Source organism: Leptospira fainei serovar Hurstbridge str. BUT 6, assembly GCF_000306235.2.
In the GTDB taxonomy this organism is placed as follows: Bacteria; Spirochaetota; Leptospiria; order Leptospirales; family Leptospiraceae; genus Leptospira_B; species Leptospira_B fainei.
Genome location: NZ_AKWZ02000010.1, coordinates 1,150,992 through 1,208,662, shown reverse-complemented (window position 1 = coordinate 1,208,662; position 57,671 = coordinate 1,150,992). Strand labels below are relative to the sequence as shown.

Below are 57,671 nucleotides of genomic sequence, written 5' to 3'. Positions count from 1 at the left end.
TATCATGAAACAATCTGACGGACTCTTTCATGACGTGTTTAAAGAAATCGCAAAAGATTATCCGGATATCGAATCACATAGCGAAATTATAGATATCGGCGCAGCCCATTTAGCGGAACGCCCGCAAGTATATGATGTTGTCGTGACATTAAATCTATATGGAGATATTATTTCCGATATCGTTGCGCAGGTAGCAGGTTCCGTCGGGATGGCCGGGTCGGCGAATATAGGACAGATTGTCTCAATGTTTGAAGCCATTCACGGTTCCGCGCCGGACATTGCGGGAAAAAATATGGCCAACCCATCCGGGCTCTTAAACGCGGCAGTTATGATGCTCGTTCACTTAGGCCAACCCGATATCGCTGCAAAAATTCAGAACGCTTGGCTTCTCACGATTGAAGAAGGAATTCATACCGGAGATATTTTCAAAGCAGGAGTCAGTCGGATTAAAGTTGGAACGAAGGAATTTTCGGATGCGGTTATCGGAAACCTAGGTCATCTACCTGAAAGATTTAAACCGATTTCATTCGGGAAGGCAAAGGCGATTCATATTCCCGAATATAAGAGAATTCCGATACAAAAGGAATTGGTCGGCGTAGACGTATTCTTGGACTGGTCGTCCGGATCGCCCGACGAATTGGGTAAGAAACTTTCTAGCTTATCCGCAGATTTAAAACTTCGCATGGTTACAAATCGGGGAGTTAAAGTTTATCCGAACGGAGCGCCCGAGACATTTCTTACCGACCACTGGAGATGCAGATTTATTCATCCCGATACACCCGATTCGGAGATGGGCGACGGGTTTATAAAAATCCAACCCGAACAAATAGGAAAGCTTCTCTTAAAAATCTCGGAAGCAGGATTGGATAGCATCCAAACCGAAAACCTGTATAAATTCGGAGGAAAGCGCGCTTTTTCTCTCGGACAGGGCGAGTAAGTAATATGGAAAGCGTTTAAGTAAGCTAACTAACTTATTTGAATGCTTTAAGTGCTCGACTTCTTTTTTAAAAAGGAAATTCTTCTTTTTCAGTCGATTCGAGCCTGAGCGGTGCCTATGAAAAATTTTGAGAAAAGCGAAGCGTATGAAGCGATCCAGCTTTTAAATCTGGATGAAAAAAACGGAAGAAAGTTTTTATCCCTGATCTCACCGGAGCCTACTCTAGCGGAATGGATTAAGTTCGCTCGAATTGGATTTCTTGCCTTAGGTTCGGTTCTATTCGCGTCGGGAGTCATTTTCTTCTTCGCCTATAACTGGACAGGCATGCATAGATTTTCAAAATTAGGATTGATCGCAGGTTCATTATCCGCCGTTTCGATCGCATCTTTCTTTCAAAAGAAAGAAAGTTATTCGTATCAAGCTTTCTTATTTACCGCCGCAATTCTAACAGGGGTCCTGCTCGCAGTTTACGGACAAATCTATCAAACCGGAGCCAATTCAGTGGATTTACTGATCGGCTGGACCTTTCTTAGCTTAGGATTCGCGGTGGCAGGAAACTCCGCGCCTCTCTGGCTACTTTGGATTGTTTTGCTAAACTCCACGATTCAACTTTATGGAAAACAAATATTATTCCGAGATGAAAACCCTTATCTATACGCGACCGCATTATTAATAAACATAGGATTTATTGCAGTCTACGAAATAACAAGAAATCGGAATGAGCCTAAAGAAAGCGCAGCTTGGTTTCCGAACTCGGTCGGAGTGATCGCCTTTTATTTCGTGATATGGGGTTCTATATTTAGCATATTCAGAGATCAAAAGGGAATCGGCGATTTTATTATGATCGGTCTTTCGATTCTCTTTTCCGTCGGTATCTATTTCGTTTACAGACGCATGATTCGGCGGTTAGGAATGCTCGCAATAGCTTTGCTTTCGGGAATCACACTCGTATTTTCGCTTATCGTTAGGCATTTTGATTGGGATGATTTTATCTTACTGTTTTTCTTCGGAGGAATCGCACTGACCGCGGCCACCGCGTGGAGCGCCAAACATCTTATTTACGTCAGGAATGAATGGAGACAGGAGGAAAGAAAGGGATGAACTTAAAAGAAATTACGATAAAACTCAACCTAAATCAACAACAAGAAGAAACCTTAAACTCCTTCTTTACTCGCTCCAAAGGCGATAATGCTCCCTGGTACGTCCATTTAGTTGTAATCATCGGATCATGGTTTGCCGCTTCACTAATATTGCTCTTTCTATTTTTAGCGGAGATCCTTAAGACGACGGACAGCCTTAAATATCTCGGTGGAATCGTTTTACTCGGCTCGATTGCGATACCGCTATTGGACAAAGAAAGAAAAATATCCGAACCTTTATTGGTTTCCTTAGGATTCCTAGGCCAAATCCTATTTTTTCTCGGAATAGCATTCTCTCATCTTGAAACGAATACGATCAGCCTTACAGTATTAATTGTAGAAACGATTTTGTATTTCCTGTCGGGAACTTGGATTCAAAGATTTATTTCAGTCATCTTATTTTTTTCTGCTTCAGGAACATTGCTATATCATAATGAAGTCATCACTGCCATTCATTTTTTATTGGCTTTGGCCGGCGTATCGTTAATTTTGCTCTTCCGCTTTGAAACCGAACTCATAACTTATAGCCCTTTGATTCCAAAATTTTTTTTACCGACAGTGTATGCTCTAGCATTCTGCGTTTCGGGAATTTCTTCACTATCCGTAAGTAGGGGGGAATTACTTCAGGCAGATTGGAGAATTTCAGGAGCAATCGGAATCGTCGTTTTAGCGGCTTATCTGCAGGATTGCTTTCGTACCTTCATGAAAGAACATCTGATAACAACGATCTCAGCTATCGCGGGGATTAGCATCATTTTACTATCGACTCTACAAGCTCCCGGAATTTCCTTTTCCGTTTTGCTTATTTTAATAGGCTTCAGGCAGAAGTTAACATTCATTCTGGTACTTGGGTTGCTATCAATCACCGGATACTTAACCGATTTTTATTATTCCTTAAAAATGACCCTCTTAGTAAAATCTTACGTACTTTTGGGATCGGGAATTTTATTCATATCGGCGTATCTTTTGCTCACGAAGCTTTTCGCGGAGAAGGATATAAAAGAATGAGAGAGAGACTAAGGAAACCGATTATTCTTTTAAACCTAGCTGTTATCCTCCTTATCGTGGGAGTTGAAACTTTTAAAAAAGAAAGGTTACGAGAAACCGGCGAGCTAGTACTTTTCACCCTCGCACCGGTCGATCCTCGTTCGTTAATGCAAGGCGATTATATGCAACTGGCATATGATATCACTCGTTCGAATTTTACCGAGGAACTATCCAGCTCCGGATATATCGTCTTTTCCCTGGACGAAAATAAAGTAGCGACATTTATTCGATTTCAAAACGAACTGGAACCTACGGCCGGGAACGAACGAAAAATCAAATATCATAGGCACGAGTCCGAAATTAGTTTCGGTGCGGAGGAATTCTTTTTTCAAGAAGGAGCCGGCCCAATATTTGCAAACGCTAAATTCGGAGCATTACGAATCGATTCCAAAGGAAACGGTATTTTAGTAGGCGTTTTCGATAAGGATCATAATGAGATTCGACAGTAGAATAGACCGTTCGAAGATGTGACGAATTTTAAATTCGAAGCGGGTTGCAAAAACGAACACGAAGGTCCGCTCCTTCGAAGGATCAATCCCCTATCGGGCTTAAAATTTTTCGAAAGGATTCGACTGAAACCGGTTTAATCAGGTAGTCTTTTACGTACGGTGTCGCTTTTGCCTTCTTCAAGTCGGCGTCGTCAACCGAGGAACTAACCATATAAATAATCGGCTTTTTTAAAAGACGATCCACGAGTATCGCATACTCTTCCAAAAACTGCCACCCATCCATATAAGGCATATTAATATCTAGAAAAATCAAATCCGGTATGCGATCCGGATCAGTCGTATGTGCCCTCAAAAATGAAATCGCTTCCTCGCCGTCCGACAAGACTTCAAAGCTATGCACAACTCCGACCTTTTCGATCGTTCTTTTGGCAATGGCGGCAAAGATTGCATCGTCATCTACCAATAAGAGTCGTTGTTTTTTAAATCGAGAATTCATTTGCCTTCGTCAGTTGGACGAGAAATTTCGTTCCTCTATCAATTTCGCTGTCTACGATGATCTCGCCGCCGAGGGATTCGACTTGATTTTTAGTCATAAATAATCCTAACCCCTTTCCTTCCTTATTCCTATGAAACGTTTTATGCAGCTTAAAGATTTGATTTCCGTACTTATTCAAATCCATTCCTAGTCCGTTATCTGCGACTTCCAAAATCAAATTATTGTTCTGCCAATGGGTTCTAAAAGCGACTATTAATTTCCTTTTTGGCGACCTATATTTCAAAGCGTTAGATAATAAATTAAGAAGAATGCTCTCCAAATAGACTCTAGGATATAAAATTTCCGGCGCCGAAGAAAAATCGGCGAAAATATCGGCTCCAACTTCCATAATTTGGCCCAAGAACATGGATCGAACTTTTGCGAATATTTCATCAAAGGAGATTTGCTCCGACGAGACCCTTGCATTCTGTCGAATTTTAATGACTTCAACTAATTCGTTTAATGTAGAATGTAACTGACTCGCAGCTTGCTTCAGATATTCTATAAATTCCTTTTTCTCATCCTCGGTTTCGGCTTCCTCGAGGAATTTCACTAAAGTCGATATATTCCCGATAGGAGATCGAATATTATGCGAAACGATCTGATTGAATTCTTCCAATTGGTTGATTCTCTCGGTAAGATTCTTCCCGACCGATTTCAAACGAGAATTCTTTTCTCTAAGAATATTTTCCAATGTCCGCCTACGCGAAATATCCTGTACTTGAGAGACGACGAACATCAATTCACCCGAATCTTTTCTAACCGCGACGGATGTAACCAGGGCCCAGATCAAAGAACCTCTCTTATGGACATACCTTTTTATTAGTTGAACGGATTCCTTCTCGCCGCTTAGTACGCGCTCGAATATTTCAAGGCCAGTGGCGATATCTTCCGAAAATGTGATGTCACTGAATTTTTTCGTCCATAGTTCTTCCGGTAAATACCCAATAAGGTTCGAAAACGATTGGTTTACCTCTAAAAACCGACCTTCCTTATCGAGTAAAAAAATTCCGATACCTGAATTATGAAATGCTAATGAAAACTTTTTTTCACTCAGCCGAATCTCTTCTTCGACGATTTTAGAAAGGGTGATATCCTGAATCGCCCCGTAGATTCCGGTAATTTTACCGTCGACGTAAATCGCTTTTCCTTGACTTCTTAACCATTTAATCTGACCGGACTCGGCTATAATTCTATGCTCCAGCGAATAGCTCTCTCCCGTTTCTCCCAATTTTTTATTGCAATACGAGACAATAGCAAGGTCTTCAGGATGACTATACGAATAAACTGCTACCTTATCGATGCCCTTTCGCTCATCGCGTTCGAATATTCGGTATACTTCGGAAGACCAGTAAATCGTCCCCGTCCGGAAATCGGATTCCCAAGCTCCGACATGAGCGAGTTCGCTCATTAGACAAGAAAACCTTTCTTCCAATTTTAGCTTCTCAGTCAGGGATACCTGATTGGTTATTTCCCTCGTAGTGGTATGAAGGTATTTTACCTTTCCTGAATCGTCCGATATAGGCTGTGTCACTGTTTGAAGCCAAACATAGGCTCCGTTTTTATGCAGAAAACGATAATCACTTAAAGGAGGAACTCCCCCTTGCTTTGCAAGATCATACGATTCACGTCGAACTTTTTCCCTGTCTTCGGGATGAATGAAATCATAAGGATCGCGATTGACCAATTCGCTCGAATTGTATCCGGTCAGTTCGTGGGCCCTTGGATTTGCGTAAAGATAGATGCCGTTTATGTCATGGAGGCATATCAAATCCCGGCTTTTTTCAACTAGAGTCTGAAAGAAATCCAAACCATTTACCGGCGAAGGCATAACCGCACTAGTTTCACGCACTTTCATAGGCCTCGATTATAAGACCTTTTTTTCCGGCTGAAAACACGGGTTAGACGAAGAAAAGTTGCAAAACTCTAACGGATTTTGTTTTAGATTGCAGAATTTTTATCGGGGAAGGTTAGGCAAGAAATTCCCGATGAAAAGAAGCGAAATACGCGGTAAGTTGTAATCCGAGGCAAATTACTCGAGTATTAGAAAATATAATTATTCTCCGTCGTCTCCGATCGCCTCTACCGGACAGATTTCTTTCGCTTTGCGAGCACAAATTTGCTCTTCCGGAGTTTGAGGTTGGCGATGGAAGTAAACCTTTGATTCGTCGTCGGTATATTTTAAAAGCATCGGGGCTTCTTCTACGCAATCGTTACATGGTACGCAGGTATTATCGATGTAAAACTTTCCTGCTGCATTTTCAGGAACTTTATCGTGCTTATCGGCCATGAACTACTAGGGATTATCGAACGTACGTTTCGTCAACTCTCTTTTCCGGCATAAGGCGCTCGTAAAGATTGACAACCCTTTAATATCTCTTCATACTCTGGGCCATGGAAAATCGTACCTATCGTTTTTCTCGTAAAACTTTCTTGCGGTTCGGCTTGGTCGGCACGGCTGCCCTTTTTCTGGGCGGGACCGTATGTATTTTTAAGTCGTCGTCGCGATTCATTCCCAAGTCTTTGTTCTTTTCCGATGACGAATTGAATACGATGGCGGCTTTGGCTGAAGCGATACTTCCTGAAGGAAAAAACGTACCGACCTATAAGCAGGCCGAAGTTTTAGAGCGGTTGGATGAGGAATTTTATTTCGTAGACCCGTTTCTTTCGGAAGATTTTAAATCTTTAATACTTGTAATCGAATATCTACCGATCTTTCAAGGAAAGTTCTCCCGATTCAGCAGGATGCCCCTCGACTCGAGGAGATCCTTTTTAAATTCGCTTGCGGATACGAATTCGGACCTAATTCGCGCAGTCTGGGCAAATTTGAGAATGCCGATTTACTTAGTGTATTACGGACATCCGTCGACCTTTCACATGATTTCGTACGAAGGACCTTTCGGCAACCCGCCGGAAAAGCTGAGCGAATCGAGAATATATTATAAAAAAATGATAGGTGGAACCGATGTCGGGTAGAATTTACGAATGGAAGAATCTTGGAGGCAGGCCTAAGCAGATTCGAGCCCAGGTAGTCGTAATCGGAACCGGATGCGGCGGTGCGACCGTAGCTTACGAACTCGCTAAGTTAGGAAAGCAGGTGATTTTACTTGAAGAAGGCGGATACTATCATACCGGAACTTTCGATAACCATGAATTGAACATGGCGGGAAAAGTATCCGCGGAAAGAAATATGGCAACGACTGCGGATGGGACCGTTAACATCGTTTATGGAAAGAACGTCGGCGGTGCATCCGTACATTATTGGGCCGATAGCTACAGAACCCCTGACGACAGACTCAATCTTTGGCGAGATAAGTTCGGAGTATTGGGGCATGGTTCGCAGGATTTGGAACCTTACTGGAAAGAATTGGACGAAGATCTTAACGTTCATCCGGCGAAGGAAGAATATTTCAATCGAATGAATCAACTGGTCCGGAGAGCTTCGAAAGATTTAGGATGGCAAGGAGGTCATGTTCCACAAGCCCGAAAAAATTGTCAAAAATCCGGTCATTGCATGCAAGGTTGCATCTTCGGTGCCAAGCAAAGCCAGTTGATTACGCATATTCCTAAAGCGATTTCAATGGGAGTCGATCTTTACTCGGACACTAAAGCCGTTAAATTGGAATTCGAAGGGGAGAAAGTAGTCGGTCTATATGCAGTCGTTATCGATAGGCCGTCCCAAAAAGAATCCGAAATTAAATTACATTTTAAAACCGATGCGGTGGTTGTTGCGGCAGGCGGCTTCGGAAGCTCCACGTTCCTATTACGAAACTCTTTAAAAAGAAAGTTGCCTACCCTGGGAGAATTTTTAGCGATCAATCCTTCGCCATTCGTTCACGCATTATATAAAGAACCTATAATACAATGGCGAAATATACCTTCAGCATATGGAGTGGAAGAGTTCCGTCTAGCTAGATTTTCCGACGGGGAATACAAGGAAGGCGGCTATCTAATCATGGCTAACCAGCTTCAGCCTGGCGCTTTGGGTGCATTGGTACCCGGGTTCGGCAAAGAACATTTCGAAATTATGAAAGATCTCCCACATTTAGGCGGCACCATCGGTTGGATAGACGATCTGGATTCCGAGTTGGGACGAATCGAAGTGACATCGGGAGGCAAACGGGAGATACAGTATCCTTTTGGTGAAATTACGAAGAAGATTTTGCGCGATTGTATTCGGAAACAGGTAATATTAAACTTTAAGGCGGGTGCAAAAACCGTAATCTTACCGGATCTTAAAAAAACTACTCTCGCAAGTGTCGAAGAGCTACCGAAAATTAACGAGATTCCTCTATCCCCCGGTTCGATTGCAATGGCTGCGCCCCACCCTGCCGGTGGATGTCGAATGGGATTGGACCCCAAAAATTCGGTCGTGGATTGGAAGCACAAAGTTCACGGACTTAAAAATCTATTCGTGAGCGACTCAAGTGTGTTTCCCACTGCCGTTTCGGTCGATCCTAGTTATACAATTATGGCGTTTTCCAAAGTTGCGGCACGGCATATAGATGATACATTAGATTCGGTTTGATCGAGTTTCGAAGTTAGTGTCCCTAAACTTTTACGTCGAATCTCCTTGACCGGGAGCCCGTTTACGAAAATATCGTAAACGCAACCTGAACTGGAGAGGTGTCCGAGCGGTTTATGGTACATGCTTGGAAAGCATGCGTAGGGTAACACCTACCGGGGGTTCGAATCCCCCCCTCTCCGCCAAACTTCCCGCCTGCTGAAAATTTCTATGGAACCGCTCGGTAAAACTTTTCTTTGGATCGGAGCCATTTGCCTCCTCTTAGGTATTTTTTTCGTATTCGGTTCGAAGATTCCTTTTCTCTCGAATTTAGGCAATCTACCCGGGGATATTCGGATAGAGCGGGAGAATATCCGATTTTATTTTCCAATCACGACATCGATATTAGTAAGCATAGTACTATCGGCGATTCTATATCTTTGGAATCGAATCGCCAACTAAGAAAGCAATGTCACTTGACTTTCGTTCGAAATTTAGCGGCCGGTTCGAATTCGAAAGCGGCGAAAACGATCTTTACTTAAAAGTAAAAGAATTACGGAACTCCGGGAACGAAATCATAGATCTCACGATTTCAAATCCTACACGAGTCAAGATAACGTATCCTAACGAAGCGATTTTGCACTCGCTATCGCGATCGGAGTCGTTAACGTACGAACCTTCTCCGCAAGGGATTCTTTCCGCGAGGGAGGCCGTTTCAAAATACTACCAAGAGAGAGATATTCAAGTCTCGGCCGACGACCTTTTTCTAACTTCTTCATCTTCGGAAGCGTATTCGTACATTCTAAAGTTATTCTGCGATCCGGAAGATGAAGTCCTAATTCCGGCGCCGGGCTACCCGCTATTCGAATTTTTAACCGTGTTAGAAGGGGTAAAATTCAGATCCTATTCATTAAATTCGATGGCGAATTGGGAAATCGATTTCGAAAGTTTTGAAAGGAATCTTTCGCTAAAGACTAAATTAATTTTCCTAGTTTCTCCTAATAACCCGACCGGATCGGTCCTGAGCGATTCGGAGTTTTCACGTCTTGTCGATCTTTGCGAAGCGAGAGGCATCGGACTCGTCTTAGACGAAGTATTCGTCGATTATTTTCATGAGGCAGGAAAGATACCGCCGAGATTCAGAACGAACCGTGTTCCTTTCTTTACGGTAAACGGGATTTCCAAAATTCTCGCGCTCCCGCAAATGAAACTTTCCTGGATTCATGTAGACGGCCCGGAGAAATGGAAACTAGAATGTAAAGAGCGATTGGAGATTATCGCGGATACTTTTTTATCCGTTAACACCCCAATTCAATTCGCCTTGCCCGAATTATTAGAATGGAGAAGAATGATCCAAGGGCAAATATCTAGACGTATACGAAGAAATCTGCAAAGTCTGAATGTATTAATTTCGGATTCGAAGAAATTAATATTCCGATCCCCTGCTGCCGGATGGTACGCTATATTGGGATCTCATTCCATGCAAGATCCCGATACTTATTGTCTGCAGTTATTGGAATCGGAAAACACTTTGGTTCATCCGGGTTCGATGTTCGGATTTCCGGAAGAAGAATTCGTTTTGATAATTAGTTTAATCGCCGAAAACGAACTCTTTGAAGAAGGCATTTCGAGAATCTTACGATTTTCGAAATGATCGAAACGTCAAAAACTTACCTTTAAGGTAAGAAATCTTGAAATTCCAACTTTTATATCTATCCGCAAAATTTTCTTTTAATCGGAAACCGATTCTTTATACTGTTTCGGCGTTAATCCCGTCGTTTTCTTAAACTCCACATTGAACGAAGTTTTTGAACCGAAGCCGACCATAAACGCTATCTTCAAAATATTCTTTTCCGTGCCGGATTCCAAAATAAGCTTCGCTTCATCTATTCTACGGGAATTAATGTAAGTTGCGAAATTCATCCCTAATCTCGTATTTAAAAGCTCGGATAGCTGATGCTGAGTAAGTCCCAAACGATCCGCCACGTCCTGAAGCTGTAACTTTTCGGCTAAATACGGCTTTTCCGAATCCATAAGAAAAATAAGAGAGTTCAATAATGCGTCCACATCGACGTTCGAAAGTTTGGAACGTGTATATTTAGGTTGGTTTGTGGCGTATTGCAATCTTTCCAAAAGGGTTCGTTTTTCTTCCATGCTCTCCGAGTGCTTTTGGATTATATTATATAGTAAAACAACCAGATCCAACGGGAAGATTATAGGAACCGCATATACCGTGAAAAAACTATAGCTCAAGACTCCAAAATAATACAAAACACTCATATATCCTAGAATCATATAGAGAAACCAAGAGAATAGAAAAAGCTTGAGTTTACTATTTCCCATTTTTTGCAGATAAATCCCCGCGAAAAGAATCAAGGGGATTGCGATCCCGTAAAGTATCGTACTTATTCTAGACAGTAAATGAATGGCCTCCGAAAAAAAAGTTAAAGGAATTGTTCCGATGGATAAAATCAAAAAGGCGAGTAGAGTTCGATCCAACCAAAGCAGCCTCTCTTTCGTCTCCAGAAACTTACGAATAAATTGAAAAAAGAATATCGTCGCGATCTCAAAGAAGAAAAAATTAATCCGCTCCGACCAGCGAAGCCCTCCCGGCCAAAACAATTCGTAGACGTTTCCAAAATTAATATCATAAGAAAATCCCATGCATAATGCGTAGCCTGCGTAAAGAATAAACTCCTTCAGCCCGGTTGTTTTATAATAAAAGATTGATACAAAGATCATCAATAGATAAAGGCAAGCGGACAGAGCAAAGAACCCCGTTTCTAAAACCAGATCATTTCGCAGGCCTACCTCGTCCAAAAGTTCTATAGGAAAAGACATCATGGAGAGAGACTTAAGTTTTATAATGAATTCTTTTTCCTCACCGGGATTTCCTTGAAGGCGGAAAGTTGGATAAAGGAAACTTTGCACGGGCCAATTTGTTTTGGAAAAAACATCCCCGGTAACTTGGATTGGGATTATCCTCTTCGGGATATAAAGTTCCGCTGAATCATGAGCCTTCCATCTCAGTACCAGAAACAGGTCTTCCTTTAACGGCTTCCTAAATCTTACTTTAAATCGAAATATGTATATCTTATCCGAAAAATTGAAATTCAAGGACGAAAGACCGAATTTTCTCCAATTTAAGCTGTTAGCGTTATTTAAGGGAGAATCCGTATCGCTGTTCACCTCGATAAATTCCAATCGAGACGTTATGTTTTCGGAATGGACCGATTTTTCTAAAAATATGATATCCTCCGCAAACGCTGAATTTCCTAAAAAAAGGAGGAAAGCTAGCATAACGGACTTTCGCATATTGAAATCTCATACTTTATCCTACTGGTTCTCGATCAAACTAAAATTAGTTCGCGTTTATAATCCTGAACGACTATTATAATCGAATAGGCTACAATCCGATGTTGATAGCAGCATTTCTAAGAAGTTTCGGGACTTGGAAGCTTGAGAATCTCCTTTCTCGGCTCGAATGTTTTTTGGGGAAAATGAAACCTAAGAACTGGCACCTCGCATAGTAGAGGACGCGGAAAGAAGTTCGCCTTGCCTCGAGCGAGAATTAATCCGCTCGCTCGAAACACTCTCGGGCCCGCCTTTTTAGGTGGGCCTTTTTTTATTTGATACTGCCTTCCGGATTCGAGTCCGAATTTATCGCAAAACCCTATACCTTCCCCACAAAATTCGGGACAATTTAATACTTTCAATCCGAAGAAGTTATAAGACGAAATTACTATATTATAAAATCAGATCCAATCTTTAGGCTGTGATAAACCGATTCGAACGAAGTCGCGAAGGAATCCTCGATAACGTGTCAGAGTTTCCCGCTTATTTTGTTCGGCAGGTCGGAAAATACCTTTCTTGGAAAATATTTTCATCGGCTCTTCCTTGATATCCGACCAAGTTCCCACTTCCAAAGTTAACGGCAGAAATTTGGCTTCCCATCCTTTTTTATCAGAATGTACTTCTTTATAATGGTCATAAAATTTATCCCACAAGTCTCCGTGAGTCGTATAGCTCTCACTTTGTGGACCGTAAGAAAAATGAATGTGTCCGCAATTCTCCCGGAGGTGGGCGGTTAATTTCCTATAAATAGGCGTATCTTGACACGGCTCCTTCGTATACGCATAAGGCCACCAAACATTGTCTACGGTTCCAAAGCCAGAGTGCAGATCCAATACGGGCATGACGGCATCGGTAACTCCGAAAAATTTTTCGTACATGGTTCGAAAGAGAATTCTAGATTCAGGTTCCAATCCGTGTCCTCGAAAGTATGGAAGCTTATTGGATAGCTTCTGACCGCCGAAGAAGGGTAACGGCTTTACTGCATCTATCCCGGAATTCCGCATTAAATCGACCCCGCCTGGATTCGAACGAGTTTTTGCCGCTACGCCGCCTGGATTTACAATCGGAATAACAATTAAGCCTAACTTTCCTTTTTTAAATTCCGGCAGGTAACCGTTGGATCCGGGATGAATAATATATTCCAGAAAATCCAAAAGAATCTGAATTCCGATCGTTTCTAGACCGTGAACGGCGGCCGTAATTCCAACCGGATGTTTGGCCAATCCTTGCTCTGTCCCTAACTCGAGACAGTAAATCGGAAAGCGAAAACCTTCGGAAGTCCTTCGAGAAAACCCGACCTGTCTGAGTTTTGCAAGTTTTCCGCCTAATTTAGCAATTCTTAATAAGCGTTTTTCATAGCGATTTAATTTTCTTAGTCCTCTGAGCAAAGGTTTATCCTCCCGAATTTTCCCGGTCTTTTGCGCTTCTTTTCCCGGATTCGAGTCCTCTTTGGACTCGGGACTTCCTTTTCTGTTTGTTGTGGGAATCCCGTATCGATTTCAATTCAGCTTCTGAGCCGAATACATCCATTCACAGTCTGCGGATAATTGCGACACTCCTTTTTTGAGTGATTGGCAATCCGAATCGATCGCATTCTGGAGGCAATGAATTGTCCGCATAAAAGCGGTTTCTGGCGCACCTACTTCCAATCTGTAAACGGGAGTTTCCTTAAATTTTTGAATGCAGATATCAGGTCGCAACCGTTTTTCTAAAATCGCTTTCTCATCCGAATTTAAACGATCAATCTCTCCGGAGGCACAGCTTCTGATTTTCTCGCAATATTTTGCAACTAAAACGAGTCCGCTCGAATCGGGTACGTTAGCCTGATCACTGCTCCAGAGAGTTTCAACCTCTTGAGATACTTTCCTTTTTTCTTTACAATCAAATAACAGAAACGATAAGACAGCTACTAGAATGATTGGTACGAGTCGATTTCTTGTAGTATTTGGAATCATACTATTAAGTTTCATATTCGATGATTTGATGGCGAAGTTAACCCCGTCATTCTTCCTTATCTTTTTTTCGAATCAAAATCTCGATCCTTTCCTGGGAAGCTTTCATTTCGGGCGAGGTGTTTTCATTCTTACCGATTTTCTTAAAACCGTTGAAAGCTTGCACTGAAATTCGATCTTTCGGAATACCGTATTTCTCAGATAGGACTTCCGCGACTAACGTCGCTCTATGGGCGTTGTATTCCCATACGCTTCGAAAGCCTTGATTTGCGGTTTGATCGGAATATGGAATTTGAACTCTCAAAGTCAAATCCACATCCATACCTTGAGTGACTTCAGCTATCTTCTTAAAGGTAAAATCGGTATCTTCATCGGGATGAAACTCGTCTCCCTCTCCTAGCGCGGGTGTAAAGACTTGGATCCGAATTTCTTCGGTTTCGTTCATCCCGATCATTAACTTGGTTTTTTCCCGCATCTTTTTCAGTGCGTAAGAGATCCTTTCCCAAAATCGATACAGCTGAGTTCTGGGCTGCAAAAGTGCGTCCTCTTCCAGATTCACTGCCGATCCATCAAAAAAAGATTCTCCAAGACCGAATCCGCTCCGCACAAGATCGGCAACCTGCTTGAGTTTATTTTGATCCACCTGAGAAATCGAATAAAGAATAATGAATAAACCCAAAAGAAGCGTAATCATATCCGCATATGTCAAGAGCCATCGATCGCTATTCTCTTCTTGTTCTTCTTTTCTTCTATATCGGGAAAACCTTGTCCTTCGAATCATATTGCGGACTCCCGAGTGGTTTCCGATCCGAAAGCGGAGTTTAAGTATTGCGTTTCCCGCTCTTCCACTTTTTCGATAAAAGAACTAAATATCTCCGGTGAAACCGGAAGTACAGCATTGTAAGCTTGCTCGACCGAATCGAAAAGAGGAGAAACACCGAGAAGTGACGCCATAAATCTAGCGGGGCGGATTAAATACGCGGCGATAGGGCGATGCGCCAACTCGTAAAACGTTCTCAGATTGTGAAGAACGATCTCAAGCTGTTTGATTCGTTCTTCCTTATGTCCGAACGCCCTATACAGATCGTCGTATTCTTCCCGATTCAATTTTTTACCGTCCCACCCTCTAACCAAAAGTAATTTAGCCATTTCTCCATCCAACTGATCGGTTAAATTATTCAGTTCGATAAGAGTTTCCAAATTGGAGCGAGTGGTTTCTTTCATCATGCCTTTGACCTTTTGATACGTGTCTAAAGCGAGATGCATCCAGGCTTCTTTTCCTTCTAAATTATAAATCGTTTCAAAGAAATATTCCACCATCGGAATCGTTTCTTCCAAATGAAAATAATCCGCGTAAAACTTGCGAAATCTTTCCACTTGAGATCTTACGACTTCGGTCTTGGCGTATCTCTGTTTATTTTCTTCGAAATTTCCCACTAGTAACGCTTCTTCCTGTTAGGAATTCCTTACTTCGATTTTCCTCTTGGAATCAAAGAAAGAGGATAACTACGATAACCCTGTTGATCAAGCTCGGTCTTAACGGAACTTGCTTGTGTCGGAATTTGAACGGTCTCACGATAAGCTTTCGACGTGGAACGAAATAGTATGTAAGGAATTCCTTCGAAATCCGGAGTATATTTAAAACGAACTCCGTATCTGTGATTTCGCCCCCACCCTGCTTTAGTAATTTCTAAAAGGGGAACCTTTGCATTTATGTATTTGTTTTCCGCAGAATATATACTATTGCCGATCGAGTAAGTTCTAACACCTTCTTTACCGGAATCGGATTCGAGTTTTCCGCCTTGCGGAAAAGAGAGACTAATATAAGTAGTTCCGGCATAGGAACCGCGATTCTTAAACCAAACGACTACCTCTCCCGGCTCTCCTTTTTTCCATTGAGCCGGGGCTTCTACACTTAATAATCCTGGAGAAGCGACATTAGCGATGTCGGGTACCATTTCCCAACCGTTAAAATTGAAGTTTTGAGCGTATGTTCTGTTGCCGGGAAAAACCGTGATATTCTTTTCCTCTTTATTATAAGTGAAATCGGCTCTTTTTGATTTAACTAAAAACTCATGATCTTTCAAAGAAGCTAAGCCATCCAACACTTTGGCTCCCTTTCTGATGACAAACGGAACCGAAAAAAGACCGATCGGAGGTTCTTCGCTCAAGACTTCCAAAAAGAGAGAATTAAATTCGTCTCCCGGAAGTTCTTCCATTAAGATTCGTTTAATTATATAACCCGGTTCTTTCGCTTTTTCGTCTTCTCCAGGCTTCCATGATGCCCCTTTGGATTCATAATGCATCGGGCCAATATTCAGCAAGCTGAACGGTAATTTGAAAGTAAGACGCCATTCACCTTTATCTTTTTTAAAAATAGCAAGAATTTCTTCGGTCCCATTTCGAACGATAGCAAAAGATTCAAGCTCCGGATCTTCGTCCAAATTTCCGACTTTTTTTAACAGCACTTCAGGATGCTTCTCCTCGCTCCCTGAAAGCGCCTGCGAAATGATTTTAGAGTCGGAAGGTGTTTTGGAATTACACGAGCTAAGAAAGACGAATACGATGAAAAAAATAAGAATTCGATTGAATGAAAGAAAGAAACAGGAGGAATTCATGCCGGTTACGAAACAGTATCTTGCGAGGAAAAAACTACGTCTATCGATTTCCAGGCTTAATTCGAGGTTCCGATACCGAGTACATCCCGAAGTATTCTGGCATTCGTAGTTCCTTCGTACTCGTCCTCGTATTTTCCGAGCTCTTCCGCAAATTCAGGAGATAACCCTGCTTTTAATCGAAGCTCCGGAAAGTAAAAGGTTCCTTTTGCACGACGAGGAGTGAAAGGGTGTGAGATCAATTTTCGATATTTTTCCCATTGCTCGATCCCTTTAATGCCGTCGGAAAAAACGACTTTTACGCCTCTCCTGACGTGGCGAATTTCATCCTGATGGACCTGGTCCATGATCGATGCCTTTTCGAAGTCTTCGAACTTCTCGAAAGCTTTTTTATAAATAAGGGAAAAATCCAAATTCGCACTTTCGAACGAAAGCGCCATCACGGCGTAAAATTTCTCCAACGTCTGCATGCTCGGAGTTTGTTTCCAAAAAATGTAATTCAAAGGCCTATCGCCGAAATCCATTCCCCAGGAACGGATTGTTTTCAAATACAATCGTAGATGCGTTTGCTCTTCCAACAGCGTTTTATAAAAACTCTTGCGAACGGACGACGGAGCATCTTGAAACTTTAAAATAGCCCAAGCGAACAATTCGATCGCCATCAATTCGTGGTTAGCAAAATGATGAAGAGAGAGAATTCTATTCTCTTCGATATTCAAATGTTCAAGTCTAGGAATCTTGGATTTGCGGTCGGAGAATTCTATTTTATTCGAGCGAACAGGACGGTCCGGTGGAATAAAATTTTCGGACGGAAGGTCGATAGGAAACGCATCGGGAGAATAAAGTTTATCTTCCAACTTCCCGGATCTTAGTATGAAATCGGCAAATTCGTTTAACGTACTCACGCTGAATGTTTTTTTGCATCGAAGGCCAGCTCGATGATGGAACCTCGAATATTGGATTCCGCAGGATCGGCTGAAATCCGTCCTTCTTTGCAATGATAGAGAACCCTAACGGAATCCATCAATGATTGCATGATTTGCAATCCCTTACCGAGGTTTCTGTGTTGTACGGGTTTCCCTCTAAACGGTAAGATCTCGCATTTATTCTCTTGGTAAGCCTGCACTTTACCGAGGAATTCCTTTAATGTAGAAGCCTTCGCCTCATGGGAAACCGATTCCAGTTTATCTTTTTTTAGGCCTGATCCGTAATCGACGATCCAAAGAGTAAATTTGGAATCTCGTAATACCCACCGGCAGATGATCGTCTCGTTACAACCGCAATTTACGTTAGCCGAAATAGAGTTGGTTAAGGCTTCGTCGGCCGCTAATTCTATCTGTTGGATATCCTTGGATAAAAATTTATTTTCTTCCAAGGATTGACGAAGGGCTGTCCGGAAGTCGCGGATGCTCGACAAATCCGGAGGAAGGAACATTACGTAGGAACCGGAATGTTGCCTTACCAGGAGTGAGTCGACTGTGTCCCTCATTTGAATCGGATGTCCCTATATTAGAGATACAGGTCAAAAGGGGTGTTTTGCAACAAAAAACCTTTAACTTAGGGAAATTCCTGCTTCACCGGAAGTTTTCTCTATTCGTTTGAGTAGCTTTTCCTTCCCTAAGAGAGGAAATAAGATCGGTAACTCAAGTCCATGAGCTTTGCCCGTTGTCGCCACTCGAATCGGCATAAAAAGGGTTTTGCCTTTCTGTCCTGTCTCTTCGCCTGTTCGCGCCATTAACGCCTTATACTCTTCATCGGTCTGCGGTAGATCTATCTGGAGTAGCTGGTAGAATTTCCGTATCACTACAGGAGCGCTTTCCTGTTTTAGAATTTCGAACGCCTCATCCCCTTTTATTTTTAAGTCGGAAAGATAGAATTCGGCGATATAATCGGGCGCTTGGCGTAAATTATCCAAGTAGACTCGGACACTATCCACGATTGAGCCTAACTCAGGGTTTTTCGGATTCCGATGCTCTTTCGGAATATCCTCTCTACCTTCTAAAAACGGTACGAGAGCCTCCGTAATTTGAGCGATAGGCAATTCGCGTATGTATTTGTTTGATAACCAATTTAATTTGGATTTGGGATTCATCGCTTCCGCGATCTGTTCCAAATTGGAGAAATTCGTCACGACTTCCTCTTCTCCTCCTTTCGGTTTTTTGAATACGTCAAAGGTAGAAGGGGATTTGGAACAACGATGAACGTCGAAGATCCGTTTCGTAATATCTCCCGGAAGATATTCTTGCCCGTCGGGGGAGGTCCAACCAAGCAAAGCCATGTAATTGGAAAAAGTCTCCGGCAGATATCCTAAATCCCGAAAAGCGAGAATGGAAGTAGCGCCGGCCCGTTTGGAAAGTTTTTTCCCGTCCATTCCCACGATCTCGGAGGCGTGTGCGAACTCCGGTACCGGAAATCCTAAGGCTTCATAAATTAAAATTTGTCTCGGCGTATTGGAAAGATGTCCGACTCCGCGAATCACGTGCGAGATTTTCATGAGTCCGTCGTCAACGACGACCGCATAATTATAAGAGGGAAATCCATCCGACTTAACGATGATGAAATCGCCGATTAATTTCGTCTCGAATTTGACCTTCCCTTGAATGATATCTTCGAAGATCAGAGTTTTAGAAGGCGTCTTGAATCTAACCGAATAGGGAGTTCCTGCCTTTAACTTTTCCTGAACTTCCTGCTCGCTCATATTCGCGTGTAAGCCGTCGTAAACGTACGGAATTCCCATCGCTTCGGCTTGCTTCTTCTTCGCTTCCAATTCTTCCTGAGTACAGAAACATCGGTAGGCTTTTCCTTCCGAGATCAACTTTTCGGTATATTCTTTATAGATGGAAAGACGTTCGGATTGAACGTATGGCCCATAAGGTCCGTCTACACCAGGACCTTCGTCCCATTCAATCCCGAGCCATTTTAACGATTCCAAAATCGTCTTAAACGATTCTTCCGTTGAACGATTCTGGTCTGTATCCTCGATTCTAAGTAAGAATTTGCCGCCTTGAGACTTGGCATATAGAAAATTAAAAAGCGCGGTCCTGGCTCCTCCGACGTGGAGAAAACCTGTTGGAGACGGGGCGAAACGTGTACGAACTTCTCTATTGTCTGACATTGTTTTGATCTGAGAGGATGATGATTGGATAGTTCCTCAAATCGGCCCGAGTGGTAAACGGAATATTGGAAGAAGCATCGTAAAAAAGAAAACTAGCAAAAGGAGATCCTTTCGAGTTTCTCTGTTTTAATAGGATCTGAGAAGATACCAAATCTTCCGGTAGTAGTCCCCAGGCCCAGATCGCGCCCTTTTCCCTTTTGAAAATCCAAATCGGTAACGCGCCGGCGCTTACCGGAAGCGTAATAAACCCGACTTGACGGTAATCGTAATCCGCGTATGGAAACGATTTACCGGACGGATGTATCAGATCCGTGGTAAGCAGAGATCCGCGAGTGCGAAGATTCTGCCAGACAATCTCCGAACCGTTGCCCAAATTTCTTGATTCTTTGGAAAGCCAAGCCTCGTCCGAGCGAAGATCGAAAACCATAAACCAATCTTCAACCGGAAATCGTTTCGAAAGAATACTTAGCGCGGATTGCGGGAACGAATCTCCTTCCCAATCCCAAACTTCGTCGATCTTCGGTACGAAGGAAATTTTCTTTGGATTGGTCAATTCACCTTCTTCTAATTTAGAAACACCCGAAAGAATTGCCGCTTTGAAACTAAATTTCGGGAATACGATTCCTTTAGGTAAAGAATTTTGAAATTCTTCTTTCGTCTCCCAAAGATCGACTTCCCCTTTCCAAACTCTTTCTTTGGAAGGTTCGGTATTGACCACGATGTAACGTAGGTTGCTCGGTTGACTTTGGTATGCTTCCGAAGTTTTCGGAACCTGTGATAAATTCCAGTAGACCCTAGTGGTTCGAGAATCTTCCACAAGCGGATGATCTCCTCTAATCCATTCTGGCAACAGAGAGCAAGAACCGAAGACCAAATTTAGAAGAAGGAATGCGGAACCAAAAACGATTCGGATGGGAAAGATTCTAAAATTCAAAGATATTCCAGCCGGAAAAAGGGGATTTCATGAAAAAGTCCTGCTTTCCGTCGTTTCTTCAAGGAAAAACTGGGAAATTTTCTTTCCCTCCTACTGTTTCTGCACGAGAAAGGAAGAAAGTCCAAAATCAAGCCGTTTTGAGTCTAATTTGGAACTTTGATTTCCCCGCATTTACTAAAAGGTTGACAGTAAAACTGTCCTAAAATCCCTTGGCATAAAAGTCCTATGAAAGATTCCAATAAATCCAGCAAAGATAACTTTCCGAAAATACCCTTTGAGGATCAAGTTAACGACGACCAGAGGAAATATTCTCGTTATGTTTGCGATTCTAGGGCTATCCCCCATGAAATCGACGGACTGAAACCGGTTCAAAGACGAATTCTTTGGGCTATGTGGAACTCGGACGCGCGAAATCGTTTTACAAAAACGGTAAAAGTCGCCGGTCTAGCAATGGGATATCATCCGCACGGCGACCGTTCCATTCAGGATGCGCTTTCTCAAATGGCTCAGGATTTTACCTTTGCCAATAATTATCCGTTAGTAGCAGGAGAGGGAACTTTCGGAGACGTACTGGATCCGAGCGCAATTGCGTCTCCTCGATATACCGAAGTCAAGCTTTCCGATTTCGTAAAAGATTTAGGTTTTTTTGAAAGCCTACCCGACATCGATTACGTAAAAAACTACGATGAAACGGAAGATGAGCCCATCCATTTTGTCGGGAAAGTGCCTGTCGTTCTTTTGAATAATATTCAAGGAATCGCAACGGGATTCCGCTGTTTCATTCCGGGTCATAAACTTTCGCACGTCATCAATTCTCAGATCAACTATCTCAAGACGAAGAAACCGATTCCTTTAAAGCCTTGGTATAAGGATTATAAAGGCGAAGTTAAGATGGCCAAGACCGAGGCCGGAAACACTACGATATCCACAACCTTCAACTTCACTTGGGAAGGAGATACTCTTTATCTAACTGATTCTCCTATGAATTGGAATAGGGAAAAAGTAATCAACTTGCTGGATGATATTCTGGAGAAGAAAGATACCTGGCTAAAAGATTACGTAGATTATTCCAGCCAAAAATTTAGAGTAGAGTTGATTTATAAGAAAGGGGAAAAACCTACTCATAAACAGATATTCGAAGTTTTTTCCAAAGAAGATACTCAAACTCTCGCGAATAACGTAATTACGTTCGACGGTCGATTGAAAAATTTCGGCCCTGAAGAAATTATAAAACGCTTCTGCGATTTCCGAAAGACTCATCTTATCCGCAGGTTTAAACGACTCGCGGGTTTAGAAGAAGAAAAGATCGAAAGAAATTCGGAATTGATCCGCTTCATTAAAGAAAAATGGAATGAAAAAGTCATCGGTATAAAATCGAAAAAAGATTTTGAAGATAAACTTCAAAAAGCTAAATTCAAATATTACGAGTGGTTGGCGTCTATTCCCGTCTATCGAATGACTATCGACGAAGTTCGCAAATGCGAAGAAGCGATTGTTGAAGCCAAAACCGCCCTTTCTCGATACCAAAGTTTGGTAAAAGAGGACAAGAAACTGACCGAATTCATGATCGGCGAATTAACCGAACTCAAGGACAAATGGGATAAGGAATGAGTAGCGCCAAAACCAAAACCGAAAAGAAACCTGCAGCAAACCAGGAAAGAAACTTTAAGAAACTCTCTAACGTAGAGCACGTTAGAATGAGGACCGGAATGTGGCTTGGCCAGAACTCGGTCTCGACTTTCGAACAGCATTTTTTTCGCAAAGGTAACGACGGTCAATACGAAGTCGTTCATGAAGAGTTGGAAGACGTTCCCGCCAAGCTGAAATGTCTGGACGAAGCCTGCATGAACGCGGTCGATGAATATCGTAAAAACCAAAAAGATAAATCCATACCCGAAAAGGACAAAATGTCCAAGTTGATCATACAGTTGTCATCCGATAAAAAAACAGTCAACGTAATGGATAACGGGCGCGGAATTCCCGCCAAAAACGCCGAGGGCGTTTTTCTTCACTTAATGTACGGAGAAAATTTCGACGATCACGTTAAACAAGACCATGTTGCCGGACAAAACGGCGTGGGGATCTCCCTCGTTCGAATGGTCTCCTCTTATTTCAAAGTAAAGACCGTAAACGGCGGTGTTTCTTTTAAGAAATTATTTACATTACACGAAGACGCAAAGAAGCAAATTCGTTCCTACAAACTTTCTAAAGAGGATACCGAACGCGCATTTTTATATTTCGACGAACACGGTAAATTCGACGATTGTCCTTTGCTTACGAAAGATCAGATCGACAAACTGGTCCCAATATGCAAAAAAACGAATATGATCGAATCGGTCGAAAAAGCCACGAAAGAAGAGCATGGTACTTCCGTAGAATTCGAATTAAATCCTAAATACTTCAATAGCCTCGACATATCCTTTAATGTGGATCTGATGAAACAGTATTTACAGGACATCGCTATGACCAACCCCGGTCTGGAAGTTCAGTTTGTACATAAAGGTAAGAAGGACAAATTTAAGTTCAAAAAGGGACTCGATGAAATTTTTTCACATTCCGCTCTAACATACTATAAGATGGATTACCAGGCTCCCGCCGCCGGGTCGCAACTTCATCTAGAAGCATATCTTGTAATCGGTCAAAATAAAAATCTCACTTGGGTAAATTCCATTTTTGCTCCTCAAGGAGGATCGGCGATCGAATATCTTGAAAATCGAATTTGCGACGAAATCCGAAAAAAGAGTCAGATCGTTTCCTTGGAGAAAAAGTTAAAAACCAGCTGTACTCGCAACGACGTTCGAAATTGTTTTCATATGTATGTGAACATGCGGCTTCTAAACCCGCGCTTCAAATCCCAGGATAAGTCTTATCTAATCAACGATTTGAACGAAGATATTCGGAACGCAGTGGATAAGCATCTGGATAAATTCATTAAAAAAACGGCGTTACTCGAAGAAGTCAAACTCCAGATGGAAAAGAGGACTCAGTTAAAAGCTTTTGAAGACGCTCAACGCGGTTTAAAGAAAGCGAGTAAGATGAATATTCCTAAGCTTATGCCTCCGACCGGAAAACCGGGAGATCCAGGAAGAGTTCTTTTTGTCGCGGAAGGAGATTCGGCAATAGCCGGGTTACGACCGGCTAGGAACCCCAAGCTACACGGTTTATTTCCCCTTCGCGGAAAACCGATGAACTGCAAAGGTGTTTCCTTGGCAAAAGCGATAGCGAACGAAGAATTAAAGAATATCGTGGCGATCCTCGGACTGCCCTTGAATGAAAAAGTAAAATCCATAGACCAACTCAATTACGAAAAAATAAGCATCATAACCGATGCGGATTTCGACGGATATGCAATTCGTTCCTTAATGCTGTCTTTCTTTTATGAATATTGGCCGGAACTTTTCGAGCTGGGATTAATTCACATCTCTAGCGCCCCTCTATATGAAGTTGATGTGAAGATGGGCGATTCGAAAAAGGCTGAAACCGTTTTCTGTATCGACGATAAAGATTACGACGATTTAATTAAACGGGTTCAAAAATCCGGAGGTCAAATCGTTCGGAAAAAACGGAATAAGGGTCTTGGAGAAACCGGTAAAGAAGCAATGAAATTTGCCGTGGAAGAATGCATGACCAAAATCGTGATCGGCAATAAAAAAGAAGCTTCCAAAATTCAAAATCTTTGGTTCCATAAGGATTTTGCCGAACAACGTCGGGATGCGATTTCCGAATATGCGATGAGCGTCATCGAAGACTAAGATTAAGTTCTGAAATTCCCCGCGAGCTTAAGCGGGGAATTTTCGATTATTCATGTAATCGGATCTTCCGAGCCAATTGTTGAGGGTGAACGATAAACAAGGCTTTAGACCCGTTTTACTACACTAAATTTACCGCTTTTATAGCGGAAGATAACGCGGCTTCAACCGTTCCTGTAATCTCTCCGGTATGCTCCCCGGCAAAAAAAATTCGATCGAAAGGTTTCCGCAAACTAATTTCCGAACCGAAACTTCCCGGAGGAAACGTAGCGATCCCTGAAGGCACGTATTCTTTTCCGAGTTCGGAAAAATAGAAACGTTGAATCTGTAAATCCTTCTTTAGCCCCAAACGTCCCAAAGTCAATCGAACATAATCGATTTTCTGGTCTTGAGAAGCGGATTCGAAAACAGAATATCGATCCCCATTAGCCACCACACCCAATACTTTATCCGGAGAATTCGGTTTGGTTCCGGCGTCGTACAAGAATTGAGCGGCGCTATCCGAATGTACCGAAAACGGAGAAGATTCCCACGGGGATTCCCTTAATATTAAAAATAGTTTATATATCTGAGAGTATCGAATGCGGAGCGCCGACAATAATTTTTCCTTATCGAGTTCCGGATTCCATTTTACCGCTGAGACTTGATTTGCGGGAAGAGTGCATACACATGTATTCCCGGTGAATTTTCTGCCCGAACTTGCGGTAACCGAAACTCCCGACTCGTCTTGGTCTACCTGAAGAACGGGATCGGAAAAAACAAATTCAGTATTTTCTATGTTTAACACTAACGTTTTAGCGATATTCTCCATACCGCCTTCCACCCGAGCGTTGAGTACAGGAAATTGCGCCAGGTCCGAAAGGACTTTCTGAGCGGATAATACACGGATCGAATCTCCATAATGCAATGAGAGCTTATATCCTGTCAAAGTTAAGTCTTCCGGAGTCATTCCTTGATATAATAAATAGTTATAGAAGCTGATTCGATCCAACCCCTGTTGCTGAGCCGCATTCATTTTAGAATTCAACCCGATTAATTTATTTAGAATCTCTCGCGATTTGACGGAAATTTCCCAATTGCCGAATTTCTTATATGTTCCTTGGAATAAATCGGGCTGTAAAATTGCAGGTGAAAATTTAAGACCCAATTCCCGAACCAAACTTTTTACGGTCTTATCTTCAGTCGAAACCCACTCCGCTCCAAGATCCACTACGTTACCGGACAAATCCACAATCGATCGAACTCTTCCTGCAACTCGATCCGTTGCTTCAATTAAGGTGACTTTATATCCGGTCTTTCCTAACAAATACGCCGAGTATAGACCGGCGAGGCCTCCTCCCAGTACGAGAACTTTTTTATTATTGGTAGGCGATGCGGATTGGGCCCTTAATACATTCTTACCCATACTCAACAGCGTCGCTGCTGTCAAAGCGCCGGCTTTTAGAAAGGAAGATCGAGAAAACTTCATATCGATTGGCCTCTAGTTTTTTGAACGCGGAATTAAGAAAGGACCGCTATATTTAGTTTCGGCTAGTTAGATCGGTTCTTATCGATTTTATTGCTTATACGGTATTGATTTTACTTTAGTCAATTTATTTCGATGCGAACGATTGCGATGAAAACGATCGATAATGATTCATTTTCATTTCTTAAGAACTATTCCTAACGTTATAGCTTACGGATCTTTGAGCAAGATCGGGAACATAAGTCGGTTTTTTTTTCCTTGCAAAGGCAAGTCGCGAATCATCCTCTGGTATTACGCTTTTAGGGAGGAAGTCGGGTTAAAATCCCGTGCTGACCCGCAACTGTGATGTCCGTTTTTATAAACGGAATGAGCCAGATCTTCCCCGCGATACCGCACCTCGAGGTTGGGTAGTATCCGTAAATCTCGCCTTAGCACGCCCGTGCTGCCGCGAAAGGGCCCCCGAAAGCAGATAGACCGGGGCTTCCGAGCGGCAAAGAAAGCAAAAGAGTTCGCTTCAAAATTATCGAATTGTTTTTCCGTTCTTAGAATGATTGCAAGGCAACCTGTTCTGCAAATCGCTCTTCCTCCCCGCCGACAAATTTTGATGAGGAAATATAAATGAAAATTACGAGTACTACAATAAAAGCAGCAATTATACTGATAACGATGTCGGGTTGTTTCTTTGATGAGAAAAAGAACAACGATAGCAATACGACTTTGACTTCCCTATTGTACGTTGCAAATATCACCCCCGCTTCTTCAGGAAGTTGGTTTTTCTATAATGGGACTCCTAACTATGCCGGACAAACAAATCCATATCCGCTGGATGCAGGTACGATTAAAGAGGGAACCTACGTTATCAACTCTTCTAAGGTCGTCGTCACGTATAACGGATATGCCGCGTCAATCATGAACGTAAAACTTGTGGATAATAGCCGCTCCGTAGTTTTCGGACAATTAACGGCCGATGCTGCGTTCGGAGCCAACCAATATCTTTACTATGTTTGGACATTCTCCAACGGCTACTACTATGTTTGTCCCGATTTAAATTCATACAAGAACACCTTGCAGGATGCAATTGCCGACTTTAACAGTTTAAAGACCACCCAATTAGATCGTACGAATTTGAACGGCGGTTGCTTTGGCGCTATCTGGAGCAGGCTGCAAACCAATTAAGTAGACTCGCTTTAAATCCATTCTTATTTTTGTAGGAATGAGGAGGTTAAATATGAAAAACCCATTCTTCGTTTATTTTCTTAATTTAAGTCTTATCGGCCTGCTCATCTCCTGCGAAAGTAAAGGAAGTTCAAGCGGGGATTCCGCGTCGATGGTCGCTCTTATTCAACTATTGCAAAATGGACCGGGTAGTTATAGCGCTTGTCGCAATTATAGCCCGGCAGAATCGAATAGCGTGTTTGTCGCGAATCAGGTACTTCTAGCGCCCGCCAATACCGGCAACGGTTTTCGAGACTCTTATTGCGCGGCAAATGGAATTCGAGGAATCGATAAATTCAACGGTTCCCTCGACGTATATACTCTGGACACGACCGGACCGGGCGCTACGCTTATTCTAGGCTGGTCCGGTAAGAAGGTTTTACCGGTAGCGGGAATCGATTTTATCGTATATGAAAACCCGTTTTTCATCGGAGCACAAAACAATACGAATCCGTTTAATCAGGTTTTTTTAGAGCCCATAGTGGTCGAAGTCGGAAACGATCAATCGAATTGGTGCGGCTGGAATCCAGCTTACACGAACGGCAATCCGAATGCTTTTTCGGAAGATCCTTCCGTTTGGTCCCGATTCGGAGGAATCACGCCGTTCGTTTATAATCAAGAATCGAATCCGATGACGGTGGCAAGCATCTACAATACCGACGTAGTTCATGGCGGCGGGGGCGGCGACGGATTCGATTTGGCAGACGCAAATTTTGGAGCGTCCGGAAGCGGTTGCACAGCCCCTTTGGTTACGAATCTGCAAACGAACGGCTTCACTTACATTAAATTGACCTCTGCAATAGTCTCCATGCCGAGTTTACCTATCCCGGTAGGAAACGGGAGCCCGGATATCGACGGAGTTATCGCAAAAAGTATTAGTCCGTAAGATCGAATATTTCTCGGAACGAAATTCGAAAATCTTCGTGCGGACTTTCTATCGATCTTTAGTTTCGGTCGAGGGCTTATATGTTTCGATTCCTTCGGCGAGAACTTATTATCTTTTTATCATCCGTTCGCTTTAATACTAGGATCATTGTTCCCTCTTGGGTGGAACATTCCGACGAATTATTAGCGTCTTCGACCCGCTATTTTCCCTTCGTCGGATGGATTGTCTCGGCAATCACTTTACTTGTTTTTTACGGAAGTTCCTTCTTCTTTCCAATAAACGTCTCCGTCGTGTTAGCCGTTTCCGCGTCCGTTTTGTCTACGGGAGCCTTTCACGAGGACGGTTTTGCTGACATGTGCGACGGCTTTGGCGGCGGCTGGAACAAGGAAAGAATATTAGAGATAATGAAAGACAGTAGAATCGGAACTTTCGGAACCGTCGGCATTCTATTGCTGATCCTTCTGAAAGTGGCATGTTATATTGCGTTAGCAGAATCTTCTTTTCTAATACTTCTTTGCGCAATATGGATCTCTCATTCCTCCAGCAGATTTTCCGCAAACATAATGGCAAAACTCATACCTTATGCAAGAGAGGATCTGCTTTCAAAAGCGAAACCGATCGTTAAGTCGATGAAATTATCGGATGTGCTTTTATCCGGAATCTGGGTCTTAGGCCCGATCATATTTTTTTTACATTACCCCGGAGAATTTTCGAATCGTATCGCGGTAATTCTTTTGTTACCCCTTTTGTTGCAAGCTTTAGGCGTTTTTTATTTGCGCGGGTTCTATAAAAAATGGTTAGGCGGGTATACGGGAGATTGTTTAGGAGCGGTACAACAAATAACGGAAATCCTCTTTCTATTGGGAATCATTGCATCATGGAAATATTATTAATTCGTCATACGACTCCGGAAGTGGAGCCGGGTACATGCTACGGTTGGACGGACTTGGGACTTCCGACGACTTTCGAGGAGGAAGCGTCTAAATTATCGAAGATCCTTCCTGCTTACGCAAATTCGATACGTACAAGTCCTCTATTTCGATGTTTTAGTCTGGCCGAGTTTTTAAGTAAACGTTGGGAGGAGGCCGGTAATGCTCCGGCTTGGAAAGTCGACTCTCGAATCCGTGAATTACATTTCGGTTCATGGGAAGGACGACTTTGGGAGGAAATTCCTCGAAGTGAGACGGATCATTGGATGGAAAACTATGTTCATCGCTCTCCTCCCGGGGGAGAATCGTACGTCGAACTCAGAGACCGAGTAACTCATGCATGGAACGAAGCGTTGACTGAAGGTAAGACTTGGGAAACGCTTAGAAAGGAGGAAGGCGATCCGAGCGAGTATAGGGAAGTTTGGATAAGTCATGGTGGAGTTATCCGTTGCATAGCTTCTCAAGTTCTGGGATTTCCTTTAGAAAATGCTTTCCGATTGGTTTTAGATTACGGTTCTCTCTCTCTAGTTCGCGTCCGTTTCGGAGAACAGGATTCTTATCCGCAATTTATTTCATGGAATCGGAAAGCCTTCTAAATCGTTTTTTTAACATTTGTGCCGTAAGAACTCAGGCTTTTGACGGTTGGTCCGATAAAGAGAATAAGCAGTCGATTCGTTAATGTTCACTCTAGATAATATGAAAACAGAAAGGCGACAAAAGTTCGGAATGGCTGCCGTTCTTCTTTACCTTCTCTCCCACGGAATTTTTTCCAAGGATTCCGATCGGGACACCGGACCCGAACTGTCTATTCCCGATTCAAAATCGGAAGCGAAATTATTCGTTTTGGATGCAAGCGGGTCCATGAACGAATATCTGGGTATTTATCAAAAAATCCATTTAGCTAAAAAGCATGTGAAACACTATGTGGATACTTTACCCGAATCCGCAGAAGTAGGTTTAATCGCGTACGGTAATCGCCTGCCTGGATGCAAATCTTCAAGATTATACCAACCTTTGGAAAGCGGAAACAAAGCTCAATTTCGTAATAAACTTTACGGACTAACGCCTTCCGGAGCGACACCTCTCGCCGAGTCTATCCGCGTTGCCGGTGAATATATTTCCCGTCGACAGCAATCCACAGAATTGATTCTCATTACGGACGGAATAGAAAGTTGTTTCGGAGATCCTGAAAAGGAATTACGAATTCTGCAACAGAAAGGTATCAATTTTCATCTCAACGTTCTTGGACTCGGCTTAAAACCTGAAGAAAGAAGTATTATGCAATCCTTGGCGCGCCTAGGACGCGGAACATACTATAACGTGGACGGAGACGCAGATTTTTATTCGGCGATGGAGGACCTTTTAAAGAAAGGCATATTTCCGATAAAGAAACAGGAAATAGAACCCAAGCAGAATTTGGGCGCCGGTAAGATAAGAATTTTAGGTCAAAGTAAAATAGAAAATGAAAATGGAAGGACGCGATATAAAGTCTTATTCGATTTTCATAATCCGGATTCTTCTAATCATTGCGTCGTACTTAATCTGAAGACTCAAGCAAGTCCTTCCTCGAACGCAAATCGCTCGAATGAAAATCGAGCATCAAATCTAGAATCTATCATTAAAATAGAAGGCCAGTGTTTTCAATCCAAAGACGGGACCGGTCAGTTTGAATTCGACGCAACAAAACAAGAAATTGCATCGGCCGAATTAGAGCTTTGGGATATGTCGGAAATTCCCAAAGCGGTTGGAAGAAGCGGAGAAACCAGCTTAAACCATTAAGGTAAATTTAGATCCTGATCACTCGGATAGCTCACTCTATATTCCAATTGAATTTCTCTTTTTCCGGAAGGAGGAATTTCCAAAATCCATTCATAAATTCCTGAGTTGGGCCTAAACTCCTTAGCCCCCGGTGTAGTTCTATTGGAATCTATTTCTACTTTTACGCTTGCAAGTTCTGAAATAGGAATTTGATCCCGAACAAAAACCGACTTGGATTCTTTGCCGAAATTTTCCAAGGTCAAATAGACGCGTTTTTCGATTACTTTCTGAGTTGAGATCAATCCCTCTTTGGTATTATTAGATTCCTTTCGATACGAAAGTCGAAGACTTCCTTCCGTTCCTAAAGAGACCGAAACGTTTTCGTTCGGGCTCGTGTACGAAATTTTAGTAGTCCCGATAAGCCCTGAATTCCTAAATAAAGAAACTTCACCCGGAAGGATCGGGAATTCGCTAGCATTTTGAAATGTGGCCTCCAATAGCGGAAACGGTTTATATCTCGGGGCGGCGATAGTTTTCACTTTTGCTAGAATATTAAACGAACTCATTTCCAATTTTCTAGATTCGCGTTGCGAGGGCAAACTAACAGTCTTCGGTAAGCGGAACAAAAAACCTCCTCCTCGTTCCGAAGCGGGAGAAGCTTCGCGCGAATCCTCGTCTACAGATTGATCCTGAGCCATTTGCGCCGGTGTGCTGGCTTGGTTTTGTGCACTCAATATTTCTTTCTTGTCGGCTACTTCTTGATCGAAAAGACGCTGAGGATATAGACGATTTCTCCTCTGTGATAGATCCGGTCTGGTAGTAGACAGCAGGAGTCGAACCCCTTTCCAATCTTCTCCCGTCTCCTGCCTCACTTCGGCCAAATATTCGAATTGGCCTTTTTCCGAGGAATCGTTTGCAGTTAAAATATAAGTCGGTTTCCAATTTGCATTGGGAACCAAGTAACTTAATCTTAAATCGATAGTCTTAGATTCTTTGGACGTATTGACTACTTGAATCCAAGTGTTTCTAGTACTCTTTTCGGCTTGCGAAAGTAGAATGGAAAGTTGCGCCTTTACCTCATCCAGATCGCTCTGAATTTTAATTTTGCTTTTTTCGATTTTTTCCCAAGAGGAAAATAAGACGAAGGATTCGTCCCTGTTTTTCCGCAAATAGGTCCCCCAATTTTTTCCGTCGGATTCCACTCTACCGTATAGAAGGTTTCGACTAACAGTGTCGGAGACTTTATTACGTAATTCCGTCAAAAGCCCTTTTTCCGATTTCAAATCGTTTTCCTTCGCAATGACCGCTTCTAATTCCTTTTGCAAAGTCACGATCTTTCGCTGAAGAAATGCAACTTCAGGATTCGATGCCGCGGTGCCTTCCTCTTTCCAAGTCCGAGTGCCGGTCACTTCCACCAGATTCGAATCCGTCCCGGCCATTAGACTTTCTTCCAATAATGAAACCGGCAAATTTTGAATTTGAACCCGATTTGTACCCGGCGTTAATTGTACTTTACCGACTCTTAATATTTGTGCCGTTCCCTGATGCACAGTCACTTCTTGAATAAGAAGGTCGGCGCTGACGGCAAAAGCGTCGAAAGACGCGATCAAAACTGTCAGTGAAGAGACAACGATTTTTAGGGAAGTATTATAATTCATATTTTTTCACCAATGCGATATTAGTAGGATCCGCTACCTTGCGAATCTCGAAGTATATTATTAGCCGGATACGATACGGTGTATTCGAATTCGATTTTCTTAACGGCGCCGGACGTTATATCCATTTCGTACGTAAGAATCCCGTCGTCGGTTTTCTCCGGTTTTTCCGAGCCGAATGCCCACTTGATATCGACACTATCATCGACGGTATAAGGAACTCTATCGATCAACCTGAGCAAAATCTTTCTTTTCTTATTATTCTTTATTGAAATCGAAACTTTATGTCGAATCGTTTTACGTTTGGAAAGCAGTCCGGATTTATCCTCGAATTTCTCCTCTCGTCTTACGATTTTCACGTCCCGGTCGGGACCTAGTTCGATTCGAATTTTTTCTCCGGGTTTCAAAGTGGAAACGGAAGTGGTTCCTAGAAGATTTTCTCCTGAATAAATTTCTAGCGGTCCCGATAGGAGCGGCTCTCTTTCAAGATTGGTGGAAACGACCGTTAAATACGCTTCTTCGCTGGTTATTGGGGATGATTCGTAAGTCGGCAAAACCGGAACGATTCTTTTTCTTAGAAAGACGCGGTTCAAAGTCTTATCGGAGGGAATTCTTTCGAATGATTGAGCTATATAACGAAAATCGAATCCTTCCGAAGAAAGACCGGGAGCAACTAAATTAAAAACGTATTTACGATCCGAATTCAATTGGGAAGAACGATTGAGCAAAGTTTGCACCTGAGATTCTATATCCCTTAATTCTTTTCGAGAACTTTCACGCAGACCCGAAAATCTGCGCAAAGCCTCTTTTCCGTATCGCATCGAATCCTCATAAGATCCGCTTTCAAAAAGACTTTTTTGGTTAGCTAAATCTCCGCGAAGATGGTCCATATTTTCCTCGACCTGTAGCGAATTGGAACGATCCTTAAAATTGCTTTCTATTATCGCCCTTGATTTTTCTAACGGGCTATCATTATCCTCATAAAATTCCTCCTGCTTCGCTTTCGAAGCCGGAGCTTTCGAACTCCGTTTCTTAGCTTCCTTCGCAGGCATAGCTGGAGCTCCTGCGGAGGGAGAACTCTTTGCTTGTTGTTCGTTGTAAATATTTCGATCGTTCCCGGGATAGGAGTCTTTTTCCCGATTCACTACTACTTTAGAAGAGATTCTCAATTCACGATAGTCCGGTAAATCGACGTCCTGATTCGGATTTGCAGTGGAAAATTCTAATCGAACGCCGTTCCAATCCTCTCCAGTTTCGTTCCGAACTAAAGCATACCAACCTAACTCGGCTTCCGTTCCGTTCGGCTTAAGATCCAAAGTATAACGCGGATACCAGATAGCGCCGCGAATCAGATATTTATATTCTATACGATAGGTAGCTGCAGTCTCTATTTCCGCTTCTAGTCTTATTTCTTTCCGACGGAGAACGTCCCCTTGGGCGAGATGCTCCAACTTAGCGGTTACGATATAAAATTCCTCTCGAAGACGATCTAGTTCTTCCAATTTCGCTAATCTGAGTTTCGTGTTTTCTTCGGCGAGATCCGAATGAGTTTTACGAAACCCCAAAAAGGAATCCGAATCGACTTTCTCGACTACTCCCGCTTCTTCACGAAATGCCGGGCTAATGGATCGTAAACTCGTTTCCCAATCCAACAACTCCTGCACTTCTTTGGATCTCGTGCCCAACGAAAGCAACAATGCATCTTTTCTTTTTTCCAGTTCTTCGCTCTCTTGGGATTTGAATCTCTTGGATACCTTCTCAAGTACGCGAACTCCTCGAATCTTGAATTTTTTATTCGGATCGGAAAACGAAACGGAGACGCTTTTGTCTAAAATGTTAGAAGGAACTTCCCCCAAACTCACTTCGGACGCCCCGGCCGGAAGTTTAATTTCCGCTACCCTCTTTGCGTATGCGAAATCGGAATATAGAAGCACCGACTCTATACGAGAACTAGCCGTAGCTGCGGCAGTCTTAACCGACGAATTCCCTTCAGTTACTGCGATCGGTGAATTTTCGGAATCTTGTGATTTTCCATCTCGAGGCCAAAATAAGCCGCCAAGAATCAAAAAACCGATAAAGGAATATTTGCTAAGAAGTCGATGCGAAGAGAACATAGGCCATTAGGAGATACCCCGATAAACCTTTCGTCAATTTATTTTCCTGCAAGATATCGAACCCGAAATCAAGTAATAGGAGAATATTCAAAATCTTTTCGTACCCAAATCCCGGGTAGAACTCTCTATGCCGTCTTTGCCGAATAACCTTTTATGCTGAAAAATCTTTTCTGCGATAGTAGAAAGGCTCCCAACACTGCGAAAGATACGAGGGCCGTAATCTTCATTATGAACGGGAGAGCAATGATGATTTCCATCGGTAAGAAAGCGGTTAATTTTTGAATATGCGTAAAATCAAACGGGTAAACGTAAGTCAGAACCGCAATGGAAGCTAAGCGAACCAATTCCAAAACAACTCCGGACGTTTTCAATTCGAAAATAGCTCCGATAGTCCATAATGTCCAGAGAACATAGAAACCGAGAACGACCATTTCCGGTAGCGGGAGTTCCTTCTTAAATTCTATGTACACCATCGAAGCGCCCATCGCAAATAAAAACTGGAGGACCGTGTATATCGTCAACGTGATCGGGATTTGCGTATCGAATTTCTTGTAAGTTGATCGATCGATTTCAGGAGGAACTACGCTCTCTCCTAAATCGGCGGGTTTCCAGCCTGGCGCTTTGAACCAAACTAAAAACTTATCTTTCCATAATTTAGTTCGCCAAGAAAGATCGAACAACTCTTGAAAGTAATGAAATTGGGCCCAAATCGGATTCCAGGTAGTCATCGGTTTTACGATTCCGAAAATCGGTTCTTCTTCCTCCTCTTTAAAGCTTCCAAAAAGGCGATCCCAAATAATGAACGTCCCTGCGTAATTTTTATCTATATACTTAGGATCTCTACCGTGATGAACTCTATGATGAGACGGCGTATTCCAAATCCATTCAAACCAGCCTAGCTTAGGAATGAGTCGGGTATGAATCCAAAACTGATAAGCAAAGTTGATCTGAATGACTAACATAAACATCAGCGGAGGAAATCCTAGAACTGCCAGTGGAAGATAAAAAGGGAGTGAAAAGGTATTTTGCAGAATCCCTTGTCGTAGAGCTACGGTTAAATTATAATCTTCACTTTGATGATGAGCGACGTGTGAACCCCAAAAAATATTAATTTCATGGGCGAACCGATGATACCAGTAATAAAAGAAATCAGCTAATACATAACAGGCGACCCAGGCGATCCATGAATTTTCCGTAAAAGTGAAGAATCGAAAATTTTGGTAAGTCCAAGCGTAGACTGCGATCAAACCGAGCGTAATGAAAACGGTAAAGATCTGCATGTAGACTCCTGCAGCTAGATTATTAACCGAATCCTTGTAACGATAAAAAGGTTTCCTCGTTACTAGAACCCAAATAACTTCTGCAAACGCCAAAACAAAAAACGCGGGAGTGATTAACTCGATAATATTCTTTTCCATCTCTCTAACCCGCTTTCGACTTTCACTGTAGCGCTCGGTCGGTCAAGAAAAAGAAAGGGGATATTTAAAATATCCCCTTTCAATAGTTTGATAACGAATGTTATTTTTAACGATGAAGCGAATCGTGTTTATTTTAATATCAAAAGAAGAGACTCACAGAAGCGGAAACCGAGAAAATTCCCCCGCCATAACTGTAGTTTGGATTTATGGTCGTAGGTTGATACTTGTCCACTTCTACCCATCTCAATCTTTGGTACATTAAACCTATGTCGAATATAACCGGATTCTTTAATCTATCTTTCAAAAACCCGAAATTACGTCCGCTGAGTACATATGAAAACCCGAGAGAGTAAATCATTCTATCGTTATCCATCCAGTTATTTGATCCCGCATAATGAGGGACCGGCGTAGGACGACGACCGATTCCGGCTCTTGCTTTCATAGTCGGAGTAATAGTAATTTCCGTTCCAAAACGCACGTCAGTCGTATCATGAAAATTTAAGGGATCGGAATATCTTGCCTTAATCCTGGAGTTATGAAGGAGACTCCAGAGTTCCCGATTAACATCCAAATTCAATTGAACTTTCTTAAACGGTCGGAACCCCACTCCATAAGACCATACTCGAGGATTGTAATCCGAAAGAAGGGCCAGATCAAAATCCAGCTGAATTCCTAAAAGCGTAGTTTGAGCTCTGGCGGGAATCGGATCCGTCGAAAGATAGGTTTCTCTTTTGTAAGAAGCTCCAAGGCTGAACTTTCCGTACGTAAATTGAAGACCATAGGTAGGATTGATCAAAGGTTTTAATGATAAAACCACTTGCGAATTTGCCTGGACCGGGTCAGGTGAAATCGGAACATCCTTTAATAGAATCGCACCCGAACCGCCGGCTAACGCAGTAAATCCAACCCCTGCAAAGAGACGATCTTTCCAAAGCTCCACACCGACCCCTCCCATAATAGTAGGTCGTTGATTGGTGACTCCGGACTGCAAGTAAGTCGGTACGGTCGGATTTTGGTCGTTCACTACCATAAGCTTTCCATTTGCTGGAAGAATCGCATTCAAACCGAAACGAATCGTACGACCGATATCGAAAATCTCGTTGAGGTTCATAGTGAAACCCAATCCTACAAAGCTGTCATCGGGATTCTTAATCGCATCGGTTACGGGTGCGTTTGTCCTGATTGTCGGATTTGCATAGGTTCCCAAGAACGTGACTTCATGCAGATTTCTCGGTGGCCTAGCAAGCGGACGATACGCGAATAGCCCGTCTTTTAAATTGTACCAACCACGTTTATACCAAGGACCGGTAAGGGACGGATCATCTTTGGACGGTTCCATAGAAAGTAGAGGACCGTCAGTGGGGGGCTTTCCATCTTTACCTGGTTCAGTATTGGCAGCTGCGGCAGCGGCTTCCTTTTCCTTATCAGCTTGCTCCAATTTCCCGACAAAAAGATCCGCTTCGTTTAAGCGGCCTAAACCGGCTACGTTGTAAAAGACGGCCGACGAGTTATTTACGGTCGCCGTAACTGCCCCTGCCATACCAGTCGCAGTCGGATGCGCGCCGAATATATCGCCATAACTTCCTGCCTGTATTTCTGAGCTCCCACCTCCGAATAGACAATAGATTAGCGTAAGAGATGCCCCCGAAAGATAGGGAATCTTTCTTTTCAAATGAATGTTTCGCATGTTCCCGTCCTGATTGAACCAGCCCCCAATCTATTAAAAACAAATAGAACTTGCTGATTTCTTTATTACACATCAGTTATTTTTTAAAAATTATTCCGTATCTTATCTTCGCGGCCAAAAATGTCCAGTAAAATTGAAAAAACTACCTATAGGCAAAATACAGTTAAAAACTACAAAAAGAAAAGATTTTGAAAGATAAACAGTGATTATTGTAAAAGAATGAACGCTACATCTATAGACCAAAAGGTGTAAAAAGCTCAGAATACGATCGAGTAGGTATTTTAAAAAAACTATTTCTTAAGGGACTGGTTTCTTCTAGGAACGGTGGTCTCAAAATAGACCTTCATAAGTTCAGCGTATCGCAAATAACCGAGGCATTTTCCATCTCGAACTACCGCGATTTTATCCAAATCGAATTCAATTAGAAGTTTTAAAGAACTCGCAAGACTCTGATCAACGGATCCTGCCGGAACACTCGAATCGGTAGCGTCTCCGACGGTTATCAGATCTTTCGCAAATTCCCGGCTCTCCGGCGAGTGCCTAATTTTGCGTAACGATAACATTCCCAGATACTTTTCCTGATCGTCCAGAACCACATAATCACTCGCTTGAATACCAATGGATTCTTGCTCCAGCTCGGAGAGTAATTTAGAAGAATGGGTAATCGCTATGTTGCGAAGCTTCGAGGAGACTTGACCGATCGAAATACTATCCAGGATATCTCGGTTCATATCCCAGTAATGAGCAGGCGACTGAAACCTATTTTCCTTCTGACTTTTATAAAGACTCAGTTTGTGCGAAAGTACGAACGATATAATTGAGACAACCATTAACGGAGGAAGAAGAGAATAGCTTCCTATAATCTCGCAAATCATTACCATACCTGCAATCGGTGCGCTTGCTATCCCGGCATAAAATGCACCCATACCGACCAGGATAAATGAAGAAACGGAGACCGGCGTGATCAGAATAATTTTCGCTATCGTGCCGACAGCCCCGCCAAGCATTCCTCCGATAAAAAGTGCAGGTCCGAACATTCCGGCGGAACCTCCCGTTCCGACCGTAAACGAAGTGGAAAGCATTTTCAAAAATGCAAAACCGAAGAAAAACAACGCTAAAAGAAGATTTCTTCTTACGGCAAAATCGTTTTGTACATTAAGGATAGATAAAATCCCATCCTCTTGAAGTCCGATCGAGTCCGGTACCTTACTAATTCCAAGACTATTTAAAAGACCTGGTAAATACGGCTCGAAGATTGGTTTCGCATCTAAAGCATCTTGCAGAAAACCGGAACCGGTCCCGATTACTTCCGGGAGAAAAAAACCTATGATCCCGATAGGAATTCCCCCGATCGCCGGCTTTAGCCAATCAGGGACAGGCCACCGCTCGGACCAATCCTGGATTTTTCTAAAAATCCGAATAAATAATGATCCATTCCAAAAACATAAAATACCTAACAGAGAATAGAAAATCAGCTCGGGATATTCCTCAAAACCGATTTCGGGGACCCTGTATACTGAACCAAAACCGTTCAATCCGGAGTAAGTAAGATAAGCTGTTACGGAAGATATGATGCATGGTATCAACGAATCGCTTTCGATATCCTCCCGATAAATCATTTCTACGGAGGTCAAAGCGCCGCCGAGTGGAGCGTGAAAGATAGCTCCTAACCCGCCTGCAGTTCCCGCTAAAAGGAGAGTTCTACGAGCTCTCGCTCCGGCACGGATCCATGTCGCCACGACGGAACCAAAACCGGCTCCTATTTGCGAAATAGGACCTTCCTTTCCACCGCTACCACCGGTCGAAAGAGTAAAAATCGTGGCGATAGATTTTACGAGCGGAACCTTAGCCTCCATCTTTCCTTCCCTATTGTGAAAGGAATCGATCATTGAATCCGTTCCAGTCCCGCCAGACTCACGAGAAAACCAATGAACAAGTAAACCGGTAACTAAGCCTCCTAAGGTGGGAAGAAATAATAGAGACCAGCGGCCTAAGTTAAAAGCCGGATCCGGTTGAAGATTAACGTAGTATTCTCCATTAGGATGGGTATCGCCGATTCCCGCGACAGTATGGAGGAGAAAAAATTCGCTCCAGGCTAAAGCTCTAGAAAACGCATAGGCCCCTAAGCCGGAAACGATACCGGTCAACAGACAGTAAAAATAAAGTGAACGACGCCCGCCGATTTTGAAAACGGTTCGCCAACGAGGCAGAAAGTTCGTTATAGAATCCAAACGAAACACAGCTTATTCAACTCCAAAATCCGAATTTCTAAAAACTTTTGGATATGTTTAATTCAAGTATTCTGTTATGGGAGTACGTATCTTGCCAAGATCCGACCATTCTATATAATCTTGGTACTAGCAGTAAACCTAGAAATACCCCTGCCCCCGGCGATTCTAAAACGTTTCCGGACGGGGTCGGCTTACCCATTAAGGATTGGATTGCCGAATGAGAATGTATCGTAGTCGAGGCATAATAGTATCCCAAGCCTGCAAGCAGCAAGTCGGCCGCTATATAACCGAACATTCCTTTTAGAGTATCCGAAGAGGAATAAACCGGCGATTTGGAGGAGTTATAATAAACCGAAGTTGCCGGCTCCAACAAAGCTAATGTGCCGGAGATTAAATAACTCTTTCGTCCCGATGTTTCAGTGGCGCTTTCGTGACCCTGGGAAATTTGACCGTCCATGACTTGTTTTCTAGTTAATTCTTCCAACAAGTAATTCTTAAAAGCTCGTTCACTACCCTTCTTCGGCGATTCGATCCGAATCAAACTCAGCTTTTCCCTTTTAGAAAAACCCAAGACAAATACGTCGATCGTAATCGGCGAATACCAGCGGGAGGTGTAACGATATGCAAATCCCTTAGTGCTCTTATTCGAAATGATTCTGTCGTATGTGAGTTTATTTAAGGCAGCGATGATTCGAAGATCGTTTTCAGTCGGATCTCCATCCAATTCAAATGCTTCTCCCGCATACAAAGAATTCCCCGACCATATCAATAACGCCGCTAAAACAAATATCGCCAGTTTGATTTTCGCTTTTTGCCTTTGAATCATCCGACAACCCGGTCTCCGAGGAAAAACGCCGCAATTAGCATTGAACTGTTGTAAGCGACATGCGCGGTTATGGGAACCCAAATATTTCCCGTTTTTAAGTAAGATAGCCCGAAGTAAAATCCTACGAAGATAAGCAAAATAGGCCCCACCCAAGATCCACGCGGATTATAATGAATCAGACCGAATATTAACGAAGTAAATATTAAGCCGAATATTTCGTGTCCTTTTCCTACGAATTGCTTTAATAGGAACCCTCTAAAAAATGTCTCTTCCACCAAGCCCGCACCCAAACTGACCCCGAGGGAAGCCCAGAATAGTAAGAACCAATTTCCCTGCAAATTCTGAGTCAAAGCGACTTCCAGCGGATTTGATTGCGGTTTTCCTATAAAAAAGAAAATTAAACCCCCGGCAACGTTCACGAAACAAAATGTCGCAAAACCGACGGAAATTCCGATCCCGAAGGCGCCACCATCGAACGATTCGCTAAAATCAGTGCAATCAGCTTTGCCCAGTCGTCGAAGAATCATAAACGCAGGAAATAAAAAGCATACCGCCCATGCAATTCGATCGATGACAAGCAACCAAGGGCGTTTCGTAACCACGAAGTCGGTGTAATCTCTAAGGGCTTTTTCCGCCGAGGCCGGTTCATTCCAGGCGATCTTTTTATTCTCGGGAGAGTTTATGTTCTGGGGTTCCTTCCACTTGGTTGCATTCTTTTCTGAAATCGCAGGCCGAGCCGATAATGAGAGTTCAATTTGAACCTTAGCAACTTGCTGATATAATAAGTTGGCAATCAGTAAAACCAGGACTTGAAGCAGGAGTATCTTAATGATCTCGCCAAAAGATCCTCGGTTACTCGATTGCTTACTTTTTTCTTCCATGGTCGGGACCCCTCCCATCATTTTCCTCCGATTTTTTGCGTCATTGTTTTTTTAAACGGACCGATTCTTATAGAGTAGTGACTCCCGCCGGAAACCCAGTTAGATTCGTATTATTTCTAGTCCTTCTTCTCGTTTATATCTCGGGAATAAAGGAAGTAAGTGCGGTTTTTGAACGACTTCCCCTTAACAGCCTTGATTATTCCGATAAACACCTACTTCAAATCAGAGATGAAGTAAAATATAACCTCAGAGTCTCGGTATCGAATTTGGATCAAAAAAACTTGGCTCCGCTTCGTTTCCTAGTATATAAAGTGAGGGAAAAGGATAACTTTTTTAAGATCATGGCCAGGACCGGAATGGACTTGGACACATTATCTTCCGTGAACCAACTCTCTTCCCCTCAAGATATCTATCCTGGTATGGAACTTCTGATACCGAATATGCGAGGTTTTTACGAATCGGATGAAAATTCATCCAGTGAAAGCGCAAGGAAGAAGATCGCCTCCCGTCATAGAATTCCGCTCAAATTCCTATATTATGATGACCGAAGAAACGCCTGGTTCGTTCCCGGAAGAGGGCTACCTAAGGATGAGAAAAGTTTTTTCTACGGAATGGCCTTTTCGAATCCTCTTGCTGACGAAGGACGGGTCAGTTCGCGATTCGGAAAAAGAAAGGATCCTTTCACTAAAAAAGACACTTTTCACGGCGGAATCGATCTGGCTGCCGAAAAAGGGACTCCGGTTTATGCCTCGGCAGACGGAACCGTTTCCTTTGCCGATTCTAAAGGCGGATACGGAAATCTCGTAGTTCTGAAACATCTTCTCGGATATGAAACTAGATACGGACATTTGGATAAGATTTTAATTCCGGAAGGAAGCAAGGTGAGAAAAGGACAATTAATTGGCGAAGTAGGAAAAACCGGCAGAGCCACCGGTTTTCATTTACATTTCGAAGTATTACGAAATAGTCAAAAACAACGACCCGTTTTTAGGGGTCATGTTTAATGCTCAGAAATATATATCTTAACCCTTTCCTTAGAATTATATTCCCTATCCTTTCGGTTGCTTCCTTGCTGTTCGTATCTATTCTTGTCGGTTGGAATAAAACCGATCCCGAATTTTATTCCGTAGATTCTCCGATTCCGCAAGGGGAGGATAACGCTCTCTTTTTTTCCGAAGCCGTCCACGAAGGAAAGATTTCGGAACCGTTTGCAATCGCTCTGGATTCGAAAGGTCGGATATACACCGGATCTTCCGACGGAAACATCTATAGAATTAAGACTGACGGAAAAGTGGAGATATTCGCGAGAACTTCCGGGCGACCCCTGGGTTTAGCGTTCGACGGGAAAGGAAACTTAGTGACCTGTCTCTCCGGAGTAGGGCTCGCTTTTTACGACGCGCAGGGAAAGGAAAATATCCTTGCGCGGCAGGACGAACAGGGAAATCCATTAGAAAATCTTTATGGATTGGATATCGCATCCGACGGGACGGTTTATTTTACCGAAGTTAGTAGGAAGTTTTCGTACGATGCTTCGTACTTGGAAGAACTAGAATCGAGACCTAACGGAAGGATTCTGGCTTATACACCCAAAAACCAATCTATTGCAGTCGTTTTAGATGAAGTATACGCACCTACCGGAATCGCTCTCTCCTCAAGAGAGGAATTTTTGGTGTATGCGGAAAAGTATAGACATCGGGTGTCGAGATTCTGGTTACGTGGGAACAAAGCCGGAAAAGAACATTTTTTTATTACGCACCTTCCCGGTAGCCCTGCCCTAATTCATTCGGATAAAAAAGATACGTTCTGGATCGCTCTTTCCGCGCCGCGGCATAAATTAATCGATAAAATTCAACAGGAACCTATTTTAAAAAAATATGTTGCAGCGCTCCCCGTTTTTTTCAAACCAAAGGAAGGAACTTTAACCTATATTCTAGGAATGAACGAAACGGGCGATGTAACATTCGCACTTACCGATTCATCTTCAAGTCGAGTCGGATCAACCACGGCCGCAATCGAATTCGGTAGAGGACTTTTACTTGCCGGAAACGCTTCCGATAAAATATGGAAATGGAAATTCGAGACTTTAGAATCTTTTTTTTAATTTCTAAAAGACCCGCGCAAGGGATACGTAGGGACGCGGTCCGTAAGACCGCGTGTCCAAAGGACCGAGCGGGACTCCGCGAGCCCGGAGCAGCCCGACCCCGAAGGGGATGCGCCCCCTTACATAGAACCTAGTAAACTTCTAAAGTTGTCTATACCGTAACGTTCGGCAAAACTTCCGAATCTCTCTCCGGCCCTTCCTTCTTTCTTCCATAATTCAAACGCTTTTTCAAGCTGAACGGGAATATCCGAGAACGCAACTTTCTTGGCCACGTAATCTCCGACTTTGGTGCCTTCCGGATTACCGCCGAAGAATAGCGAATATTTCCCGCCTGCCTGCTGTCCTACGATTCCGACTTCCGCGGAATACGGTCTTGCACAACCGTTCGGACAGCCCGTCATTCTTACGATCGGAGCCCGATCATTTAAATCCAATTTGTCTAAAACTTTTTGAATTCCCTCCAATAATTGAGGAAAGGTTCTTTCCGACTCCGTCAAAGCCAGGCCGCAAGTTGGAAGTGCAGGACAAGCCAACGCACGATCGTATAGAGGTTTAGGAGAAGCGGGATCTACTTTATAATTTTTTAATTTATTTTCTATTTTTTCCCGATCTTCCTTCTTGATTCCCATTAAAACCAAATCCTGATCGGCAGTCACTTGAACGTCCAATTCGAAAGTGGAAATGATATCCTTTAAAGCGGTCTTTAGAGGTTTGTCCGGAAAATCTTTGATTCGTCCTGACAAAGTATGAAATCCCAAAGAATAAGTTCCGTCTTCCCTTAAAGTCCAACCTAAGTAATTGGGGGTTTCCCATTTCGGAAGCGTCTTGTTCGTATCGAATTTCAAACCGGACCTTTTTTCGACTTCGGATCGAAACCAATCCACTCCCTTTTCGGCCAAAACGTATTTAAGACGCGCATGCTTACGATTCGTCCGATCTCCGAAGTCTCGATGAGAAGTTACGATTCCTTCCGCCACGGGAATTAAATCTTTTGCGGGAATCCATCCGAGCAAATCGGCGGCTCTCGGAAAAGTCTCGGGTTTATTATGGGTCATTCCTAACCCGCCGCCTGCAAAAATGAAATACCCGTCGATTTTTTTATCCGCATTCAGAGTCGCAGCAAAGCCCATATCGTTCGTATAGATATCGACGGAATTGTTGCCGGCAAGGGTGATCGCAATTTTGAATTTTCGCGGAAGATAAGTCTTTCCGTAAATTCGATCTTCTTCTTCGTCCTTGTTGATTTGCGTTTCGCCCAGCCAAACTTCGGCGTACGCTTTGCTTTTATATTTAAAATGGTCGGATAGCAATTGAGCGAACTCGTCGAGTTGACCCAGGTCTTTTCTTCCCCAAGGATTTAGAGCTTGCGTAACATTTCTAACTACGTCGCCGCAGGCCCCCATCGTGGATAAATTCACCTTATCGACAGCTTGCATAATCGGTCGAAGATCGGTTAAGCGAATCGTATGCATCTGAATGGATTGGCGTGTTGTTAAGCGAAGAGCTCCCCCCGCGAATTTATCACCTAGCTCGTCCCAGACCAAATATTGCTGAGCGGTCAACCTTCCTCCCGGTATCCTACCCCTGATCATAAACGAGGTCGGATTTTCGATGAAGTCGCCGTTATCGTCTTTTCTGCGATCTCTATCCTTCTGTTGATACATCCCATGGAATTTAATTAATTGGCGATCGTCGTCCTCGAATTCTTCGGCTCGGGTCTCGACTGCTTCTCTAATTTTTCCCCTCAGTCCGTGAGACGCTAATTTAATGTGCTCGACTTCGTTGAGTTCTTTTCCTTCTGACATCGTAGGGATTCGTCCTTTATATATTAGCTTTTATTAATTCTTTATTTTTGCCTTCAGGTATTTCTCCCGAAATTCCTGAAGCAGTTCTCGTAAGGCGATTTTCCTAGTTTCAGGATCGCCTAAACGCTGTTTTGTGATTTTTCGTATTTCAAACAAATCGACTAAATCTTTCTCGTGATCGACCGGTAATAATTCTTCCAAAATCGTCCGGACAGTACCGGATAAGCCGGCAAATTCTCCCTGAGTCGATACGGCAACTCGCAACGGTCCCCGATCAAAAAAAGCAGCCGAATAAAAATCGCAGCTTTCGGGATCGTCCGCACAGTTGATCCAAATTCCCAATCGCTTAGCTTCCAAAACTAATCGTTGATTGATCTCTCTATCATTCGTCGCGGAATAAATAAGTTGAAACCCGGCCAGATCGGAAAGCTCTACCGACTTTTGAATCAAAGAAATATCGGATCTATCCGCCAAAAGATTGCTCACATCGGGATGAATTTCTCTGGCAAGAACGGTTAGCCTACAACCGGTTCCCAATAAGGAGCCGAGCTTCTCTAAGGCTACTTTACCGGCGCCGACGAGAAGCACATTCTTACCTTCAAGCTTTAAGAATACCGGAAGTAAACCGTTCATCCCGGCGCGTCATACGGAAATCGGATCTCCGCCCTCTCAAAATCGATTCCGCTAGGAAGTAATCCTACTACTGCTCCGATATAAATGATTCCCGGACCAGTTCCAGCTTTGGGAATTCCGTCTTTAGCAGCAATGCCTAATGTTCTTACCGTAGTTCTTTGATCCGGCAGGCTGGCATTTTCCACTAATGCGACCGGCAATTCGGAATCGGCTCCGTGCTCGATCAGTTTGCCGGCAATTTTCTGGATGGAAGACGTCCCCATAAATAATGCGATCGTTCCTTTGAATTTTGCGAACCAGTCCCAGTCCGTTTCTTCATTCAGAACCGTATGGCCGTCCATGATCAAAACTTGCCTCGAAAGACCTCTATGGGTTAACGGAAATCCCGCACCGGAAGATCCTCCTGTCAATGAGCTCACGCCCGGAACGATTTCGTATGGAATTCGCTTTGCTCGAATTGCCTCTAATTCTTCGCCGCCTCTTCCGAATAGAAAAGGATCTCCGCCCTTTAAGCGAACTACGTTTTTACCCGAAAGCGAATATCGAATGAGTAAATCTTGAATTTCAACTTGAGTAGCGGAATGCTGTCCGGCGCGTTTACCAACGTAATGCGTAATAGCATCTATAGGAAATAGCTCCAAAAAGGAAGGGTCCAGCAAGGCGTCGTATAAAATGACTTCCGCGTTCCGCAAAATCCGCAGGGCGCGAACGGTTAAAAGGTCGGGGTTTCCGGGGCCCGCACCGACTAAATATACTTTTCCTTTTTTATCCATTATAATTTCCTAATGAATTATGAAGGAATTCCCACAATCATCCCGGCGCCTACCGTATTATTGGTGCCCTCATCCACAAGAATAAAGCTTCCGGTTCCCCTATTTTCGGAATATTCGTCAAAGGCTATCTGTTTCGCAGTTCGGATTCGAATTCTTCCAATTTCGTTCAAACCCAATTGTGATGCGTCAAGCTTCTCATGAGTTTGGGTTTCGATCCTAAAAGAGATTTCTTTGACTGCTGCCTTTACGGAGCCTGTCGTTTGCCTAAGCAGATATTTATTTCCGGGAAGAAGAGCTTTCGTATCCATCCAACAAACATCCGCATCCAAATCCTGGGAAATTAAAGGAAGAGAATCGGTCAATACGATCATATCTCCTCGCCCTATATCTATTTCGTCTTCCAGCAGAATCGTAACGGACATCGGAGCAAACGCTTCCTCGACGCTTCCTTCGTAAGTATCGATCGATTTAATTCTAGATCGCAAACCGTTAGGTAGAACTACGACCTCGTCGCCTTTCTTAAAAAGTCCGCTCCTGATCTGGCCCGCATAACCTCTATAGTCGTGATATTGTTCCGTTTGTGGACGAATTACGTATTGAACCGGAAACCTCGCTTCGTGCTTACTCTCATCCGAATCGATATCCATTTCTTCCAGATAACCGAGCAAGGTTTTTCCTTTCCACCAAGGCATATCGAGAGACGGTTCCACGACGTTATCTCCGTTAAGGGCGGAAATCGGAATAAATTCGATTTCTTTAATGCCTAACTCTGTCGCAAACTTTTGGTATTCAATTTTGATTTCTTCGAATCTCTCCTGCGAGAAACCGACTAAATCCATTTTATTAATGCAAACCACAAGATACGGAATTCGCAGCAGCGAAACTATATACGAATGTCGATAGGTTTGCTCGATCACGCCCTTTCTAGCATCCACAAGTATGATAGCTAAGTCGACATTCGAAGCTCCGGTGACCATATTTCGGGTATACTGTACATGCCCGGGAGCATCTGCGATGATGAATTTCCTCTTAGGTGTGGAAAAATATTTGTAAGCGACGTCTATCGTTATCCCCTGCTCTCTTTCCGCCTTTAAACCGTCCGTTAAAAGCGCAAGGTTTACCTGACCATTCACCTGACCGGCCCTCTCGATCGCTTCCAACTGATCCTGGAAAACGGATTTGCTATCGTAAAGGAGCCTTCCAATCAGCGTAGACTTTCCGTCGTCCACGCTTCCTGCCGTAATGAAACGTAATAAATCCATCAGAAGTAACCTCCACGTTTACGCTCTTCCATAGCCGCTTCGGATCTTCTATCATCCAAACGGGAACCGCGCTCCGTCGTACGAGAAGTTTGTATTTCGCGGATGATATCCTCTAGGGAATTTGCCTCCGATTCCACGGCAGCGGTGCAGGTCATGTCTCCGACTGTCCTAAATCGAACGGTCCGTTCTTCGACCTTATCGTTCGAATCTAAATTGATGAATTTGGAAACCGGGAAAATCAAATTTTCTCTCCATACGATTTCTCGCTTATGCGAGAAATACAGGGAAGGAAGTTCTATGTTCTCGGTTTTGATATACTCCCAAACATCGAGTTCCGTCCAATTGCTGATAGGGAAAACGCGGACGTTCTCGCCTACGTGTATTTTACCGTTATAGATATTCCAAAGTTCCGGGCGTTGCAATTTCGGATCCCAACCGCCGAACTCGTCCCTTACCGAAAAAACTCGTTCTTTCGCTCTCGCCTTTTCCTCGTCTCGTCTGGCGCCGCCGATGCATGCGTCGAATTTAAATTCGGCGATCGCATCGAGCAATGTTACGGTCTGAATACCGTTACGACTCGGAAATTTTCCTTTTTCTTCCACCGCCTTTCCCTGATCGATGGAATCCTGAACATAACGAACGATCAGTTTCTCTCCGGTTTTTTCGGCGAGTCTATCGCGAAAATCTAATGCTTCCTGAAAATTATGCCCTGTGTCTATATGCACCAATGGAAACGGAAACTTCCCGGGTCGAAAGGCTTTTAAGGCGAGATGCACCAGCGTGATAGAATCCTTTCCGCCTGAAAATAATAGCGCCGGTCTCTCGAATTGCGCGGCAACTTCCCGAAGTATATAAATCGATTCCGCTTCTAATTGCTGTAGATGCGATAAGCGAGTACGTGTAGTCATACTTGCGATCCTTTTTTACGTACGAGTTTTCCGTCGACCCAGTGCAACCCGCATTCTTTAGCGGATTCGTTTTCCCACCACCAACGACCGGCACGAAAATCTTCTCCCGGAAGTATCGCTCTCGTGCAAGGAGCACAACCGATGCTGGGAAAGCCCTTATCATGAAGCGGGTTGTATGGAATTCGGTTAGTATCTACGTATGATTTAGTATCTTCCCAGTTCCAATCCAAGATAGGATGGAATTTGAGGATATCACGAGAGGAGTCCAATTCGACTTTCGGCAAATCGCCTCGAGATCCCGATTGCTCGCTTCGAATTCCGGTAATCCATAATTTAGCACCTTCTAATGCACGATTCAAAGGAACGACTTTACGAATATGGCAACATTCTTTGCGATTTTCTACCGAATCGTAGAACGAATCCGGCCCTTTTTCATTCACGAGTTTTTCTACCGCATCCGTATCCGGAAAAAAGGTCTGGATTTTTCTTCCGTACATTCCGTTCGTTCGTTTGTGTAATTCGTAGGTCTCGCTAAAAAGTCTGCCGGTATCTAATGTAAAAATACGAATTCCGAGATTTTGGGAAAAGATAGCATGTGTAATAGCCTGGTCTTCGAGACCGAAACTAGTTGAAAAAACGGCAGTGCCGGGAAATTCTTTGTCTATCAGAACCAGGGATTCTTCCAATCCCAGGCCTTTTAACTTGTTCTCCAGCTCTAAAGGGTTCATGTTACTGGCACCTTCATTTTCGAGTGATTTTAGCACCTTTTTGCTAATATACTGTACCAAAGTTTTATATATTGGATTTTTTGTAAAGTATAGTCGAAACTCTTAGTCCAACTTCCTCAATTTGATCGATACGAATAGAGAATTTTTAAGAGATTCTGCAAAAAGGATCAAGACTCTTACTAAGCATTCTCACTTTCTTTATAGTATTAGTTATACAGTGAGAATCGAAATGATTCATACATTTTTTACTAGTATGAGTTCATTATGTCTCTAATATAGATCTCCTATCTAAATTCCAAATTCCGGATTAAAAGACGAAGATTCTTTTTAGTCTAAAGGAAGGCCTAAATCATTTCGAAGACTTCGATCGGCAGGAAAATGTCTTTCCCAGTAAGCTATCCTGGAGGAACGCCGAAACTTTGCGATAGTAGTCAGCATCCTAGGTTCGGATCGAAAATCACCGTCCGGATATGTTTCTTCCCATCCCAAAATTTTATGGGGAAAAGCGGTTTCAAAATCGATTTTCAAAGTACGCTTTAACTCCGGATATTCAAGTTCGTATCTATAAATCGTTTCGGATATTTTCTTTATCTCTGCGTTTGCGACCGCCGGGACCGGATCCCGATGAACGAACCGAATATAGAATAAGCTAGGTAAGATTCTGACTTTCCCGGTCGGAAGTTTTTCCGGAGCAAGCCGAATCCGATTCCAGATTTCATCCTCGAGAATCGATTCTTGGATTTTGCTTTTCCGATCACCCTCCTTTTCAAAGTAAGAAAACGAGATTAAATCATAATCTTTGTTATCCAAATTCAATTGAAGATAAGTCGTTCCACACCATTCTTGAATGCTCACAACCTCCTTAAGACTACGAGGTAATTCGGTCCGTGGAGTAAATACGGATAGCATTAGCTTGTACGGATAAATTCCGGTCAAAAAATCCTTGGTAAAATTAAGTTTTAAAACGGGAACAACATCATTAGGTGAATGCTCCGGAAAATCGAGTTTTACTTGTTTGGAATCGGAAAAACCTTCATGTACGTAAATCATCGTTGCAATTCCATGATTGAGATTTCCGTAACGAGCTTGGACTAGATCGAAGGTCGTTATCTCGGCCAAACCGGAATCCCAATACTTCGAAAATTCCTGGGCATTCTTCAGCGCTGGGTAATCCGATTTTGACGGACGACAGCAATTCAACGTTAAGAGTAATAGAAGCCAAGCGAGAGGACGGATCCCGAACATAAATCAAGTTCTCCTTTTCTTAGACGGACGAGTACGATTCCGAGTGACCGTTAATTCCAATCTATGTAATTGACGACTTACATTCACTGGAAAAACCTTGGTTCTACGATGGGATTCAAAATAAATAATACTCTGTCGATCGCGGGAAAGAAAGCGGTTTTAATCGCGATTCCGGTAATCTTGCTAGTATCGGATCTAATTATCCGAGACGAAGTGTTTCCGGGCTTTAGGATTCTGCAATGGTCCTTCTATCTACTTTCATTTATATACTCCCTCTTACTCTATTCAGCTCTTATCATCGGACTTCGTTCTCTTTATTTTAACGGGAAGAAAGGTTTTTATTGGATCTTACTTTTACTGACAGCATTTTTCTATACCGCATGTATGGCCGGCTCTTACGGGTATTATGCATATACCGGAATCATGCCTAATTTTTTCGTCTTTTCGTTCCTGTTCCAGGAGCCTTTGAATAGTTGGACGATTTTTTGGGGAGGTTTAACCGGTAGATTAGTCGTTCTATCATGTCTTCTATTCGTTCTGATCGGATCGCTTCTTTATCTTTCAACGAAAGTTCAATCACCCAAATACAAGTTCAGAAAAGTTTTGCGTTTGGCCTCGGTTTTATGCTTTTTAATTCTTACGGGATTTCTCCATAACAATACCCGCTTCAACGATCAAGTGTACGTTTCCGATACGAATACGATCGCATTCGTATGGAGAAACGTTTATAATCGATTGACCGGGGATAGCTTGGGTTCCGCCGGTCTTCAGTCTAGAAATAAGCCTAAGCTCTCGAAAATAAGTTTAAAACCTAAGTTCAATGTTCTCCTAATCGTCGCAGAGAGTTTACGTAAAAATAATATGAGTCTTTACGGTTATAAAAAAGACACTACTCCGTTCCTAGCTCGAAACGTGAAAAATGCGACGTTCGTTTTCAAACAAGCTTTCTCGAACTCAAGTTCGACCTTACTTTCTTTCCCAAGCATACTCTCGGGAGTATCTCCTGCTCAGCCCGTACCGATGACTCATAATTTTCCCCTTTTTTGGGAGTATGCAAAGGTCGCTAACTATTCCACGTTCTACATCACTAGTCACGATCTGCAGTGGAATAATTTCAAAGGCTTTTTCCGGAACTCAAGCATCGATAAAATTTGGGACAAAGAAGCTAGCGGATCGGGAGTATTTAACGATATTGGGATCGATGACCGCAAAACCGTTCGCGAATTTAAACAGTACGTTAAATTCTTAAAAAATAAAAATGAGAAATTTGCAGGAGTCCTTCATTTCAATACGAATCATTTCCCTTATATAGTTCCCGAAGAAGAAAAAGTATTTCCTGTCAATACCGTTCCCGATCAGTACGATAACTCCGTTCACCATATGGATAATTTGCTGAAAGAAGTTTACGAATTTATGAATGCGGAGGGCCTAACGGAAAACACTTTAGTTATATTCACATCCGATCATGGAGAATCGTTATTCGAACACGAATACCTGGGCCACATCGATAGCAATCATATCGAAACGATTGCAATTCCTATGATAATTTCGCTCCCTCCGACCCTTATTAGGAACGGTATCCGAACTGACGCTTTAGAACGAAACACTACCCGTATTGTCGCGAATACGGATATCATTCCCACCTTGCTGGATGTTCTAGACTTGAAGGAAAAACCGGACGTAAAAAGTTATCTTTCAAAGCTGGAAGGAAAATCGCTTTTTAGAGATCTGGATGCTGAAAGAAAAATCATCGTAACGAATAATAACGAGATATCGCTTTATAAAGTCGGGATCAGTTATTTAAAAGGCAATCTGCATTATCTAATGAATCTAAATACGATTCCGCCGAAGGAGAAATTATATGATTTATCCAAGGACCCGAACGAACTACAAGACCTTTGGCCGAAGCTTACCGAAACGGAAAAAGAGAAATACAGAAAGGAAATGCAAGAATGCGGACTCTGCCGCGACCTCTATGAATCGATCGGGATTCGCCCTACGAATTCCAACCGAATCGACTCAGGGAATTCTCGCAATGAAACCGTTTCCTTCGAATAACACAAAGTAGCCGATTCGGTTTAGCTCTGGAATGGAAGTTGAAAGGCATCCCAAAAAAGTTTTAGCTCTCTCTCGTTTTCAGGTTTCGTATGCCAGCGCCTGTGCAACCAAAAATAATCGGCCGGGTGTTCGTTAACTTCCGCTTCAAGACGTTTAACCCACTTATAAGTGAACTCTCTTTCCCATTTTTCAGGATCTTTCCTTGGATCGGATTGCGGTCGTTGAAATTCTTCAACATAAAAGTATAATTTACCTGCGTCGTCGTACCAACTACTGCAAAATAGAATCGGAGCATCGGTCATTCTTGCGAACGTCGCAGGTCCAAGAAAAGTAGAAGCGAACTTTCCTAAAAATGGAAAGAAAGTTCCGTTCTTTCCCGCATCTTGGTCGGAAATAAATGCGACTAATTTTCCTTGTTTAAGAAGGCTTAATGCTTTTCGCGGACTTTCATCCGTGTACACGAGTTTGATTCCTTGAGTAGCACGATTGCGTTCAATCCAAGCGTTCGACCAAGGGTTACTTTGTCGTTTAGCAAAAACGTAAAGGTCGTTTTTAGGAGCGGAATAGCAGGCGGAGACTCCCATCGTTTCCCAATTTCCAAGATGTCCCAAAACCAGGATGCCTCCTTTAGCAAAAAGACGGGCATGAGTTTCCGGGTCAGGTAAAAGCGTTACCCATTCCTTTAGAAACTCACTGTTCATGCGGGGTTCTTCGCAAAATTCATTGGCCATATTTGCAAGATTTCGCAAGTTATGGGTAATCAATGTCCGCACTTCCAAGTCTGTCTTTGCGGGAAACGCCATTCGAATATGTCGTTCGATTCGATTTTTCGCGGAACCGGTAGCTTTTCCCAACAACAGAACTACCGAGAATAAAAGCTTGCCGCGGAGCTTATACGGAAAAAAAGAAAGGGATCCGACGAGCAATCTGGCAAAAGCATATTGAAGGAATTTTCTAACCTTTTTTCGCTCGCTTCTCGGTACGTTCTTAGACATAGACCAATTGAGTAGGTCGGAACCGCCCGAACAAGTAGAATTTGAACGCTTAGTCCGGCCAAATATACGCTTGAATTCGAACGAAAATTTTATTACTTTTTAATTAAAAGATCAAAAGCGGGCCGTTAAAAGTATTTTTACGATAGCGTGGATTTTACCCGTATTGCAAGTTTCCGTTAATTCCGAAACTAAAAATGCGGAAGTGGACAATAGAGATGTTTAACGGAAATAAAAAGTGCGGTATTCAAACGCTTTCCTGGAAGAGACGTAACGGGATTATCATTCGAATACGATTCGCATTACTAATAACAATCTTATTCTTCGCCCTTTCTTCGAATGCGGAAAACACGATCGCCTTCGCTCCGAATAAAACTCTGCAAGAAAGAACCGATGGCGGAAAACAGTTCAAATTCCCTCAAGATCATTTTTTTCACAACGGCTTTCGCGTTGAATGGTGTTATTTTGTCGGTATTCTAAGTACGGAAACCGGAAAAGAATTGGGGTATGAGCTTAGCTTCTTTCGCGCATTTTTCGGACCAAAGGTTTCCGTATTTCCTGTCCATTTTGCGATTTCCGATATAAACGAAAAAATTCATAAAACCGCGCAAAGTTTAGAACGGGAACTGGGGAATTTAGCCGGACAGGATAAGCGTTCCATTTGGAGCGGTGATTATCGAATGGAAATCCTCGGGCCGGCCGAATTTCGAATCACTGCTTTCCCTCGTCAAGAATCAGGATTCGGAATCGAACTAGAATTGAAGGGAAAGCCTGAAGGAATTCTTCTTCATGGAAATAAAGGAAAATCGATTAAGAGCCGAGTCCACCCGGAATTTTATTCGTACTATTATAGCATTCCTCGCCTGGATACCAAGGGGACTCTGTATTTGGACGGCAAAGAATACGTCGTGAAGTCCGGAAGCAGTTGGATGGATCACGAATGGAGTAGCCCTGAAGGAGCAGTCAACACGAGTAATCTTACGTCCAGGGAAAATGCATGGGATTGGATCTGCATACAACTCGATGACGGGTCCGATATCATGGCGTTTAATTTTCGCGGTAAGTCCGGCGAAACTTCCGAAACCTTCGGAACTGTCAGAAATCGGGATGGGAAAATTCGTTCGCTCGAAAAAGAAGGCGATCTTCGATTCCAACCCAAAAACAAAACCTGGAAAAGTCCTAAAACAGGAATTCCATACGCTTTAGAATGGACCCTCGAATCCGATCAACTCGCTCTGGAAATAAACCCCAAATTTGAAGACCAAGAATTCGATGCGAGAGAAACGTCCGGCCTGATTTATTGGGAAGGCGGAATCAGCGTAAAAGGTTTTAAGGATGGGAAGCCGGTATCAGGCAAGGGCTACCTCGAATTGAAAGGTGGACAGCGGAAGTAACGAAAGTAACGAAAACCGGTCGAAAAAATCTTTATTCCAAGGGACTATTTTAGAAAAATAGTTCGATGCTTGAAGATAAGATTGTTAACTCATCTAGATGACCAGTATGGGAAATTATTTTCTAAAAAGACTTTTTTTAATTCTCCCAACTTTATTAGGGATAACCTTTCTCGTCTTTATTCTTTCTCACCTCGCACCCGGTGGACCTCTTGAAACGGAAATCGCTAAAATTAGAGGCTACGCCAGCCTGCAGGGAGCGCAAGCAAACCAGATTAGTCAGGAAGAAGTCGACATCCTAAAAAGGCGTCTTCACTTGGACAAACCGATTCCGATAGCCTATTTTTTCTGGTTAAAAGATATTATCAGCCTCAACCTCGGAGAGTCACGGCTACACTCGAGGCCCGTTTCGGAACTTATTTCCGAGAAAATTCCCGTGTCTCTTACCTTCGGCCTTTCAGGTTTCTTTCTATCCTACATGATTTGTATCCCTTTAGGAATCGCGAAAGCGCTTCGTAGCGGAGAAGCATTTGATGCTGGAACAAGCATCTTAATTTTATTAGCATATTCGATTCCGGTTTTTGCGCTAGCCATGCTTTTACTTTACGTGTTCGCCTCGGGCGAGGTTTTTTCCTGGTTTCCGTTAGGTCATGAAGTTTCGGACGAATACGAATCTTTGGGATTTTTTGAACGAATTCAAGATCGATTGGAACATATGTTTCTTCCGGTTCTTTGTTATGTTTCAGGATCATTCGCAGTTCTAACCTTATTAATGAAAAACTCGCTACTGGATCAAATCTCGAAAGAATATGTACGGACGGCGATCGCTAAAGGAATGTCCTTTAAAGATGCGGTATTTAGGCACGCCTTTCGAAACAGTTTGATTCCGATCGCTACCGGTTTCGGATCGAATATCAGTTTAGTCTTGGCCGGATCCTTGATTATAGAGCTAGTATTTAACATAGATGGAATGGGGCTCCTGAGTTTTCAGGCAGTTACGGAAAGAGACACTGATTTGATGATGGGGTTGTTACTAATCCAAAGTTTACTCGCGTTATTCGGCAATATTCTTTCCGACATCTGTTATATTTGGATCGATCCAAGGATCAATTTCGAAGCATGAGCTCCCTTTTACAAAGACGATTTCAGAAATTCAAAGCCAATCCGCGCGCGTGGATATCTTTTTGGATTCTCTTAGTATCCTATGGACTTTCTTTATTTGCTCCCTTGTTAGCTAATAATCAACCCTGGATCGTATCATATTCGGGAAAAATTTATTTTCCAATTTTTGAATTTTATACGGATCAGACATTCGGAGGAAGTAATTTAACCGCTCCTAATTATAAGAAGCTGGCAAAGAGCGAAACTTTCGAACAAAACAAGAACTGGATTTTGTTTCCGCCAGTTCCATACGGCTATAACGAAGATAATCTCGAAAATTTAGAAATCGACGACTCGCCCCCTTCTTCGCCAGGAAGAAAGCATTGGTTAGGAACAGATGATCGAGGTCGAGACGTCTTTACGAGAATATTCTACGCCTATAGAAATTCAATGAGCTTCGGGCTAGTGCTGGTAGTAATGGAACTTCTTTTAGGAACCATAATCGGCGGAATCCAAGGATATTTCGGAAAGAGAACCGATATTATTCTCCAAAGAATCATAGAAATCTTATCCGCGATTCCATTCCTTTATCTAATCTTAATCATGGGATCGTTTTTCGGACGAGGGTTTCTAGTACTGTTGATCACCTACGCTGCGTTGAGTTGGATCGGAATTAGCGCCTATATGCGCGGTGAATTTTACAAACTTAAAACGCAGACATACGTCGATGCGGCACGTGCCTTAGGAGCAAGTTCGTGGAAAATTATGAAAAACCATATTCTTCCGAACGCGATTACCCCCCTTGTCACATTTTTACCCTTCACTCTGATCGGAGCGGTAGGCATCTTAAGCGCATTAGACTTCCTCGGATACGGAATTCCCGCACCGAACCCTTCCTGGGGAGAAATGATAGGACAAGGTAGAGAAAACCTACGTGCCTGGTGGCTAATTACCTTTCCGTCACTTGCACTCGCGTTAACGATTTTGCTTACTTCCTTTGTCGGTGAAGGTCTTAGAGATTCCTTCGATGCCAAGGAAAGGACGAAATACGAATGAACTCGAACGATATCATTCTATCCGTTTCTAACTTAAGTTTAGATCTTAGAACGCCAATCGGCTATGTTCCTTTATTGCAGAATCTTTCCTTTCAACTGGAAAAAGGAAAAGTTCTCGCACTCGTAGGAGAATCCGGCTGCGGAAAATCGATCTGCTCTTTAGCGCTGACGAAACTTCTACCTGTAGATCTATTTCGAGTAGCCGGAGGAGAGATCCTGTTTGA

At 42.9% G+C, this 57,671-nt stretch carries 51 protein-coding genes and 1 tRNA gene (2 of these 52 cut by a window edge); 23 read left to right on the top strand and 29 right to left on the bottom strand.

Annotated features, from left to right (window positions below; all coding sequences use genetic code 11):
• The 4 genes from LEP1GSC058_RS14820 to LEP1GSC058_RS14805 form a co-directional block, all read left to right on the top strand.
• Positions 1–937, top strand: partial view of an NADP-dependent isocitrate dehydrogenase gene (locus tag LEP1GSC058_RS14820; RefSeq protein ID WP_016550998.1) — the 3' portion only. It extends 530 nt beyond the left edge of the window; only the last 937 of its 1,467 coding nucleotides appear in the window; its start codon lies beyond the left edge, outside the window; its stop codon occupies positions 935–937.
• 117 nt (positions 938–1,054) lie between these two features.
• Positions 1,055–2,038, top strand: coding sequence for a DUF2157 domain-containing protein (locus LEP1GSC058_RS14815; RefSeq protein WP_016549503.1), 984 nt, complete (start codon positions 1,055–1,057; stop codon positions 2,036–2,038).
• Positions 2,035–3,084 carry a DUF4401 domain-containing protein gene (locus tag LEP1GSC058_RS14810; protein ID WP_016549991.1) on the top strand — a complete coding sequence of 350 codons (1,050 nt, stop codon included), beginning with the start codon at positions 2,035–2,037 and terminating at the stop codon, positions 3,082–3,084. Before LEP1GSC058_RS14815 ends, LEP1GSC058_RS14810 begins: the two co-directional genes overlap by 4 nt.
• Positions 3,081–3,572, top strand: coding sequence for a GDYXXLXY domain-containing protein (locus tag LEP1GSC058_RS14805; RefSeq protein ID WP_016549342.1), 492 nt, complete (start codon positions 3,081–3,083; stop codon positions 3,570–3,572). Before LEP1GSC058_RS14810 ends, LEP1GSC058_RS14805 begins: the two co-directional genes overlap by 4 nt.
• Positions 3,573–3,654: 82 nt before the next feature.
• On the opposite strand, the gene LEP1GSC058_RS14800 is transcribed toward LEP1GSC058_RS14805, so the two are convergent.
• The 3 genes from LEP1GSC058_RS14800 to LEP1GSC058_RS14790 all read right to left on the bottom strand — a co-directional run bounded on the left by LEP1GSC058_RS14800 (position 3,655) and on the right by LEP1GSC058_RS14790 (position 6,397).
• Positions 3,655–4,068, bottom strand: a complete 414-nt coding sequence (locus LEP1GSC058_RS14800; protein ID WP_016550530.1) for a response regulator — start codon at positions 4,066–4,068, stop codon at positions 3,655–3,657.
• Positions 4,052–5,965 carry a PAS domain-containing protein gene (locus LEP1GSC058_RS14795; protein ID WP_016549598.1) on the bottom strand — a complete coding sequence of 638 codons (1,914 nt, stop codon included), beginning with the start codon at positions 5,963–5,965 and terminating at the stop codon, positions 4,052–4,054. Before LEP1GSC058_RS14795 ends, LEP1GSC058_RS14800 begins: the two co-directional genes overlap by 17 nt.
• 198 nt (positions 5,966–6,163) lie before the next feature.
• On the bottom strand, positions 6,164–6,397 hold the full coding sequence (locus tag LEP1GSC058_RS14790; protein ID WP_039948420.1) for a ferredoxin: 234 nt from the start codon (positions 6,395–6,397) through the stop codon (positions 6,164–6,166).
• Between the two features lie 104 nt (positions 6,398–6,501).
• Here LEP1GSC058_RS14790 and LEP1GSC058_RS14785 point away from each other — a divergent pair, with 104 nt between their 5' ends.
• The 5 genes from LEP1GSC058_RS14785 (at position 6,502) to LEP1GSC058_RS14765 (ending at position 10,265) form a co-directional block, all read left to right on the top strand.
• On the top strand, positions 6,502–7,083 hold the full coding sequence (locus LEP1GSC058_RS14785; RefSeq protein ID WP_016550550.1) for a hypothetical protein: 582 nt from the start codon (positions 6,502–6,504) through the stop codon (positions 7,081–7,083).
• Positions 7,073–8,635, top strand: a complete 1,563-nt coding sequence (locus LEP1GSC058_RS14780) for an FAD-dependent oxidoreductase (RefSeq protein WP_016550658.1) — start codon at positions 7,073–7,075, stop codon at positions 8,633–8,635. The genes LEP1GSC058_RS14785 and LEP1GSC058_RS14780 overlap by 11 nt, the downstream gene beginning before the upstream one ends.
• A gap of 92 nt (positions 8,636–8,727) precedes the next feature.
• Positions 8,728–8,817, top strand: a tRNA-Ser gene (locus LEP1GSC058_RS14775).
• A 25-nt stretch (positions 8,818–8,842) separates the two neighbouring features.
• The gene (locus tag LEP1GSC058_RS14770) at positions 8,843–9,073 is read left to right on the top strand and encodes a DUF2905 domain-containing protein (protein WP_016550116.1); all 231 of its coding nucleotides are present in this window, start codon (positions 8,843–8,845) and stop codon (positions 9,071–9,073) included.
• A gap of 7 nt (positions 9,074–9,080) precedes the next feature.
• On the top strand, positions 9,081–10,265 hold the full coding sequence (locus LEP1GSC058_RS14765) for a pyridoxal phosphate-dependent aminotransferase (protein WP_016550955.1): 1,185 nt from the start codon (positions 9,081–9,083) through the stop codon (positions 10,263–10,265).
• A 77-nt stretch (positions 10,266–10,342) separates the two neighbouring features.
• Here LEP1GSC058_RS14765 and LEP1GSC058_RS14760 read toward each other — a convergent pair whose 3' ends face one another.
• The 10 genes from LEP1GSC058_RS14760 to LEP1GSC058_RS14710 all read right to left on the bottom strand — a co-directional run bounded on the left by LEP1GSC058_RS14760 (position 10,343) and on the right by LEP1GSC058_RS14710 (position 20,581).
• Complete coding sequence (locus LEP1GSC058_RS14760) at positions 10,343–11,911, bottom strand: 7TM diverse intracellular signaling domain-containing protein (protein ID WP_016550953.1); 1,569 nt, start codon at positions 11,909–11,911, stop codon at positions 10,343–10,345.
• Between the two features lie 455 nt (positions 11,912–12,366).
• Complete coding sequence (locus LEP1GSC058_RS14750; RefSeq protein ID WP_016550279.1) at positions 12,367–13,353, bottom strand: M14 family zinc carboxypeptidase; 987 nt, start codon at positions 13,351–13,353, stop codon at positions 12,367–12,369.
• Positions 13,354–13,464: 111 nt separating this feature from the next.
• Positions 13,465–13,920 carry a hypothetical protein gene (locus LEP1GSC058_RS14745; protein ID WP_016549850.1) on the bottom strand — a complete coding sequence of 152 codons (456 nt, stop codon included), beginning with the start codon at positions 13,918–13,920 and terminating at the stop codon, positions 13,465–13,467.
• A 46-nt stretch (positions 13,921–13,966) separates the two neighbouring features.
• Positions 13,967–14,698, bottom strand: a complete 732-nt coding sequence (locus LEP1GSC058_RS14740; RefSeq protein WP_016550657.1) for an OmpA/MotB family protein — start codon at positions 14,696–14,698, stop codon at positions 13,967–13,969.
• Complete coding sequence (locus tag LEP1GSC058_RS14735) at positions 14,695–15,354, bottom strand: FFLEELY motif protein (protein ID WP_016549854.1); 660 nt, start codon at positions 15,352–15,354, stop codon at positions 14,695–14,697. The genes LEP1GSC058_RS14740 and LEP1GSC058_RS14735 overlap by 4 nt, the downstream gene beginning before the upstream one ends.
• 29 nt (positions 15,355–15,383) lie before the next feature.
• Positions 15,384–16,535 carry an LIC13341 family surface-exposed protein gene (locus tag LEP1GSC058_RS14730; RefSeq protein WP_016550275.1) on the bottom strand — a complete coding sequence of 384 codons (1,152 nt, stop codon included), beginning with the start codon at positions 16,533–16,535 and terminating at the stop codon, positions 15,384–15,386.
• A 56-nt stretch (positions 16,536–16,591) separates the two neighbouring features.
• A complete protein-coding gene (locus LEP1GSC058_RS14725; RefSeq protein WP_016549554.1) occupies positions 16,592–17,437 on the bottom strand; it encodes a DUF455 family protein in 846 nt (281 codons plus the stop codon).
• Positions 17,434–18,021 (bottom strand): ATP-binding protein, encoded by a 588-nt coding sequence (locus LEP1GSC058_RS14720; protein WP_051133802.1) that lies wholly within the window; start codon positions 18,019–18,021, stop codon positions 17,434–17,436. The genes LEP1GSC058_RS14725 and LEP1GSC058_RS14720 overlap by 4 nt, the downstream gene beginning before the upstream one ends.
• 63 nt (positions 18,022–18,084) lie before the next feature.
• Positions 18,085–19,647 (bottom strand): glutamate--tRNA ligase, encoded by a 1,563-nt coding sequence (gene gltX, locus LEP1GSC058_RS14715; protein ID WP_016550124.1) that lies wholly within the window; start codon positions 19,645–19,647, stop codon positions 18,085–18,087.
• Positions 19,634–20,581, bottom strand: coding sequence for an LIC_13346 family putative lipoprotein (locus LEP1GSC058_RS14710; RefSeq protein ID WP_016549852.1), 948 nt, complete (start codon positions 20,579–20,581; stop codon positions 19,634–19,636). Before LEP1GSC058_RS14710 ends, gltX begins: the two co-directional genes overlap by 14 nt.
• Before the next feature lie 225 nt (positions 20,582–20,806).
• Between LEP1GSC058_RS14710 and LEP1GSC058_RS14700 the strand changes: the two genes are divergently transcribed.
• Both LEP1GSC058_RS14700 and LEP1GSC058_RS14695 read left to right on the top strand, forming a co-directional pair.
• Positions 20,807–22,192 carry a DNA gyrase subunit A gene (locus tag LEP1GSC058_RS14700; protein ID WP_016550533.1) on the top strand — a complete coding sequence of 462 codons (1,386 nt, stop codon included), beginning with the start codon at positions 20,807–20,809 and terminating at the stop codon, positions 22,190–22,192.
• Positions 22,189–24,333 carry a toprim domain-containing protein gene (locus LEP1GSC058_RS14695; RefSeq protein WP_016550510.1) on the top strand — a complete coding sequence of 715 codons (2,145 nt, stop codon included), beginning with the start codon at positions 22,189–22,191 and terminating at the stop codon, positions 24,331–24,333. Before LEP1GSC058_RS14700 ends, LEP1GSC058_RS14695 begins: the two co-directional genes overlap by 4 nt.
• A gap of 118 nt (positions 24,334–24,451) precedes the next feature.
• Here LEP1GSC058_RS14695 and LEP1GSC058_RS14690 read toward each other — a convergent pair whose 3' ends face one another.
• Complete coding sequence (locus LEP1GSC058_RS14690; RefSeq protein ID WP_016549964.1) at positions 24,452–25,798, bottom strand: flavin monoamine oxidase family protein; 1,347 nt, start codon at positions 25,796–25,798, stop codon at positions 24,452–24,454.
• A gap of 615 nt (positions 25,799–26,413) precedes the next feature.
• Here LEP1GSC058_RS14690 and LEP1GSC058_RS14675 point away from each other — a divergent pair.
• The 5 genes from LEP1GSC058_RS14675 to LEP1GSC058_RS14655 all read left to right on the top strand — a co-directional run bounded on the left by LEP1GSC058_RS14675 (position 26,414) and on the right by LEP1GSC058_RS14655 (position 30,604).
• The gene (locus LEP1GSC058_RS14675; protein WP_039948415.1) at positions 26,414–26,971 is read left to right on the top strand and encodes an LIC13354 family exoprotein; all 558 of its coding nucleotides are present in this window, start codon (positions 26,414–26,416) and stop codon (positions 26,969–26,971) included.
• Between the two features lie 52 nt (positions 26,972–27,023).
• The gene (locus tag LEP1GSC058_RS14670; RefSeq protein ID WP_016550531.1) at positions 27,024–27,896 is read left to right on the top strand and encodes an LIC_13355 family lipoprotein; all 873 of its coding nucleotides are present in this window, start codon (positions 27,024–27,026) and stop codon (positions 27,894–27,896) included.
• Positions 27,897–27,976: 80 nt separating this feature from the next.
• Positions 27,977–28,789: an adenosylcobinamide-GDP ribazoletransferase gene (locus LEP1GSC058_RS14665; protein WP_016549370.1), complete on the top strand. Its 813-nt coding sequence runs from the start codon at positions 27,977–27,979 to the stop codon at positions 28,787–28,789.
• Positions 28,774–29,421: a histidine phosphatase family protein gene (locus LEP1GSC058_RS14660; RefSeq protein WP_016550720.1), complete on the top strand. Its 648-nt coding sequence runs from the start codon at positions 28,774–28,776 to the stop codon at positions 29,419–29,421. The genes LEP1GSC058_RS14665 and LEP1GSC058_RS14660 overlap by 16 nt, the downstream gene beginning before the upstream one ends.
• 82 nt (positions 29,422–29,503) lie before the next feature.
• Positions 29,504–30,604, top strand: coding sequence for a vWA domain-containing protein (locus LEP1GSC058_RS14655; protein WP_016551056.1), 1,101 nt, complete (start codon positions 29,504–29,506; stop codon positions 30,602–30,604).
• Here LEP1GSC058_RS14655 and LEP1GSC058_RS14650 read toward each other — a convergent pair.
• From LEP1GSC058_RS14650 to LEP1GSC058_RS14620, 7 genes are all read right to left on the bottom strand, one after another.
• The gene (locus LEP1GSC058_RS14650) at positions 30,601–32,241 is read right to left on the bottom strand and encodes a mucoidy inhibitor MuiA family protein (RefSeq protein ID WP_016549580.1); all 1,641 of its coding nucleotides are present in this window, start codon (positions 32,239–32,241) and stop codon (positions 30,601–30,603) included. The genes LEP1GSC058_RS14655 and LEP1GSC058_RS14650 overlap by 4 nt on opposite strands.
• Positions 32,242–32,261: 20 nt before the next feature.
• Positions 32,262–34,352 (bottom strand): DUF4139 domain-containing protein, encoded by a 2,091-nt coding sequence (locus LEP1GSC058_RS14645; RefSeq protein ID WP_016549965.1) that lies wholly within the window; start codon positions 34,350–34,352, stop codon positions 32,262–32,264.
• A gap of 125 nt (positions 34,353–34,477) precedes the next feature.
• Positions 34,478–35,770 (bottom strand): sterol desaturase family protein, encoded by a 1,293-nt coding sequence (locus LEP1GSC058_RS14640; RefSeq protein WP_016550207.1) that lies wholly within the window; start codon positions 35,768–35,770, stop codon positions 34,478–34,480.
• Positions 35,771–35,909: 139 nt separating this feature from the next.
• A complete protein-coding gene (locus tag LEP1GSC058_RS14635) occupies positions 35,910–37,457 on the bottom strand; it encodes an OmpP1/FadL family transporter (RefSeq protein WP_039948414.1) in 1,548 nt (515 codons plus the stop codon).
• 290 nt (positions 37,458–37,747) lie between these two features.
• Positions 37,748–39,697 carry a chloride channel protein gene (locus tag LEP1GSC058_RS14630; protein WP_016550701.1) on the bottom strand — a complete coding sequence of 650 codons (1,950 nt, stop codon included), beginning with the start codon at positions 39,695–39,697 and terminating at the stop codon, positions 37,748–37,750.
• Positions 39,698–39,725: 28 nt separating this feature from the next.
• The gene (locus LEP1GSC058_RS14625; protein WP_016550162.1) at positions 39,726–40,514 is read right to left on the bottom strand and encodes a hypothetical protein; all 789 of its coding nucleotides are present in this window, start codon (positions 40,512–40,514) and stop codon (positions 39,726–39,728) included.
• Positions 40,511–41,395 carry a CPBP family intramembrane glutamic endopeptidase gene (locus LEP1GSC058_RS14620; protein ID WP_016550935.1) on the bottom strand — a complete coding sequence of 295 codons (885 nt, stop codon included), beginning with the start codon at positions 41,393–41,395 and terminating at the stop codon, positions 40,511–40,513. The genes LEP1GSC058_RS14625 and LEP1GSC058_RS14620 overlap by 4 nt, the downstream gene beginning before the upstream one ends.
• Before the next feature lie 77 nt (positions 41,396–41,472).
• Here LEP1GSC058_RS14620 and LEP1GSC058_RS14615 point away from each other — a divergent pair, with 77 nt between their 5' ends.
• Together LEP1GSC058_RS14615 and LEP1GSC058_RS14610 are read left to right on the top strand one after the other, a co-directional pair.
• Complete coding sequence (locus LEP1GSC058_RS14615) at positions 41,473–42,399, top strand: LysM peptidoglycan-binding domain-containing M23 family metallopeptidase (protein ID WP_039948675.1); 927 nt, start codon at positions 41,473–41,475, stop codon at positions 42,397–42,399.
• A 65-nt stretch (positions 42,400–42,464) separates the two neighbouring features.
• Complete coding sequence (locus LEP1GSC058_RS14610; RefSeq protein WP_232224703.1) at positions 42,465–43,496, top strand: SMP-30/gluconolactonase/LRE family protein; 1,032 nt, start codon at positions 42,465–42,467, stop codon at positions 43,494–43,496.
• Between the two features lie 119 nt (positions 43,497–43,615).
• On the opposite strand, the gene LEP1GSC058_RS14605 is transcribed toward LEP1GSC058_RS14610, so the two are convergent.
• The 7 genes from LEP1GSC058_RS14605 to LEP1GSC058_RS14575 all read right to left on the bottom strand — a co-directional run bounded on the left by LEP1GSC058_RS14605 (position 43,616) and on the right by LEP1GSC058_RS14575 (position 50,850).
• Positions 43,616–45,301 (bottom strand): NADPH-dependent assimilatory sulfite reductase hemoprotein subunit, encoded by a 1,686-nt coding sequence (locus LEP1GSC058_RS14605; protein WP_016550359.1) that lies wholly within the window; start codon positions 45,299–45,301, stop codon positions 43,616–43,618.
• A 33-nt stretch (positions 45,302–45,334) separates the two neighbouring features.
• Entirely contained in the window at positions 45,335–45,934 is a 600-nt protein-coding gene (locus tag LEP1GSC058_RS14600; RefSeq protein ID WP_016550542.1) for a precorrin-2 dehydrogenase/sirohydrochlorin ferrochelatase family protein, read from the bottom strand.
• A complete protein-coding gene (cobA, locus tag LEP1GSC058_RS14595; protein ID WP_016549615.1) occupies positions 45,931–46,707 on the bottom strand; it encodes a uroporphyrinogen-III C-methyltransferase in 777 nt (258 codons plus the stop codon). Before cobA ends, LEP1GSC058_RS14600 begins: the two co-directional genes overlap by 4 nt.
• Before the next feature lie 17 nt (positions 46,708–46,724).
• Positions 46,725–47,969: a sulfate adenylyltransferase subunit 1 gene (locus tag LEP1GSC058_RS14590; RefSeq protein WP_016550555.1), complete on the bottom strand. Its 1,245-nt coding sequence runs from the start codon at positions 47,967–47,969 to the stop codon at positions 46,725–46,727.
• Positions 47,969–48,877, bottom strand: coding sequence for a sulfate adenylyltransferase subunit CysD (cysD, locus tag LEP1GSC058_RS14585; RefSeq protein ID WP_016549792.1), 909 nt, complete (start codon positions 48,875–48,877; stop codon positions 47,969–47,971). Before cysD ends, LEP1GSC058_RS14590 begins: the two co-directional genes overlap by 1 nt.
• The gene (locus tag LEP1GSC058_RS14580) at positions 48,874–49,605 is read right to left on the bottom strand and encodes a phosphoadenylyl-sulfate reductase (protein ID WP_016550710.1); all 732 of its coding nucleotides are present in this window, start codon (positions 49,603–49,605) and stop codon (positions 48,874–48,876) included. The genes cysD and LEP1GSC058_RS14580 overlap by 4 nt, the downstream gene beginning before the upstream one ends.
• Positions 49,606–49,932: 327 nt before the next feature.
• Positions 49,933–50,850: a hypothetical protein gene (locus LEP1GSC058_RS14575; protein ID WP_016550001.1), complete on the bottom strand. Its 918-nt coding sequence runs from the start codon at positions 50,848–50,850 to the stop codon at positions 49,933–49,935.
• 108 nt (positions 50,851–50,958) lie between these two features.
• On the opposite strand from LEP1GSC058_RS14575, the gene LEP1GSC058_RS14570 reads away from it, so the two are divergent.
• Positions 50,959–52,908: a sulfatase-like hydrolase/transferase gene (locus LEP1GSC058_RS14570; RefSeq protein ID WP_016550990.1), complete on the top strand. Its 1,950-nt coding sequence runs from the start codon at positions 50,959–50,961 to the stop codon at positions 52,906–52,908.
• Between the two features lie 20 nt (positions 52,909–52,928).
• Here the strand turns inward: LEP1GSC058_RS14570 and LEP1GSC058_RS14565 are convergent, their stop codons facing one another.
• Positions 52,929–53,903, bottom strand: a complete 975-nt coding sequence (locus LEP1GSC058_RS14565; protein WP_016550351.1) for a lysophospholipid acyltransferase family protein — start codon at positions 53,901–53,903, stop codon at positions 52,929–52,931.
• 215 nt (positions 53,904–54,118) lie between these two features.
• On the opposite strand from LEP1GSC058_RS14565, the gene LEP1GSC058_RS14560 reads away from it, so the two are divergent.
• From LEP1GSC058_RS14560 to LEP1GSC058_RS14545, 4 genes are all read left to right on the top strand, one after another.
• Positions 54,119–55,294 carry a lipocalin-like domain-containing protein gene (locus LEP1GSC058_RS14560; RefSeq protein WP_016549543.1) on the top strand — a complete coding sequence of 392 codons (1,176 nt, stop codon included), beginning with the start codon at positions 54,119–54,121 and terminating at the stop codon, positions 55,292–55,294.
• A gap of 106 nt (positions 55,295–55,400) precedes the next feature.
• Positions 55,401–56,414, top strand: a complete 1,014-nt coding sequence (locus LEP1GSC058_RS14555) for an ABC transporter permease subunit (protein WP_016550661.1) — start codon at positions 55,401–55,403, stop codon at positions 56,412–56,414.
• On the top strand, positions 56,411–57,448 hold the full coding sequence (locus LEP1GSC058_RS14550; protein ID WP_016550074.1) for an ABC transporter permease subunit: 1,038 nt from the start codon (positions 56,411–56,413) through the stop codon (positions 57,446–57,448). The genes LEP1GSC058_RS14555 and LEP1GSC058_RS14550 overlap by 4 nt, the downstream gene beginning before the upstream one ends.
• Positions 57,445–57,671, top strand: the start of a protein-coding gene (locus LEP1GSC058_RS14545; RefSeq protein ID WP_016550390.1) for an ABC transporter ATP-binding protein. 769 nt of this gene lie beyond the right edge of the window; the window shows 227 of its 996 coding nt (coding positions 1–227); it begins with the start codon at positions 57,445–57,447; its stop codon lies beyond the right edge, outside the window. The genes LEP1GSC058_RS14550 and LEP1GSC058_RS14545 overlap by 4 nt, the downstream gene beginning before the upstream one ends.

Excerpts from the sequence above, each read along its gene's own strand:
- LEP1GSC058_RS14720 (WP_051133802.1), bottom strand. The coding sequence starts at position 18,021 with ATGAGGGACACAGTCGACTCACTCCTGGTAAGGCAACATTCCGGTTCC.
- LEP1GSC058_RS14655 (WP_016551056.1), top strand. The coding sequence starts at position 29,504 with ATGTTCACTCTAGATAATATGAAAACAGAAAGGCGACAAAAGTTCGGA.
- LEP1GSC058_RS14635 (WP_039948414.1), bottom strand. The coding sequence starts at position 37,457 with ATGCGAAACATTCATTTGAAAAGAAAGATTCCCTATCTTTCGGGGGCA.
- LEP1GSC058_RS14670 (WP_016550531.1), top strand. The coding sequence starts at position 27,024 with ATGAAAAACCCATTCTTCGTTTATTTTCTTAATTTAAGTCTTATCGGC.
- LEP1GSC058_RS14730 (WP_016550275.1), bottom strand. The coding sequence starts at position 16,535 with ATGAATTCCTCCTGTTTCTTTCTTTCATTCAATCGAATTCTTATTTTT.
- LEP1GSC058_RS14660 (WP_016550720.1), top strand. The coding sequence starts at position 28,774 with ATGGAAATATTATTAATTCGTCATACGACTCCGGAAGTGGAGCCGGGT.
- LEP1GSC058_RS14640 (WP_016550207.1), bottom strand. The coding sequence starts at position 35,770 with ATGGAAAAGAATATTATCGAGTTAATCACTCCCGCGTTTTTTGTTTTG.
- LEP1GSC058_RS14555 (WP_016550661.1), top strand. The coding sequence starts at position 55,401 with ATGGGAAATTATTTTCTAAAAAGACTTTTTTTAATTCTCCCAACTTTA.
- LEP1GSC058_RS14620 (WP_016550935.1), bottom strand. The coding sequence starts at position 41,395 with ATGGAAGAAAAAAGTAAGCAATCGAGTAACCGAGGATCTTTTGGCGAG.
- LEP1GSC058_RS14600 (WP_016550542.1), bottom strand. The coding sequence starts at position 45,934 with ATGAACGGTTTACTTCCGGTATTCTTAAAGCTTGAAGGTAAGAATGTG.
- LEP1GSC058_RS14695 (WP_016550510.1), top strand. The coding sequence starts at position 22,189 with ATGAGTAGCGCCAAAACCAAAACCGAAAAGAAACCTGCAGCAAACCAG.
- LEP1GSC058_RS14675 (WP_039948415.1), top strand. The coding sequence starts at position 26,414 with ATGAAAATTACGAGTACTACAATAAAAGCAGCAATTATACTGATAACG.
- LEP1GSC058_RS14805 (WP_016549342.1), top strand. The coding sequence starts at position 3,081 with ATGAGAGAGAGACTAAGGAAACCGATTATTCTTTTAAACCTAGCTGTT.
- LEP1GSC058_RS14745 (WP_016549850.1), bottom strand. The coding sequence starts at position 13,920 with ATGATTCCAAATACTACAAGAAATCGACTCGTACCAATCATTCTAGTA.
- LEP1GSC058_RS14625 (WP_016550162.1), bottom strand. The coding sequence starts at position 40,514 with ATGATTCAAAGGCAAAAAGCGAAAATCAAACTGGCGATATTTGTTTTA.
- LEP1GSC058_RS14560 (WP_016549543.1), top strand. The coding sequence starts at position 54,119 with ATGTTTAACGGAAATAAAAAGTGCGGTATTCAAACGCTTTCCTGGAAG.
- LEP1GSC058_RS14800 (WP_016550530.1), bottom strand. The coding sequence starts at position 4,068 with ATGAATTCTCGATTTAAAAAACAACGACTCTTATTGGTAGATGACGAT.
- LEP1GSC058_RS14690 (WP_016549964.1), bottom strand. The coding sequence starts at position 25,798 with ATGAAGTTTTCTCGATCTTCCTTTCTAAAAGCCGGCGCTTTGACAGCA.
- LEP1GSC058_RS14740 (WP_016550657.1), bottom strand. The coding sequence starts at position 14,698 with ATGATTCGAAGGACAAGGTTTTCCCGATATAGAAGAAAAGAAGAACAA.
- LEP1GSC058_RS14795 (WP_016549598.1), bottom strand. The coding sequence starts at position 5,965 with ATGAAAGTGCGTGAAACTAGTGCGGTTATGCCTTCGCCGGTAAATGGT.
- LEP1GSC058_RS14815 (WP_016549503.1), top strand. The coding sequence starts at position 1,055 with ATGAAAAATTTTGAGAAAAGCGAAGCGTATGAAGCGATCCAGCTTTTA.
- LEP1GSC058_RS14645 (WP_016549965.1), bottom strand. The coding sequence starts at position 34,352 with ATGTTCTCTTCGCATCGACTTCTTAGCAAATATTCCTTTATCGGTTTT.
- LEP1GSC058_RS14780 (WP_016550658.1), top strand. The coding sequence starts at position 7,073 with ATGTCGGGTAGAATTTACGAATGGAAGAATCTTGGAGGCAGGCCTAAG.
- LEP1GSC058_RS14765 (WP_016550955.1), top strand. The coding sequence starts at position 9,081 with ATGTCACTTGACTTTCGTTCGAAATTTAGCGGCCGGTTCGAATTCGAA.
- cysD (WP_016549792.1), bottom strand. The coding sequence starts at position 48,877 with ATGACTACACGTACTCGCTTATCGCATCTACAGCAATTAGAAGCGGAA.
- gltX (WP_016550124.1), bottom strand. The coding sequence starts at position 19,647 with ATGTCAGACAATAGAGAAGTTCGTACACGTTTCGCCCCGTCTCCAACA.
- LEP1GSC058_RS14785 (WP_016550550.1), top strand. The coding sequence starts at position 6,502 with ATGGAAAATCGTACCTATCGTTTTTCTCGTAAAACTTTCTTGCGGTTC.
- LEP1GSC058_RS14550 (WP_016550074.1), top strand. The coding sequence starts at position 56,411 with ATGAGCTCCCTTTTACAAAGACGATTTCAGAAATTCAAAGCCAATCCG.
- LEP1GSC058_RS14665 (WP_016549370.1), top strand. The coding sequence starts at position 27,977 with ATGTTTCGATTCCTTCGGCGAGAACTTATTATCTTTTTATCATCCGTT.
- LEP1GSC058_RS14760 (WP_016550953.1), bottom strand. The coding sequence starts at position 11,911 with ATGCTAGCTTTCCTCCTTTTTTTAGGAAATTCAGCGTTTGCGGAGGAT.
- LEP1GSC058_RS14605 (WP_016550359.1), bottom strand. The coding sequence starts at position 45,301 with ATGTCAGAAGGAAAAGAACTCAACGAAGTCGAGCACATTAAATTAGCG.
- LEP1GSC058_RS14565 (WP_016550351.1), bottom strand. The coding sequence starts at position 53,903 with ATGTCTAAGAACGTACCGAGAAGCGAGCGAAAAAAGGTTAGAAAATTC.
- LEP1GSC058_RS14810 (WP_016549991.1), top strand. The coding sequence starts at position 2,035 with ATGAACTTAAAAGAAATTACGATAAAACTCAACCTAAATCAACAACAA.
- LEP1GSC058_RS14570 (WP_016550990.1), top strand. The coding sequence starts at position 50,959 with ATGGGATTCAAAATAAATAATACTCTGTCGATCGCGGGAAAGAAAGCG.
- LEP1GSC058_RS14650 (WP_016549580.1), bottom strand. The coding sequence starts at position 32,241 with ATGAATTATAATACTTCCCTAAAAATCGTTGTCTCTTCACTGACAGTT.
- LEP1GSC058_RS14590 (WP_016550555.1), bottom strand. The coding sequence starts at position 47,969 with ATGGATTTATTACGTTTCATTACGGCAGGAAGCGTGGACGACGGAAAG.
- LEP1GSC058_RS14575 (WP_016550001.1), bottom strand. The coding sequence starts at position 50,850 with ATGTTCGGGATCCGTCCTCTCGCTTGGCTTCTATTACTCTTAACGTTG.
- cobA (WP_016549615.1), bottom strand. The coding sequence starts at position 46,707 with ATGGATAAAAAAGGAAAAGTATATTTAGTCGGTGCGGGCCCCGGAAAC.
- LEP1GSC058_RS14580 (WP_016550710.1), bottom strand. The coding sequence starts at position 49,605 with ATGAACCCTTTAGAGCTGGAGAACAAGTTAAAAGGCCTGGGATTGGAA.
- LEP1GSC058_RS14770 (WP_016550116.1), top strand. The coding sequence starts at position 8,843 with ATGGAACCGCTCGGTAAAACTTTTCTTTGGATCGGAGCCATTTGCCTC.
- LEP1GSC058_RS14700 (WP_016550533.1), top strand. The coding sequence starts at position 20,807 with ATGAAAGATTCCAATAAATCCAGCAAAGATAACTTTCCGAAAATACCC.
- LEP1GSC058_RS14790 (WP_039948420.1), bottom strand. The coding sequence starts at position 6,397 with ATGGCCGATAAGCACGATAAAGTTCCTGAAAATGCAGCAGGAAAGTTT.